This window comes from Deinococcus radiotolerans, from assembly GCF_014647435.1.
GTDB classification, from domain to species: Bacteria; Deinococcota; Deinococci; order Deinococcales; family Deinococcaceae; genus Deinococcus; species Deinococcus radiotolerans.
In genome coordinates this window covers 1-55,832 of record NZ_BMPE01000007.1, presented here as the reverse complement: position 1 = coordinate 55,832, position 55,832 = coordinate 1, and the positions used below count along the sequence as shown (strand labels likewise).

The following is a 55,832-nucleotide window of genomic DNA, read 5'->3' as shown; positions in this document are numbered from 1 at the left end:
CGGGGCGGGATGGGCGGGGCTCAGGAGGGTCATGCCCCCGACTGTAGGCCCCTTCCCGTCAGACGTCTAATACGCGCGGCTGGGCATCGCCATATGCTGCGCGTATGGAGTTGCGGCAGCTGCGGTACTTCCTGACGGTCGCGGAGGAAGGGAACGTCACGCGCGCCGCCGCGCGGCTGGGCATGGCACAGCCGCCCCTGAGTGCGCAGATCCGCGCGCTGGAACGCGACCTGGGAGCGGTCCTGTTTCACCGGACGCCGCGCGGCGTGGAACTGACCGAGGCGGGCCTCGCCTTCCGGGCCGGCGTGGCGGACATTCCGGCGCAGCTGGAACGCGCCGCCTTCGACACCGGCCGGGCGGCGCGCGGCGAGACGGGCGCGCTGCGCGTGGGTTTCACGGGCGCGGCGGGCATCGACCCGGCGGTGCAGGACGTGATCCGCGCGTTCCGGCGCACCTACCCCCAGGTGAGCCTGACCCTGACGGAGAAGAACACCGAGGCGCTGGTGGCGGACCTGCGGGCGCACGTGCTGGACGCCGCGTTCGTGCGCGCCACACCCGACTACGAGCAGGAGTTCCGCGTGACCGAGGTGGCGTGCAGTGAGCTGGTCGCGGTGCTGCCTGAGGATCACCCCGCCGCACCCGCAGACCTCATTCCGTTGGGGGCGCTGCGGGACGATCCGTTTATCCTCACGCCGCGCGCGGTGGGCCCGGCGCTGCACGACGCGGTGCTGGCCGCGTGCCGTGCGGCGGGCTTTGAGGCGCGGCCCGGGCAGACGGCGCCGCAGATGATGTCGGTGGTCAGTCTGGTCGCGGCGGGCCTGGGGGTGTCCCTGGTGCCTGCCGCGATGCGGCACCTGAATCTGCGCGGCTGCGTGTACCGCGACCTGCTGGGCGGGGGCCCGCGCGTGACGCTGTCCCTGGCGTCACAGCGGCTGGAGCGGTCGGTAATCGTCCGGAACTTCCTGGCTCTGTCTGCGCCCACTGACCGCGGCGGGGAACCCCAGTCCGAGGCGTGACCCAGGCGCGCCGCGTGCCGCGTGACCCACAGAAGAGCGGCGTCTCGTGGGTCATGCGGCACGCGGGTGTGGCCGACGGTTACGCCAGGTGCTCGGCGAGACGGTCCCAGGTTTCGCTGATGCCCTGAAGCATGCCCATGTCCATGACGGCCTTCAGGTCCTCCGGGCGCACGTACGTGGACCGGCTGGTGACGCGGGTGCCGCCGGGCACGGCCTCGAAGGTCAGGTCGGCCAGCGTGGCGGGCATGGCCTCGTTCACCGCGCCCTGCTCATCGCTGAAATAGTAGGTGTAGGTCAGGCGGGTGGGGGTCTCGACCCGCTCGTACACGCCGAGCCCCCAGCTGTTCATGCCGTAGAAGTCGCCCTGCGCGGGGTCCTGGCAGGTCATGCAGTAGTGCCAGCGTCCGCCGGGGCGCAGATCGACGGTGCAGTGGGTGAGGGTCCAGCCGCGCGGCCCCCACCAGTGCTTCAGGTGCTCGGCCTGCGTGAAGGCCGCGAAGACCCGCTCGGGCGTGGCGGCGAACGTGCGTTCCAGGACAAGGGTGCGGGCGTCTTCAATGCGGTGGTCGAGGGTGGCGTGCGTCATGGGGAACCTCCGGGTTCAGTGGGGTCAGGCGTGGGGTCTTCGGGCGGGAGGGTGCGCAGGTAGTCGTCCAGCCGGTCGAGGCGCTCCTCCCAGAGGGGGCGGTAGCGGGTGAGCCAGTCATCGAGGTCGCGAAAGGCGGTGGGGCTGAGGTGGACGATGCGGCGGTTGGCCTGGGGTTCCATGTGGACCAGTCCGGCGTCCGTGAGGACGCGCAGGTGCTTGGAGGTCTGCGGCTGGCGCAGGCTGAGGCGGTCAGCGATCTCGCCGACGCTGTGGGGCCGTTCGCGCAGGAGTTCGATGATCTGGAAGCGGTGCGGGTCGGCCAGGGCGGTGAAGGTGTGGTGATTCAAGTGGCGCGTGACCTCCTCTTGATGCGTTCTGTTCTGACCGTATTATGCTACTTCGGGAATATTCCTGTCAAGGCATATAGTAAATCCGATCGTACTAGGTTATGCCTCTCCCCCAGCCGGTCAGGGATGCAGCGCCGGACCACCAGCCGCATGAGCATCCGGGCCCTCAACCTGCACCGTGCTGTGCGCAATCCCGAAGCGGGCCGCCACCGACTCCACCTCCCGCAGGAGCGAGTCGCCTGCCGCTGGGGCCACCAGATGAGCCGTCAGGTTGTTCACGCCGCCCGTCACACTCCACACGTGCAGGTCGTGCACGTCCACCACGCCGGGCAGCGCGCGCAGCTCAGCGCGCAGGGCGTCCAGGTCCAGTCCGCGCGGGACGCCCTCCAGCAGGACGTTTACGCTGGCGCGCAGCAGCGCCCAGGTGCGCGGCAGCACCCACAGGCCGATCCCCGCGCCCAGCAGCGGGTCCACCCACGTCCAGCCCGTGAACCGGATCAGCAGAGCGCCGACGATCACAGCGACGCTGCCCAGCAGGTCCCCCATGACTTCCAGGTACGCCGAGCGCATGTTCAGGCTCTCCCCCTGCCCCCCGGCCAGGATGCGGGCGCTGATCAGGTTCACGAACAGCCCCAGCACCGCCACGATCAGCATGGGCGTGGCCTGCACCTCGACCGGCTGCGCGAAGCGGCGCGCGGCCTCCACCAGCACGTAGATGCCCACCGCGAACAGCGCCCCGGCGTTCAGCGCGGCAGCCAGCACCTCTGCCCGGCGGTACCCGAAGGTGCGCCGCGCATCTGCGGGACGCGCACCCACCCGCAGCGCCAGCAGGGATAACCCCAGCGCCGCCGCGTCCGTCAGCATGTGCCCCGCGTCGCTCAGCAGCGCCAGACTACCGGACAGGAACGCGTACACGACCTCCACGATCAGGAACCCGCCCGTGAGCAGCAGCGCCAGCATCAGCTGCCGCGCGTTCGCATTCGCGCCGTGGTTGTGGTCATGCCCGCCCTGACCGGACGCAGGACCGCCATGGTCATGCTTATCGTGCCCGTGTTCATGCGCTGCGTGGTCGTGGTCGGCGGCACCGCTCGTCATGACCCGAGGGTCGCACCCGCCGACCCCCGGCAGATGCGACCCCCATTCATGTGACCTGCACGCAGGCTCGCGCGACCCCGGCTCAGGCCAGCATGGACACGCCACGATCAGGCGACGTGTGCTGGACGCGAGGGCCTGCACACCCCGTTCCCAGGACAGGTGTCATGCTAGGTATCAAAGCCGGTAAACCCACGCGGCGCACTCGCGGGCCACCGCCAGACAGGGTGAAGGTCAGTCGGCGCGGCCCCTGCGCGGACAGCCACATCAGCGCGTGGAATGAGACGGGCGAAGCATGACCGCGACGGACATCATCGCGGTCATGCCTTCAGCTCCGTTCGGCGGCAGCGCGGGGTTTCCGGCCGGACGCCGGGGCGCCGCCCCAGACCTGCGCGACGGCCTCCTCGACGCTCTTCACACCATTGGGGTGGCCGTCCAGGCCGGGCGGAACGATCAGGCGAGTGTACCCGGCGCGGCGGGCCTCCTCGGCGCGGCGGATGGAGGCGACGGTGGAGCGCACCTCGCCCGCTAGGCCGACCTCGCCGAACACGGCGACGCTGTCCGGCAGGGCGCGGCCCACCACGGCGGAGTACACCGCCAGCGCCACCGCGAGGTCCAGGCCCGGGTCGGGGACCTTCAGGCCGCCCGCGAGGTTCACGTACACGTCCAGTCCGCCCAGCGTGAGGTCCAGGCGGCGTTCCAGCACGGCCAGGACGACGTCCACGCGGCGGGCGTCGAGGCCCACCACGACCCGGCGGGCGTTCGGGTACGGCGTCTTGCTGGCGAGCGCCTGCACCTCCAGCAGCATGGGGCGCTGCCCGTCGATGGTGGCCGCGACAACGCTGCCGGGTACCCCGACAGGCCGCTCGGCTAGGAACGCCGCGCTGGGATTCTCGACGGCAATGAGGCCCTCGCCCCGCATCTCGAACACGCCGAGTTCCCCGGCCTGCCCGAAGCGGTTCTTCACGCTGCGCAGCAGGCGATACGACCCGACCGTCTCCAGGAAGACGGTGGTGTCCACGATGTGCTCCATGACCTTCGGACCGGCGACCGTGCCGTCCTTCGTGACGTGCCCCACGAGGACGGTGGCGGTCCCGGTTTCCTTCGCGGCGCGGGTCAGCAGCGCGGTGCCGTCGCGGACCTGCGCTACGCCGCCCGGCGCGCCGTCCCCCTCGACGGTCACGGTCTGGATGGAGTCCACGATACACAGCGCGGGCTTGTGCTCGGCCATCAGTGCCGCCACGTGCTCGGCGCGGGTGTCGCGGGTCAGCTGGATCTCGGCCTTCACGCCCAGTCGGTCGGCGCGCAGTCGGATCTGCTCCAGGGATTCCTCACCCGCCACGTACAGCACCGTCCCGCCCCCCGCCGCGACCTTATCCGCGACCTGAAGCAGCAGGGTGCTCTTGCCGATGCCGGGCTCCCCGCCGATCAGCGTGACGCCCCCGGCGACCAGCCCGCCGCCCAGCACCCGGTCGAGTTCCGGAATGCCGCTCGGCGTACGGGGCTCCTCGCGGCGCCCCACCCCGGACAGCGGCGTGAGGCGGCCCCCCGTGACACCCCCATACGCCCCGCCGCGCGCGGCAGCGGTCGTGACGGCAGGCACCTCTTCCTCGAAGGAGTTCCACGCCTGGCAGTTCGGGCAGCGGCCCAGCGGTTTGGCGCTGGTGTACCCGCAACTGGTGCAGACGTAGGTAGTGCGGGCTTTAGCCACGCGCGCCGGGGCGGCCATCCGCCCGCCAGTAGTTCCCGTCCTGCGTGGCCAAGTAATCGCCGTCCACGAGTTCGGTCAGCAGGAAGCTGGGGTCTTCCAGGGTGCTGTGATCGGCGAGGATCTGCTCGGCCTGCCCCTGGTCGTAGGACACGCCAGGCTCGAACAGGCCCGTCAGGTAATCAAGGATGGCGAGCTGGTGCGCGCGGCGGCGGTCGCTGGGCCACCCGGTGATGCGGCCGTGTTCGTCCTGGAAATCAAGGATGCTCTTCGTCATCCCGCCATGCTACCGGACGCGCGGCCATCCGATGGTTCCCGGAGTCCCGGAACGCCGCTCGTCTACCGGTCCGCCTCACCGGACCACGCGGCCTCGATGGCCGCGTACCCGGCCGGGTCCAGGCGTTTCAGGCGGGCGCGGTCCAGGGGCGGCGCGCTCATGCGCAGGAAGTATGCGCTGCTCAGCTCCGCGAAGTACTCGCGGGCGTTCGTGACAGCGTAGGGGGTCCACTCGCCGTTCTGATACAGCCCGGCGCGGCGGGCCTGCTCGAACGCCGCCTGCACCGCCGGATTCTGCATGCCGTACTGGCGGTCGTCGAAGGCATGGGCCAGTTCGTGCAGCAGGACGTTCCCCTGACCGAAGCCCTGGATGAAAGCCTGCGGCTGCGTGATCAGGATGTCGCCCCGGCTGGCCACCCCGGCCGGGGCCGCGCGGCGGATGTAATAGGCGGTGTGGAAGGCGTCGGCGGTCGCCCGGCTGCCCTCGACCCAGATGCGCACGCCGGCCAGTTCGCGCCGCGCATGGGGGGGCAGCGCCGCTCTCGCCTCGCGCAGCGTGTCCTCCAACCGCCATTCCAACCGCTCCCAGGTGGCCGGGTCGGCCTGGGTGTCCGGGGAGACCAGCACCGTGAAGCCCGCCAGGGACACGGCGCGGTAGTCGCGCAGGGTCTGGTCATGGGGGGCGTCTCGGCCGACCGCGAGGGCCAGGGCGGCGCACAGCGCGGCATGCATGCGTTTCATGTGACTCTCTTACGCGCGGAACGCCCGCTGGGTTGCCGCAACAAACAGCCCGCCGGCGCTCGGGGCGCGGCGGGCTGCCGAGGCAGGTCGGAGTTTACGCCAGGATCTGGCGGGTGGCGGCTTCCTCGCCCTTCTCGAACTGGATGCCGTCCTGGCCGAGCACGACGCGGACTTCCTCGCCGTGGTTGCTGGCGAGTTCCAGCGCCAGTGGGTCCTCGATCTCCTCGCGGACCAGGGTGCGCAGCTGACGGCTGCTGCCGACGGCGTGTTTGGGGCTGCGGGACTTGAGTTTACCCACCAGCCACGCGGCGATGGCGGGGTCGAAGGTGACGGTCAGTTCGCGGCTGGCGAGTTCTTCGCGCATCTCGCCCATCAGCTGCTGCGCGACCCGCACGAGTTCTTCCTCGCCGAGGCTGCGGAAGCGGATGACTTCGTCCAGACGGTCCAGGAATTCCGGCGTGAAGATGTGCCGCAGCGGCTGGTTGTTGTCCGGCGTGACGGGGCTGAAGCCCACGGTGGGGTTCACGTTAAAGCCGGTGTTGCTGGTCATGATGATGATCGTCCGGCGGAAGTCCACGGTGCGGCCCAGGCCGTCGGTCAGGCGGCCGTCGTCGAGAACCTGCAGAAAGGTGTTATACACGTCCGGGTGGGCCTTCTCGATCTCGTCGAGGAGGATCACGCTGAACGGCTGGCGGCGCACGGCTTCCGTGAGGCGACCGCCCTGTTCGAAGCCCACATACCCGGGAGGCGAGCCGATCAGTTTGCTGACCGAGTGGCTTTCCTGGAATTCGCTCATGTCCATGCGGATCAGGCTGCGTTCACTGCCGAACAGCGTGCGGGCCAGCGCCTTGGCGAGGTGGGTCTTGCCGACGCCGCTGGACCCGACGAACAGGAAGCTCGCGGCGACGCGGGTGCGGCCGCCCAGGCCCACGCGGGCGCGGCGCAGCGCGGAACTCAGCGCGCGGATCGCGTCCGGCTGGCCGTACACCTGATCCTGCAACTGCTGTTCCAGGTCGACCAGTTGCGCGGCAGTTTCCTCGGAGTAGATGCCGCCCATGGAGTTGATGACGCTTTCGATGTCCTCGCGGGTCACGTACGGTTCGCCGTCCTCGGTCTCCGCGACGGGCAGGCCGACACTCATGTTCAGGCGGACGCGGCTGGCGGCCTCGTCGATCAGGTCGATGGCCTTGTCTGGGAAGTTGCGGCCCGGCAGGCTCCGCTCGCCGATGCGCACGGCGAGTTCCAGCGCCTGTTCTGGGATCTGCACACCGTGGTGTTCCTCGTACTTGGGTTTCAGGCCGCGCAGGATCTGCAGCGTCTCGGCGGGGCTGGGTTCCAGCACGATCACCGGCTGGAAGCGGCGTTCCAGGGCGGCGTCCTTCTCGATGTAGCGGTGGTACTCGCCGGTGGTGGTCGCGCCGATCACCTGAATCTCACCGCGGCTCAACGCGGGCTTGAGGATGTTCGCGGCGTCCAGCGTGCCCTCGGCGCCGCCCGCGCCCACCAGGGTGTGCAGCTCGTCGATGAAGGCCATGACCTTCGCGTTGCGCAGCTCCTCGATGATCTGCCGCAGGCGTTCCTCGAACTCCCCGCGGTACTTGGTGCCGGCCACGACGCCGCTCAGGTCCAGGCTGACCAGACGGACGTTGTGGAGGTTGGGCGGGGTGCGCTTCTCGTGAATGGCGAGAGCGAGGCCCTCGACGATGGCGGTCTTGCCGACGCCGGGGTCCCCGATCAGCACGGGGTTGTTTTTCGTGCGGCGCGTGAGGATCTGCGTGACGCGGCGTATCTCCTCGCTGCGCCCGATGACGGGGTCGAGTTTGCCCTCGCGGGCCCACTTCGTCAGGTCGCGGCCGTACTCGTCGAGGAAGGGCGTGGCAACCGGCTTGGCGGGTTTGCTGCCCGCACCCTCACCCTGCGCGAGGATGCGCCAGCGGATGGTGTCCACGTCCTTGGTAAGTTCCTGCAGGATGCGGAAGGCCACGCCGTCACCCTCGCGGATGATGCCCAGCAGGATGTGCTCGGTACTGGTCACCTGGGCACCCAGGGCGCGGGCCTCGCTGGACGCGAGTTCCATGACGCGGCGGGCGCGGGGCGTGATGCTGGGCGCATCGTTCAGGCGGTTGCCTTCGCCGCGGCCGATGATCTCCTCCACGCGGCGGCGCAGGCCGTCCAGGGACGCGCCGAACTCACCGAGGATGCTGGCGGCAGTGCCGCCCTCGCGCATCAGGCCCAGCAGGAGGTGTTCGGGGCCGACCATGGCGTGCCCCAGGCGGTTGCCTTCCTCGCGGGCGTAGTGGAACACGAGGCGGGCGCGGTCGTCGTATCGGTTCATGGGAACCCCCTAGGGAAAGCGCGACAGGGGCGCAGTGAGCGGTGTCAGGGACAGAGCGGCTGTCGCGGCGCGGGCCGGGTGAAGCGGGTGGTGACAGCCTGAGTGTAGGGTAGCGCCGCCTCCTGGCGGAAGGCTGGGGAAACCTTACGATCTGCGCCCACCTGTTCCACATCTGGGACTGTAGCTCGCTGGTCCTGACGGCCCTCTTTCTTGCCCATTCAGGTGCGCTCGCCCCGGTACCCTGGGGCCGTGAAAGACGACACTGCACCCCGCGCCCGTGACGTGATCTTCGGCACCCAGCAGCCGCGCATCCAGCAGCGCCTGGATGACCTGGACCCCGACCTGGGCGCGTACATCCGGGATTTCGCGTACGACACCGTGTACGACCGGCCCGCACTGGACCTGAAGGTGAAAGAACTCATTGCGTGCACCCTGCTGGTCTCACTGGGCAGCCCGCCAGAACTGCGCACCCACATTCGCGGGGCGCTGAACGCCGGGGCAACGGAAGCAGAAGTGCGCGACGCCCTGATGCTCTGCGTGCCGTACCTGGGGTTCCCGCGCGTGGTAGCAGCGTTCGAGGTGCTGCGCCACCACCTGGCGAGCAAAGAGAGACCGGCCCCTGTGACAGGAGCCGGTCCGGTGGATTCAGGGGATCAGTAGCTGGTCTTCACGCCGATGCGGGCCTTGAAGACCGTGCCAGGGCGCACGAAGCGGTTGTCGATGCTGGGGTACAGGGCGTCGTTGCGGGCGATGGTGGTGGAGTCGGTGTTGGTCCCGGTCACGTTGATGTTGGACTTGAAGTACTGGTCCACGCCGAGGTCGCCGACGAGGCTCAGGTTCCCGGTCAGTGCGTAGCTGACCATGACGCCCGCGCCGATACCGAAGGCGCTGGCGCTGTAGGTCGTGGAGCCGGTAGCACCGTAGTCTTCGGTGCTGCGGAACATGCCGTAGCGGGCACCGCCGTAGAGGGTGGCGTCCACGCCGGGGCTGAGTTCGCCCATGCCGTACGTGGCGTCCAGGGAGGCGGTGGTGTGGCTGCCGTACTCGGTGGCGCCGTTGGCCTTGTAGCTGCCGAAGGTGCCAACGCCGAGGTCGCTGCTGTCGTTGATGGCGTCGGAGGCGCGGGTGTAGGCGAGGCCGGCCTTGATGCCGACGGGGCCGGCGACGTTGGGGGCGTGGACGAAGATTTCGCCGCTGAGGCCGCTGGCGTAGCCGCCGGTGAGGCCGAGTTCGAGGCCGTTCAGGCTCTGGGCGCCGGCGGTGGCGGTGGTGGCGGCGATGGTCAGCAGGGCGGCGGGCAGCAGGGTCTTCATGAGTGGTAGCGTCGGGCCTGAACGTGAGAGGTCCTCTCAGTCTGGGTGACTGAAGATTAAGGTCTGAGGAATCATGAAGGAGTCGTGGCCTGCATGAGGGCAGGCTTAAATTCTGGCCGTCTGGTTTGGTTCTGAGTGGACCTCAATGCGCTTGCGTCCGGGGCGTCCCGATCTGCTAAACTTGAACTCAGTCCAATTTGGCATGCTGGAGCGACCGGCACCACCCGCCGACCCGCACCAGCCGTGTGTGCAGATACTCCCCGGAGGCTCCATGAACATCCTGACCCTAGTCCGACAAGTCCCTGACGCCGAAGCGCGCGTCAAGATCAACGCCCAGCAGGTCGACCTCGACGGCGCCACCCTCGTCATCGACGGCATGGACGAGTACGGCGTGGAAGAAGCCCTGCGCCTGCGCGAGAGCGGCGCGCCCGTCGAGCAGATCATCGCGCTGGCCATCGGGCCCAAACGCAACGAGGACGCGCTGCGGACCGCCCTGGCCATGGGCGTCGACCGCGCCATCCACGTGGAGACCGACGAGAAATTTGACGCCGTGACGCTCAGCCGCGTCGTCGCGCAGGTCGCGCAGGCCGAGAACGCCTCGCTGATCCTGGTCGGCGGTCAGGAAGCCGACTGGGACTCCCAGGCTCTGGGCGCCGCCAGCGCCGAGCGCCTGGGCTGGCCCCAGCTCACCTGGACGAACGAACTGAAACTCGACGGCGAGACCCTCACTGGCCGCCACGACGTCGATGACGGCAACGAGAGCTTCCGCGCCACCCTGCCCGTCGTGGTGACCACGCAGCAGGGCCTCAACGAACCCCGCTACCCCACCCTGCCGAACATCATGAAGGCCAAGAAGAAGGAACTCCGCAAGGACGACCCCGCCGGCTACGGCCTGAGCAGCAAGGTGCGCACCGTGAACGCGGAGATCCAGACCCGCGCCCGCCTGAACCGCATGATCGACGGCAAGGACGCCCAGGCCGCCGCCCAGCAGCTTCTCGACCTGCTTCGCAACGAAGCCAAGGTGATCGCATGATTCTGATCGTCGCTGAACACACCGCCGGGAAACTGGCGAAAGCCACCCTGGAAATGGTCACCGCCGCCCGCGAGTCCGGGCGCGAGGGCCCCATCACCCTGCTCGTACTGGGCCAGAACATCGCCGCTGTCGCCAACGAGGCCGCCGCCGTGGCCGACCAGGTCCTCGTGGCGGACATGCCCGAGCTGGCCACGTACAACGCCGAGGTCTGGGCCGCCGCCACTACGCAGATCGCGCAGGAAGGCGAAGCGCATACCGTCATCATTGGCGGCAGCCGCTCCGGCCGCGAGTACGCCCCCCGCGTGGCCGTGAAACTGGACGCCGCGTACCTTGAGGACGCCACCAAGCTAAGCAGCAACGGCGCGGCCCTTCAGGCGCAGCGCTACACCTTCCTGGCCCGCGTGACTGAGACGGTCGATGCCGACGGGCTGGTCGTCGTGACCGTCAAACCCGGCTCGTTCGCGCCTGCCCCTCCCGCCGCAGCGGCGGGCGAGCAGTACGACGTGGAACTCTCCCTGCCCGCCGCGCGTGTCGAGGTGACTGGCAAGAGCGTCGAGAAGAGCAGCCGCGTCGCCCTGACCGAAGCCGACGTGATCGTCACCGGCGGGCGCGGCGTGGGCAGCCCTGAGAACTTCAGCCGCTACGTCGAGGCGCTCGCGGACAATCTGGGCGCGGGCGTCGGCGCCACGCGCGCCGTGGTGGACGCCGGCTGGCGCCCCTACGCCGAGCAGGTCGGTCAGACCGGCAAGACCGTGCAGCCCAAGGCGTACATTGCGCTGGGCGTCAGCGGCGCCGTGCAGCACCTGTCCGGCATGGGCAAGAGCAAGAACATCATCGCCATCAACAAGGACGCCGAAGCCCCGATCTTCAAAGTGGCGGACTACGGCATCGTCGGTGACATCAACGAGATCGTCCCCGCGCTCATCGAAGCCAGCCGCAAGTAAACCCGCGCGGCGTCAGGACTGGTGACGCCCAGCGCCTGAACCACACGGACAGAGGCCCGTCTGCTGCACGCGCAGTGGCGGGCCTCTTCGCCGGCCACTGACTCACCTGTCCCGCGCCGCATCAGCTCAACCGTTGAGCGTGCCTTATGCCTCTGCGGCGTCTGAACACACGTCCCTGACACTGGGGGCATGACGGACGCTTCGAACGGTGTGGTGGTCACAGGGGCAGCGCGGGGAATCGGGCGGGCGATCGCGGAACTGTACGCGGAGCGGGGGTGGCGGGTGCTGAGCGCCGATCTGAGCCTCCCGCCGAACCTGCGGGGGCAGCGGCGCGTGAAGGCGGACGTGAGTACCGCCGCCGGGCGCGAGCGGATCGTGCGGGCCGCGCGGGAGATGGGCGGCGTGCAGGTGCTCGTGAACAACGCCGCGTTTCAGGGTGCGCACGGCAGCGTGCTGGACGTCAGCGAGCGCGGCTGGGCGCGGACGCTGAACGTGAACCTGACCGCGCCGCTGCTGCTGACGCGGGCCCTGGTGGACCTGCTGCCGCGCGGGGCGGCGGTCGTGAACGTGGCGAGCGTGCAGGGCCTGTTCGCCGAACCGGGCAACGCGGCGTACAACGCCAGCAAGGGCGGCCTCGTGAACCTGACCCGCGCGATGGCGCTGGACCTCGCGCCACACGGCCTGCGGGTGAACGCCGTGGCGCCAGGCGCAATCAGCACCGAAGCGGTCCTCCAGAGCATCACGGAGAGCGACGACCCCGAACAGACCCGCCGGGATTACGAGGACCTGCACGCCCTGCGCCGCCTGGGTACGCCGCGCGAGGTGGCGCAGGTCGTGTACTTCCTGGGCAGCGAGGAAGCCGCGTTCATGACCGGCGCGATCGTGCCGGTGGACGGCGGGATGACCGCGTCGTTCATGATGGCCGGCCGCCCGGTCTAGGCGGTCAGAAGCAGGGCGCGGGGAGGTCGAATCCCCCGCGCCCCGCTTGCCGCGCCCGTCCCTCAGATGGTGCGCGTGCGGCGCCAGCTCAGCAGGGCGATGATCAGCGTGAAGGCGATCATGCTCAGCACCGGAATGGTGATGACGGTGTTCAGCGGGGAGTTCATGCCCCACACGGGCCAGGGCGTGCCGCACGACGCACTGGGGTCGGCGGTGCAGGCGCGCAGGGTCGGCACGACACCCCACGTTTCGAGATTCTGGTACAGCGCGATCAGCACGCCTATCCCGGCCAGGGGCAGCGCGTAGCGGCGCACGCGCAGGTCGCCGCTGAGGGCCGCGACGCCCAGGATGATGGCCAGCGGGTACATGCAGATGCGCTGGAACCAGCACAGGATGCAGGGGTTGAAGTGACGGATCTCGCTGAAGTACAGGCTGCCCAGCGTGGCGATCAGGGACACGACCCACGCGGCGTACAGGCGGTTGTCGCGGCTCACGTGCTTACTTCGCGGCGTCGATGGCGGCGCTGATGTCGGCCACGGTCGCGTCCGTCTGCTTGCCGTTCACGAACACGGTGGGCGTGCCGGTCACGCGGGCCTTGTTCACCTGCGCTTCCATGGCGTCCACGCGGGCGGCGGTGACGTCAGAATCCAGGCAGGTGGCGAACTTGCTCTGATCCAGGTTCTCGAGGTTCCCGGCGAGTTCCTTCAGGCGGCTCTTGGTGGCCCAGACGGTGTTCTCGTCGCCCTGCGCGCGGAACAGGATGGCCTTGAAGGCGTTGAAGGCGTCGTTCCCGCCCTGGTCGTAGACGCACATGGCGGCCTGCGCGGCCAGTTTGCTGTCATCCGTGGAGAGGCTGCGCGCCTCGGCCAGGAACGGCCACAGCAGGGAGTACTGCTTGATCTTGCCGGTGTCCACGTACTTGGTTTTCAGTTCGGGCGCGACGGTTTCCTCGAAGTTCTTGCACACCGGGCACTTGAAGTCCTCGACGACCACGACGTCCACCGGGGCGCTGTCCTGCCCGGCGAAGGGCACGCCCGTCAGGTCGAAGGTGGCGCTGCCCTGGGCGGGTTTGCCCTGGATGGCGAACACGGCCAGGCCGATGAGGACGGCGGCGATCAGCGTGCCGATCACCAGGAACATGCGGTTGGGGTTGCTGTTGGCGGTCATGACTGGGGGCAGTGTAACGCGGGCACGGTGGGCGCGTGCCCCTCGTGACGTGAGAACACCGCCCCGGCGAGTGGCCAGGGCGGCGCGGCGTGACCGGTCAGGCGTTCAGGGCGGCGGCCCGCTGGGCGCGGCGGGCGCGGGAGCGCAGGATCAGGCTCACGATCCGCCGCACGGCGCTGACGCTCAGGCCGATGACCATGGCGATCAGCGCGGTCCGCTGGAAGGCCTCGTTGGTGGGCAGGGTCAGGCCGTGATCGAGGGTGGTGGCGAAGCGGCCCATGCCCACAATCACAGCGGCGTACAGCGCGGCCGCGAACGGCAGCACGAACAGCCCGCCGGAGTGCTTGATGAGCAGCACGCCCGCCAGCGCGCCGCCCACCAGGGGCAGGATCACGCTCCACTGCTCCGGGGGCGGGACGGGACTGAAGTACCCCAGGCCGCCCAGCAGCAGGGCCGCGTAGCCGTACCAGCCGTCGAACTCGTCCGCGATGATGGTCAGCGCCACCCACGTCAGCAGGCGCACCGGCCACTCGCCCGGCGTCCACTGAAAGTACGCGAGCACGGCCAGGGTGATCAGGCCGCCCAGCAGGTGTGCCAGGGCGCGGCCCGGCGTGATGCGCGGGGGCGGCGCGTCCGGCCGGCGGCCACGCCGGGCCCGGCGGGTGCGGGCAGGCGCGGCCGCCGGGGTGACCGGCGGGGTGGGCTGGGGAGCGGGGGCAGAGTCGGGCGCGGTCATGCGCTTTCTTTCTTAGCACGCCCCTTGCGGGTGGGGGCCGCGCCGACCAGTTCCGGCTCCTTGGCGGCCGTCTTCTTCGGGGCGCGTCTGGCCTTCTTGGGGGCGGTCTCGGGCTCGGCTGGCGCAGCGGTGGCGCCGGGCTGAGCTGTTCTGGGCTGGGCGGCCACGATGCCGGGCACGCGGCGCAGGTACTCGCCGGTGTGGCTGGTGGGGTGCGCGGCCATCTCCTCGGGGGTGCCGGTGGCGACGACGGTGCCGCCGCGCACGCCGCCCTCGGGGCCCAGGTCGATGATGTGGTCGGCGCACTTCATGACGTCGAGGTTGTGCTCGATGATCACCAGGGTGTTGCCGCCCTCCACGAGGCGTTGCAGCACCTCCATGAGCTTGCGGACGTCCTCGAAGTGCAGGCCCGTGGTGGGCTCGTCGAGGATGTAGATGGTCTTCCCGGTGGGCCGCTTGCTGAGTTCGGTGGCGAGCTTGATGCGCTGCGCCTCCCCGCCGGAGAGGGTGGTGCTGGGCTGCCCGATCTTCATGTAGCCCAGGCCCACGTCGCACAGCAGCGTCATCTTGCGTTCGATGGCCGGAATCGCCTCGAAGAAGCTCTGGGCGTCCTCGACAGTCAGGTCCAGGACGTCAGCGATGGTCTTGCCGTTGTATTTGACTTCCAGCGTCTCGCGGTTGTAGCGCGCGCCCTTGCAGACCTCGCACGGCACGTAGATGTCGGGCAGGAAGTTCATCTCGATCTTCATGACGCCGTCGCCCTTGCAGTGCTCGCAGCGGCCGCCCTTCACGTTGAAGGAGAACCGCCCGGCCTGATAGCCGCGCCGCCGCGCCTCGGGCGTGCGGGTGAACAGGTCGCGGATCTCGGTGAACACGCCGGTGTACGTGGCGGGGTTGCTGCGCGGCGTGCGGCCGATGGGGCTCTGGTCGATCTCGATGACCTTGTCCAGATGCTCCATGCCCTCGATGCGGTCATATCTGCCGGGTGTGGTCTTCGCGCCGTTCAGTTCGCGCGCCAGGGTGGCGTGCAGGATGTCGTGGATCAGAGTGCTCTTGCCGCTGCCCGACGGGCCGGTCACGACCGTCATGGTGCCCAGCGGAATGTCGATGGACACGTTCTGGAGGTTGTGTTCGCGCGCGCCGACGACTCGCAGGTCCCTGCCGTTGCCGCGGCGGCGGCTCTTCGGGACCTCGATCTTCAGTTCGCCGCGCAGGTACTTCCCGGTCAGGCTGTTCCTGTCCTTCTTCACCTGCTCCGGGGTGCCGAAGGCCACGACCTGCCCGCCGTGGACGCCGGCGCCGGGGCCCATGTCCACGAGGTAGTCGGCGTCCATCATGGTGTCCTCGTCGTGCTCGACGACGATCAGGGTGTTGCCCAGGTCGCGCAGGTGCTTCAGCGTACCGATCAGGCGGTGGTTGTCCTTGGGGTGCAGGCCGATTGAGGGTTCGTCCAGCACGTACAGCACGCCGGTCAGACCGCTGCCCACCTGCGTGGCGAGGCGGATGCGCTGCGCCTCCCCGCCCGACAGGGTGTTCGCGGTGCGGTCCAGGCTCAGGTAGTCCAGGCCCACGTCCACCAGGAACTTCAGGCGGGTGCGGATGGCCTTCAGGATGGGCGCGGCGACGGCCGAGCCGAAGTCGTTCAGCACGTACTCGTAGTGGCGCGGGCCGTGCGCCTTCGCGCTGCCGCCCAGGTGGCCCTTCAGAAACGGCTCGATGGCCGCGTGGTCCAGCCCACCGCCCTGCAGGGCACGGAAGAAGGTGTCGGCGTCCAGGACGCTCATGCCGCTCGCCTGGCTGATGTTCAGGCCGCCCACGCGCACCGCGAGGATCTCGGGTTTGTAGCGGGTGCCGCCGCAGGTGGGGCACGGCTGGAGTTCCATGAGCTCTTCCAGTTTTTCGCGCATGAAGTCGCTTTCCGTGTCGGCGTAGCGGCGTTCCAGGTTCGGGATGACGCCCTCGAACTCGGTCATGAAGCGCATGGTTTCCTTGCCCGCGCGGCGGTACACGACCTCGAACGGCGCGCCGGGACCGCGCAGGATCGCGTCGTGCGCCGCCTTGGGCAGGTCGCGCCAGGGGGTCTTCACGCTGAAACCCATGTGCTCGGCCAGCGCCTGGAGTTTGTCCCAGTAGTACACCCCGCCACCCGTGCCCTTCTTGCTCCACGGGAGGATCGCGCCCTCGGCGATGGAGAGCTTGTCGTCTATGATCTGGTCCGGGCTGAACTCCTGCTTGCTGCCCAGGCCCGCGCAGTCCCCGCACGCGCCGTACGGCGAGTTGAAGGAGAACGAGCGGGGTTCGAGTTCCTCCAGCACGCTGCCGTGTTCGGGGCAGGCGAACTTCTCGGAGTACAGTTCCTCGTGCGCCCCGCCGTCCTCGCCCCCATCGGGCATGAGAACGCGCAGCAGGCTCTCGCCGCGGCGCAGGCCCAGTTCGACGCTCTCGGCGATGCGGCTGCGGTCGCCCTCGCGCAGCGTCACGCGGTCGATGACCACGTCCACGTCGTGCTTCTCGAACTTCTCCAGCTTCAGCTTCTCGGCTTCTTCCAGTTCGTACAGCGTGCCGTCCACCCGCACGCGCGCGAAGCCCTCGCGGCGCAGGTCGGCGAACAGCTTGCGGTACTCGCCCTTGCGGCCGCGCACGACCGGGGCGAGCAGGATGGCGCGCTTGTCGGGAAAACCCGCCAGCAGGCGGTCGGTGATCTCGCTGGGGCTCTGCTTCTCGATCTTGCGGCCGCACACCGGGCAGTACGGGGTGCCCACGCGGGCGTACAGCAACCGCAGGTAATCGTGGATCTCGGTGACGGTGCCGACCGTGGAGCGGGGGTTGTGGCTGGTGGTTTTCTGGTCGATGGAGATGGCCGGGGAGAGGCCGGTGATGCTCTCGACGTCGGGTTTCTCCATCAGGCCCAGGAACTGGCGGGCGTAGGCCGAGAGGCTCTCGACGTAGCGGCGCTGGCCCTCGGCGTAGATGGTGTCGAAGGCCAGGGTGCTCTTGCCGCTGCCGGACACGCCGGTGATCACCACGAACTGGTCGCGGGGGAGTTCCACCGTGATGTCCTTGAGGTTGTGGGCCTTCGCGCCCTTCACGATCAGGTTGTTCTGCAAGGTGTGGCTCCTCGTGCGCGGCCTGGCGTGCGTGCGGCGGGCCGCCGGAAAGTTACGTTGCGTGCGTAAGGTCGCCCCTGCGCTTCGGAAACGAGACAGTGTATCAGGTCAGGCCGGGATTCTGCTATGACCCTCAGCCTCATCCTTCATTACGGCAAGGTCAGCACGCGCACGTTCCCGTCCCGGGCGCTGAGGTAGTTCATCAGGCGGCCATCCGGGCTCACCGACCAGTCCGCCAGTCTCACCTGATCGCCCAGGTCCCCCAGGGTCTTCCAGGCGTTCGCGGTCACGTCGTACTGCCGCAGCGTGTGCGGGCCGCCCGCCGTGCTCAGCGGAATCAGCAGCAGGCGCGTGGCGTCCCGCCAGCGGTACGAGCCGAACACGCTCAGTTCGCGCGGGCTGCCGCTGGCGGTCCCCTGCACCCACAGGCCGTTGCGGGCGGCACTGTCGAACGACACCGTGTACGCGACCTGCCGCCCGTCTGCACTGAGCGTCACCGAGCGGAAGCCCAGCGCGGTCCTGAGGGTGCGGCGCGCGCCCGTGCCGGTGTTCAGGGTGAACAGTTCGCGGTCCCGCGCCCCGGCGCTGGGCTTGCCGCTCAGGAGCAGGGTCGTGTCGTCCAGCCAGCCGTGAATGCTGCCGCCGGATAAGGTCGCCACCAGCCGGGATGCGCCGAATACGTCCGCGACGAATACCCGCGTGACCCGGCGGTCGTAGTTGCCGCTCGTGTCGCTGCGCGCGTACGCCAGCCGCGTCTCACTGCGCGTCCAGGTCACGTCCGAGCCGTAGGTGGGCAGCGTAAACCGCCGCCCGTCCGCGAGGCGTTCCAGGGTAGTCGCCTCGCCCGCGCCGGGCCGCACCGCCCACTTCAGTGCCGGGGAGAAGAACGCCACGCTGGAAAACCGCCGCGTGACCTCGCCCCCGGTCGCAGCCACCTGATAGATGCCGGTCGAGCCGCGCGCCGGGGGACCATCCAGGAACAGCAGCGCGCGGGAATCCGGCGTCCACACCACGCCGGGGCAGCACTCGCCCCCCAGGACCGCGCGGGACGGCAGCGTGGCGGCCTCCACCACACCGGACAGCAGGGCCGCGAGGGCCAGGGCGGCGCGCCTCACCTCGCCCCTCCGGGGGCGGGCGGCCAGGGCTGGCGGTACTCGTTCAGCAGCGCCCCGCCCCGCAGCGCGGCAGGCTGTGAATCCGGCGTCTGCCAGCGCCGGGGACGCTCCAGGTCGTACTCGTAGCCCCGCCCGAAACTCCCGGCCAGCGCCAGCGAATTCCAGTCCGCCGCGATGAACGGCAGCGGGTTGAAGAAGCGCTGATGCGAGCGGTCCCGCAGTTCCAGGTGCAGGTGCGGTGCGCTCACGCAGGTGCCCTGCGAGTCCCCGCTCTCGCCGATGACATGTCCGCGCGTGACCTTCTGCCCCACGCGCACGCTGGACCGTACCCGCAGGTGCCCGTACAGACTGGAGAGGTTCCCGGCGTGATCCACCACCACGTTGTGAGGCGGGCTGCCGTGCGGACCGTCCACCTCGGCGACCACGCCATCCCCGATGGCCCGCACCGGCGTCCCGCACGGCGCGCTGAAATCCAGGCCCGCGTGGATGCCCTGGAGGTTCCCGTACGTGCTGCGCCTCTGCCGGTACGCGCCGGTCGTGTTCCCGTAGCCCTGCCCCAGCATCCAGGTGTCCGGGCCGGGCGGCCCTGCGAACGGCAGGCCGAACTGCGCTTTCGCGGGCGCGACGGTATTCAGGGGCAGCGGCGCGGCGTAGTGGGCCAGGGCCACGCCGGTCAGCGCGGCAGCCAGGAGCAGGATTCGGCGGGCAGCCATACCCGATGCTGCCCGCCCCAAGTGCGCGGCAGGGTAGGCGCGGCCACCTTCTCCCCTGCCGGTTTCTTCAGGCTTTGCGCAGCAGGATGCTCTTGAGGTACAGGCTCTCGGGCACGCTCAGAAGGTGCGGGTGATCGGCGGGCTGGTAGGTCACGTCGAGCACCTCGGCGTCGGTGTTCGCCTCGGCGGCGGCCACGCGGGCGGCGTCGAGCAGGTCGTCCACGCGGATGTAGTGCGCGCAGGTGCTGATCAGCAGGTGCCCGCCACTGTCCAGCATCCGCAGGGCGCGGGCGGCGCCGTCCGTGAAGATACGTTTGGTGCGGGGCACGTCGTCGCGCCGCTTGGCGAGGGTGGGCGGGTCAAGGACGATCGCGCCGAAGGTGCGTTTTTCCTTGACGAGCGCGTCGAGCTGTTCGATGGCGTCGCCCCAGCGCACGCCGACCTGAAGGGCGTTGCCGCGCGCCGCGCCCTCCAGCGCGCCCAGCGCGACGCTGTCCTTGTCGATGGCGACGGCCTTCGCGCCTGCTTTGGCGGCGTGCAGGCTGAAGCCCCCGGTGTATGAGTACACGTCCAGGAAGCCCGCGCCGGGCTGCACGAACGTGCGCATCAGGCGCCGGTTGTCACGCTGGTCGAGGAAGAAGCCGGTCTTCTGGGCGTCCATCGGGTTGAAGTGCAGCTTCAGGTCGTCCTCGAAGAATTCCACGCGGTCCGGCACGTCGCCCCAGAGGGTGCCGGTCACGAGGTCCAGGCCCTCCTTGCGGCGCTCGCCGGTATCGCTGCGCTCGTAGGCACTGGTGGCGCCCGTCTCCTCGCGCAGGGCCCTGACGATCAGGTCACGGTGCCGCTCGACGCCTGCGTTGCGCAGCTGCACGCCCAGCGTCCCGGCGAACTGGTCGGCGATCACGCCGGGCATCCCGTCGGCTTCTGCGTGCAGGACGCGCATGGCGTCGGTGTTCAGGATGCGGCCCTCGCGGCGGGCCAGGGCGGCCTTCACGCGGGCGCGGTAGAACTTCAGGTCGATGTCCTCGTCCTGCCAGGTCAGGAGGCGCAGGGGTGTCCCTCCCTGCGGGTTGAAGTACCCGCGCGCGATCACCTTGCTGGAGTCCGGGCCCTTGACGTTCACGACCTCGCCGGGCTGAATGCCGTCGTCGGCGCGGGCGATGTCGCCACTGTGCCCGAAGGGATAGCGGCCCGCGACGCGGCGCACCGCCTGGGCCTGCAGGGTAACGGTGGGAGACTTCTTCATCAGGGCAGGGTAGCAGAGGCCTGCCAGTGCATGAACGCTGCCCGGCGGCGCCCCTCACCCTCCGGTCGTCCGGGGCGGGCCATACTGCCGGGCGTGATGACCCGCGTCCACCGCCCCCTGCTCGCCCTGCTGTCCTGCACCCTGATCGCCGGGTGCGGCCTGATTCCCACGCCCAGCGTGGACGTGAAGAACTCGCACCTGGACCTGCCGTCCAGCGGCGCGCTCAGCGGGAAGGTGGTGTACCTCACGCGGGACAGTCTGGCGGGCAACACGGTGCCAGCGGCCCTGCAGCAGATCACGGTGCGCGGGACGGCCACGTACCGTACGGGTGGGCTGGGCACGCTGCGCGCCGTGGACATGTACGTGCGCACGGACCTCAAGGCCCTGCCGGCGACCTGCACCACGTACGCCGCGACGCCCACTGCGCCCGGCATGGTGGTGTGCGAAGCGGCGGGTGAGACCGGTCAGGCCATCGGGCAGATGACCCTGACGGCTGGGCAGGGCGTGGCATTCGCGCTGGGCGGCGCGGCCCTGGACGCCGCGGCGAAGGCCGGGCACGGGTTCTTCGGGATGCGCTTCACGGTGGGGCAGAGCCTGTTCGGGGACACCCTGGACCTAACGGGCATGAAGGCCAGCGCGCGTCTCTGACCGCCCGCGTGGCCCTGATGGGCGCGGCCCCCGCTTCATGAAGTGGGATGGTGAGCCGCGCACCGGACACGGCCGCGTCGTTGCCGTAGCGTCAGGCGTGCCTTACAATCTCCGCATTCGCCTGCTGGGCCTGGGCGTGACCCTGCTGCTCTCCCCTGCCGCGCTGGGCAGCCCGGCCACGGACCTGTTCGACGCAGCAACCCGGCAGGTGCAGCGTAATTATTTCGGCTGGGCGACGGGCAACATTGGTGACCTGACCCGGCAGTACGCGCAGACGCTCGCGGAGCGCTGCGCGCCGCAGGGGGACAGTTGCTCGTTCGACACGGGCCGCGCGGTGCTGGGGGACCTGTTCAAGGCGTTCGGGGACGCGCACACGAACGTCCGGGATGCCGAGGGCGCCGAGCGGCTGCGGGAGCAGCAGGAGAACCTCGCGGTGCCCCGCACGGGCGCGCGGGTCGTGCGGGTCGAGGGTGGCCTGCTGGTCGCCGGGGTGATGCCCGGCAGTCCGGCCGCGCAGGCGGGCCTGCGTGAGTTTGACCTGATCACCACCGTGCAGGGCCAGGCGGCCGGGAAGCGTGGGGATGAGGACGCCCCGGTTGGCCCGAAGGAATTTGTGCGGCTGGAACGGGCGGCGCAGCCCATGACGGTGACGGTGCAGCGCGCGGGCAGCCCGGAGTTGACGCTCACGCTGGGCAGCGCCCAGTTGCAGGCGCGCGATGAACCGACGCTCTCCTGGGTGGGGGAAGGGAACCGCACGGCGCTGATCCGCTACCCGACCTTCCTGCCTGAGGACGCCGCGGCCCTGTTCGTCAAGCGCGTGCAGGAGGCGCGGGCGGGCGGCGCGCAGGCCCTGATCGTGGATCTGCGCTTCAATGGTGGGGGGAGTCTCGCGCAGTGCGTGGCGGCGGCCAGTGTGTTCACGCCCGTCGAGTACCGCATGCAGTCGCGGGGTGGCAGCAGCGTGTACCGCGGCGCGGACGGTCGGTTCGCGCCGCCCCGCCCGGCGGCGGGTCCCCCACCGCCGCCCGTGTGGGCTGGGCCGACGGCGCTGCTGGTCGGGCCGAACACCGCGTCCTGCGCGGAGGTGTTCACGTTCTACGCGCAGCGGGCCGGGGCGGTCGCGGTGGGCGAGGCCACCAAGGGCGTGGAGAACAGCGGCGTGAACTTCATGCCCCTGCCGGACGGTGGGGTGGTGTCGGTCACGATCCTGCGGGCCTTCGGGCCGGACGGCGCGCCGCTGCCCGAACGGGTCACGCCGGACGTGCTGGCGCCCACGGACCTGGCGCTGCTGACCACCACGGGCCGTGACAGCACCCTGGAGGCCGCGCTGCTGACCTTCAGGGACGCGCAGGGCCTGCGCCCACCCGAGCAGCGGTAGGCCCACGAGGAAGACCCGCGCCGGACATCTTCCGGCGCGGGCTCCTCTGGGCTTTCCGGCTAGCGGCTCCAGCGTTTCATGAGGGTCACGAGGCGCTGCGGGGTGACGTTGCGGTACTCCACGTCCCCCACCCGCACGAGGGGCGCGTCCTCCGCGGCGACGCTGGGGCCGCACTGCGAGAGGCTCAGTTCCACGTTCCCGTCGGCGGTGACCATGCCGGGGCTGATGCGAAGCGCGTCCCAGACGGCGTCTAGCAGGTCTTCTCGTTGGTCGATGCTCAGGTGTTCGGTGCAGATTTCCAGGCGGGTGACGGGCACAGCAGGCGGCCTCCTTCAGGCGGGTCACTCTAGAGCATTTCCGGGCCCGTCAGGCGGAGGAGTCGGGCGGCAGGAAGTCCAGCACGGCGTGCGGCGGCAGCGGCTGACTGTCCCGCAGGGGGTGCGTCTCCCCGGCGGCCCGCAATTGCACGCCGGGCGGGGCGCTCAGCAGCAGCAGGGTCCCGCCGCTGAGGGTGACGCGCAGGCCGTCCAGGGCGGGCGCCCCAAGGGCCTGCCCCAGGTCCGTGACGGGGGCATGCAGGCGCAGGGCGTGCTCGCCGTAGGGACCGCGGACCTGCACGTGCGCGCCCATGACGTGCAGGGCCAGCGGCAGGCCCAGCCCGGTCAGGTCGCCCAGTTCGGGGCGGGGGGCGCGGACCTGCCGCGCGACAGCCACGCCGATCAGCGTGCCGGGCCGCACGATGTCCCCCGCGGCGAGCAGGCGCGCGCCCTGGCTGACGTCCAGGTCCGGGGGCAACCGCAGGAGTTTCAGGCCGTCGCGGTGCTGTTCGGCGCGCAGGCCACTCAGGTGCGGCACGCGGCTCAGCTGCCCCAGGTCGAACGGGCCGCCCAGGGGGGTGGGAACGCCCGCGACCTCCCCGTCGGCCGTGACGAGGTGCACGGTCCGGTCCTCGCGGTACTCAATGCCCTCGACGCCCGGCAGGAACGGGCGGACCGGCGCGGCGCGCGGCGCGGGAGCCGCGGCAGGTCGGCGCCGCAGGGCCACCCAGGCGCTCAGGGCCAGCAGGGGCAGCAGCGCCAGCCACGCCCAGCGCCCCGCCAGGGACGACGTCGGTGTGGGGGCAGTGCCTGCCGTGGAGGTGTTCGCCGGGGCACTCAGCGTGCGGCCGCCCGCCTGCCCGCGCAGGGTGGGCAGCGGTACGGCCCCCACCCCGGGCAGCAGGAGGGTGGGCGTGACCGTCAACTCTGGCTGTGGGCGGGTGGCGCTCAGGCGGACCGTGAAGTCCCGGGTGCCGGCAGGGGCGTCCACGCGACCCGTGACGCCGGGCGGCAGGGTGCCCAGGCGCAGCGCGGCGGTGTTCACGCCGGGCGCGGCGCGCAGGCGCAGGACGACGTCCTCGCCGCCGCGCAGGTGCAGGTCCGCGCCGGGGTTCAGCCAGGTGAACGGCTGGCCGGTCAGGCGCAGCAGCACCTGGCGCGCGCGGGGCGCGGTCCACGCGCGGCCCTGAACGGGCGGGGCGCACAGCAGGGCGGGCGTCCCGGGGCGCAGGCCGGGCGAGACGTGCAGGTGGAGCACGCCGCCCTGTGCAGGTCCGGCGAGGCGCAGTTCGGGATCCGCGCTGCCCAGCGTGGTGGGGGTGCCCGCCGGGAAGGGGGCGGGGAGGGTGTCTGCGGTGACGTGGCGCAGGCCCCCTTCGAGGCCCGGGCCACTCAGGTCCGGGATGACGTTGACGGGGACGGTCAGGCCGCTGGCGTAGGTGCTGGCGCTCAGGGCCGTGCGGGCTTCGGGGGGAATGTCGGTGCCCAGGGCGACGTAGGTCAGGCGGTCCAGGGGGCCCCGGCCGGTCCAGGCGTTCAGGGCGTCCACGGCGGTGACGGCCGTGCCGGCGCCCGGGGTGTCGTTGTCGATCCCGTCGGTCAGGACGAACACCTGCGTGACCTCGCCGCTCTGGGCGGTCAGGGGGCGCAGGGCGTCGCGGACGCTGCGGTACAGGAAGGTGTTGCGGCCGTCGGCGGTCAGGGTGCCCAGGGCGGCGTTCCACGCGGCACTCCCGGCGGGCGCGGTGAAGCTGCGTCGGGTGCGCAGGCCCGAGTCGAAGGTGATCAGGTCGACCCGGTCGGGCTGGGCGGCGCGCACGAAGGTGTTCAGCTGCGCCTTGATGCGCGTGAAGATGTCGGCGCGGCCGTCGCCGATGCCGCGCATGCTGCCGCTGGTGTCCAGGATGAAGACCACGCGGGTGTGGGTGGGGAGCGGCGCGGGGGGCAGGGCGCAGGTGGGGGCGGTCGGTGTGACCCCGGTCTGGGCGGTCCCGGTGGACGCCAGCAGCAGCAGGATGAGGGGAGCGGCGCGCGACATTCGCTTGCCTATTGTGACGCCTCAGGGGTGGGGCGGGGTGTGCGGCCCAGATGGGCCAAGTGCGTGGACCGTGCGGAGGCCGTTGATGTCGCCGTTTTTGGGATTCGTCCTGCTGGCGATCCCCACGAATTTATTCTGCTATAGACGTAAAATATTTGACCATTTTCAACCCTGGTAGTATACTGAACAGACACAGAAGACGCGCCCAGCGCGCCTCCCACCCCCACTCACCCACCCACCAGCGCCGCCCGGCCACCCCGCCGGGCGCGCCCCAGGAGTGACATGACCCAGACCGACGAATCCACCGTGCAGGACATCACCACCACCACCGGCCCCAGCGCCGAGTACACCGCCGCCGACATCAGCGTCCTCGAAGGCATGGACGCCGTGCGCAAACGCCCCGGCATGTACGTGCAGGGCGGCACCGGCGTGGACGGCTACCACCAGCTCCTGACCGAAATCATCGACAACGGCATCGACGAGGGCCTCGCCGGATTCGCCGACGAGATCCACATCATCCTGCACGCCGACGGCGCCGCCACCGTCACCGACAACGGGCGCGGCATTCCCATCGACATCATGCAGAGCAAGGGCCGCCCCGCCATCGAAGTGATCTTCAGCGAACTGCACGCCGGTGGCAAGTTCGGCCAGGGCGCCTACAAGGTCTCCGGCGGCCTGCACGGCGTGGGCTCCACGGTCGTGAACGCCCTGAGTCTCTACCTGGACGTCACCGTCAACAAGCACGGCCACCTGCACAACGTGCGCTTCGAGAAGGGCATGCTGGTCAAGCCCCTGCGCGACGAAGGCCCCACGCCCAAGGACGTCACCTGGGCCACCCGCGTGAGCTTCCACCCGGACCCCGCGATCTTCAAGGAGTTCGACAACCAGTTCAACTACGACCGCATCCGCAACCGCCTGCGCGAACTGGCGTACCTGACGGGCCTGAAGATCGTCATCCGTGACGAACGCACCGAACTGCACGCCGGGCACGTCAAGGAAGAAACCTTCCACGAAAAGGGCGGCGTGGCCAACTTCGCCCGCGCCCTGGTCACCGACGACAGCAAACTCCTGTACGACCAGCCCATCGTCATGCGCGGCAAGCACAGCGACGTGGAGGTCGAGGTGGCGTTCATCCACGCGAACACCTACGCCAGCGACAACATCCTGACGTACGCGAACATGATCCGCACCCGTGACGGCGGCACCCCGCTGACCGGCTTCAAGACCGCGTACACCCGCATCCTGAACAAGTACGCCAAGGACAAGAACCTCATCAAGAACGGCAACCCCGTCCCCAGCGGCGACGACCTGCTGGAAGGCATCTACTGCGTCGTGTCCGTGAAACTGGGCGACCCGCAGTTCGAGTCGCAGGCGAAGGTCAAGCTGCTGAACAGCGAGGCCCAGACCGCCGTGAACGCCGTGGTCGGCGAGAAGTTCGCCGAGTTCCTTGAGGAGAACCCCAAGGTCGGCAAGACCATCGTTGAGAAGGCCGCCGAGGCCGCCCGCGCCCGCGAGGCCGCCCGCAAGGCCCGCGACATCGTGCGCCGCAGCAACCCCCTGGAAAACGACGACCTGCCCGGCAAGCTGGCTGACTGCTCCAGTCAGGACCCCAGCGAATCCGAGATGTTCATCGTGGAAGGCATCAGTGCAGGCGGCTCCGCCAAGGGCGGCCGTGAACGCCGCTTCCAGGCGATCCTCCCGCTGCGCGGCAAGATCCTGAACGTCGAGAAGGCCGAGCTGAACAAGATCCTGAAGAACGCCGAGATCCGCGCCCTGATCGCCGCGATCGGCGCGGGCGTCGAGGGCACCGGCGACCGCATGCACTTTGACCTGTCGAACCTCCGCTACCACAAGATCATCATCATGACCGACGCGGACATGGACGGCGGGCACATCGCCACGCTGCTGCTGACCTTCTTCTACCGCTACATGCGCCCCATCGTCGAGGCCGGGTACCTGTACATCGCGCAGCCACCCCTGTACCGCATCATGGTCGGCCGCGAGAAGAAGGGCACGTACCTCTACACCAACGAGGAACTCAAGGAGCACGTCGCGCGCGCCACGAAGGAAGGCAAGAAGTACGACATCCAGCGCTTCAAGGGTCTGGGCGAGATGAACGCCGACCAGCTGTGGGACACCACCATGAACCCCGAAACCCGCGCCCTCAAGCGCGTGGAGATCGAGGACCTGATCGTCGCGAACGAAGTCTTCGAGAACCTGATGGGCAGCGACGTCGCCCCCCGCAAGACCTTCATTCAGGAGAACGCCCGCTTCGCTGAAATCAGCGTCTAAGCCCACAGCACGCCCAGACCAAAGCCCAGCCCTTCGCATTGAAGGGCTGGGCTTTTCGTTGCCCCCTGGTCGTGCGGCGCGCCCAGACTCAGGGGCAGGCGTTGCTCACCGCTGGCGCGATGGGCGGCTGATCGCTGGCCGTCACGAGCGGGAGCAGCGGCACGCCGGACTGGCAGCTCATCCAGCGGGCCAGCACCCCACTCACGACCGGCGCGGCGAAACTCGTCCCGAAGTACGGGAACGTGGGCGCGCCCAGCCAGAACTCACCGGGGGCCTGCACACTGGGCGGCTCGGTCAGCACGCCCGGGTTGCCCACGCCCCGGTTGTACGTGGCCAGCTGCCGGCCCGCGAGGTCCCACCCGGCCACGCTGAGCAGCATGGTGGGCCGCAGGCTGCGCGACGCGAAGGTGATGGCCGGGCCGAACTCGAAGGAGCGCGTCCAGTCCGCGGGGTAGTGGTTGCAGCGGTCCCCGGGGCTCAGGCGCGGGCAGTCGTCGCGGTTGCCGTAGCTGGCGGCCGTGGGAACGCCCAGGCCCGCCAGTTCCCGCAGCGCGAGTTCCAGGCCGCGCGTGGGGTTCGGGCTGCCCACGCTGAGGTTCACGACGTGCCGCCCGCCGCGCCGCGCCTCGTCCGCGACAGCACACAGGGCCTGCACGGTCTTCAGGGTGGAGCAGGTGCCGTCCGCGCCGCACACCTGCCGGTACGTGACGCCCGCGCCCGGCGCGACCACCTGCGCAATCTGCCCGATGGCGCGGCCGTGACCGGAGCGGCCCGTGAAGCTGACGTTGTAGTACTGCCCGCTGTACGTGAAGGGATCATCGGCCGCGCTGGCCGTGTCGAGCACGTGAATGGTCACGCCCTTGCCACCCGCGGACCGGAGGTTCAGCAACCGGGCCAGCACGTCCGCGGGCGCAGCCTTCGCGTAGGGCGGGTCCTGCGCCTGGTCGGGCCAGCCGACGCGGGTGGGGTCGGTCTGCAGGTCCCCGGCGAAGACGAGTTCCAGCAGCGTGAGCACCTGTCCCAGCGGCAGGCCAGCGGCGGGCACGGTGCCGGCCAGCGCCGAGCAGATGGAGTCAGCGGGCGCCGCTGCTCCCCGCACGGCCGGGCTGAGCAGCTGGGTCAGGGTGGTGGCGCGCAGGGCGTTCAGGGTCAGCTGAGGCGCGCGGGGGGCCGCCAGGGGCGCCGCGGCTGGCGGGGTCGCGCCCCGCACGGGGACACGCACGGGCGTCAGCGTGGGCGGCGGCTGCGCGCTCAGGCCGCTGAGGGTCGCCTGCACCTCCTGCGGACAGCGCGTGGCGCAGCGTTCAGCCAGCACCTGCAGTCGGCCGCGGTACTCCGCCTGCACGGTCTTCACCGCCTCCGGACGGACGTACAGCAGGGCGGCGGTACCAGGCGGCACGGTCAGCACGTTCAGCCTCAGGGTCTGGGGGGCGCCGCGCAGGGTGATGTTCTGCGGCCCACCGGCGGCGTTCCGGGGCACCGTGAAGGCCAGCCAGCCACTGTCGCGGTCCAAGCGGTACGCAGCGCCCTGCCCGCCGACATTCAGCTGCCCTGCTGCGGGCACGCCAGTCAGGCCGTAGATCCAGGCGGTCTCGCCGGGCGCGGCGGCCTCGGGGAACAGTCCGGCTGGGCGCACCGCGGCCAGGGTGGGCGGCGTCCGTGATGGGGTGGGGGCCGACTGGCCGGGCGCGGTCCCCAGCAGAGCGAACGGCAACGTCAGGCTCAGGGCGGTGAGGCGGGCGGGGCAGGCGGATCGAGTCATGAGGGTCCCTCCGGCAGGCAGCATCTGAGGTGTAGGCGGGTCACGGTCAGGGCGTCGTGAGCTGGGCGTTGCGGCGGATCTGCGCGACCAGGTCGTGCTGTCCGGCGGCGGCCAGCAGGGTCAGGGCGTCCTCGAAGGCGCTGAGGTTGTGATCAATCTCGCTGAGGTTGCTCAGGGCGACGCCCAGCAGGCGCGTGTTGCCGGTGCCGCGCAGGTACGTGATGGCCGCGCGGTACTGCTCGGCGGCGCTGGTCAGGTCGCCCCGCTCGTGGGCGTCCACGCCGCGGTTGATGTGCACGTTGGCCAGCCCGAAGGTATCCCCGGCGTCCTGAAGGGCCTGCATCAGGTCGGGGTACAGCGCCTCAGCCTGCCCGTGCTGGCCGAGGGCCCCCAGCAGCATCACGTAGTTCAGCAGCAGCCGGCTGCGGGCGCTGGGAATGCCGCGGGCGCGCTCCAGCAGCGGCTCGAAGACCGCGTCTGGCGCCTCACCCAGTCCAACCTGGGCGCGGGCGACCATGCCCAGCTCGGTCAGCTGCGCCTCGTCGTCGCCGTGCAGGTTCCACAGCTGGGCGGCCAGCGTGGCGTGGCGGCGGGCGTCCTCCCACTGTTCTCGCATGCGGGCGGCGTGCGCGCGGACGCTGGCGGCGTGCGCGGCGTCAGGGCCGCTGCCGCTGATCTGATCGGCCAGGGCGACGGCCTCGTCGGTGCGGCCCAGCCGGATCAGGGTGACCGCGCGGGCGGCCAGGGCGTCACTGACCTGCTGGTCGTGGGCGCTGAGGGCGGTCAGGCGGTTCAGGGCGTCCTGGTAGCGGCCCACGCCGATCAGCGCCCAGGCGTGCGTCACCGCCAGCGCTGGCAGGTGCGTGAGGGTATCGAGGAGCGCGGCGGCCTGGCCGGGATGACCGCGTTTCAGCTGCGCCTGGGCGTGCTGGCGGGCGGCGTGGGCGGCGCGGGTCTCGTCGGCGTCCTCCCACAGGTCGCGGCTGCGGTCGTAGTGGGGCCACGCGGCGTCCCCGGGCAGGGCGCGGGCCAGGCGCAGGTGCAGCAGCGCGGCGTGAACGTGAATCTGGTGCAGGTGCTCGCGGATGGTGGCCGCGGCGTACACGCGGCCCGTCTCGCTGGTCAGGCCCTCGGTGGTCAGTGAGGCCAGGGTGCGGGCGAAGGTGTCGGCGTCCAGGTTCAGTGCGGCGCGGGTAGCGCGCAGGTTCGGCTGATCCTGCAGGGCCAGCAGCAGGAACGTGTCCCGGACGTGTTCGGGGTACGCGCGGACGCGCGCGCCCAGGCGCAGGTCCAGCGGCTGGCCGCGCAGGGCGTGCCCCACCAGGACGGGGTGCCCGTCGGTGCGGGCGTGCAGGTCCGGGTGGGCGCGCAGGTCCTCCGGGGTCAGTGGGCCCAGGTGCAGGTGCAGGTCCACGTCGAAAGGTGGGTGGCCGCGTCCAGCCAGAACGATGACCGCGCCGGGACGCGCGGCGGCCGCCTGCGCCAGCGCGCCCTGCGTGGCTGGATCGGTGGTGTCCCAGCCGTCCACGGCGACGCGCAGCTTAACGTCCCGCAGGGCACTCAGGGCGGCGTGGGGCGTGGTGGGGGGCGCGCCCGTCAGGGGGGCCAGGGTGGCGTAGGGCGGGTCGGCGCGGCCGGGCAGGACGGTCCAGCCGCCGCTGCGCGCCAGCGCTTCGAGGAGGGCTGTCTTGCCCATCCCGGCGTGCCCGCTGATCCAGGCGGTCTGGCCGGGTGTCAGGCTGCTCAGGGCACTCAGTTCCGTCTCGCGGCCCACGAAGGGGGCGCTCACCGGGGCGGGCGCGGCGCTGAGGTTCAGGCCGAGGCTGCGGGCGTCCCGGTCCACCTGCGCGGCCAGGGGATGCCCCGCGAGGGTCAGGAGGTGGTGCAGCCTGGGCAGGTCCAGCTCGTCGGGGGGTGGGGCGCCGTCCAGCGTCAGGGCCTGCGCGGCAAGTTCCCCGGCGCGGACCCGCTGACCGTGCGCGGCAGCCTGGGCGGCCAGCGCGGTCAGGGCGGCGCGGGCGGCCTGACCCATGGCGTCCCGGGTGTCGAAGACCCATTCCTCCAGGTCGGCGCCCAGCGGGATCGTCAGGGCGTCCATGAACGGCCCGCCGTACAGCGCGGCGGCCTCCTCGTGGCGGCCGCGGCGGGTCAGGTCGCGCAGCTGCGCCGCGTCGCAGGGCATCGCGGCGGCCACGCGCGGTCCGTCCTCGGCCAGGGCGCCCGGCAGGCCGCGCAGGTGCACGAGGTGCTGCGCCAGGGAGTTCATGGGGTTGGTCGCGTCGGGCCAGAACAGGTCCGCGAGGCGTCGGCGCGGCTGGGGGCCCTCCAGGCACAGGTACGCCAGGAGCAGCAGGACCTTCTCCCGGCGGAAGGTCACGCCTTCCACGGACAGGGCGCCGAGCGTCCGCAGGGTCATGCCGCATTGTCAGGGATGTTCGCGCCCCGGCACAAGCGGCGGTAGTGGCCTGCGGCGCGTCCCAGCGCCGCGGTAGGCTGGGGCATGCTGACCTTCCCGCACGACATCTCCCGCCTGCTCACCCCTGGTCATCCGAACTGGCCGGGGGACGCGCCCTTCCGGGTGAATCCGGGCGCGCGGATCGCGGCGGGAGACAGCGTGAACACCGGCGAGCTGTGCACGAGCACGCACACGGGCACGCACGTGGACGCGCCGTGGCATTACGACGATGCGGGCGTGAAACTGCAGGACGTGCCGCTCGCGGTGTACATGGGCCGCTGCCGGGTGCTGGGCGTGACGGCGCGGGACGGGGCGGTCCCCGCCGACGCCCTGGCGGACCTGCCGGACACCCTGCCGCCCCGGCTGCTGCTGCGCACCGGTCAGCCCGCGCACTGGGCGGCGTTCCCGCAGGACTTCCCGGCCCTCTCCCCTGAGTTCGTGCGGGCCGCGGCGCAGCGCGGGGTGCGACTGCTCGGCACGGACTGCCCCAGCGTGGACGCGCTGACCAGCAAGGACCTGCCGGGGCACGCGGCGTGCCGCGACGCGCACGTGTTCATCCTGGAGAGCCTGAATCTGGCGGGCGTCCCGGATGGCGAGTACGACCTGATGTGCCTGCCGCTGCCGCTGGCCGAGGTGGACGGCGCGCCGGCCCGCGCGGTGCTGCTGCCCGCCGGGACCCTGCCCAAGGCAGGTCCGGCGGCTAGCTGGTGAAGCCGAAGGCGGCGCTCACCTCGGCGGGCGCGCGTTTGGGGCGACCAGAGGCGGGGTCCACCCAGACCCATTCGGTCTGGCATTCCGCGAGCCGAACGCCTTCGGCAGGATCGCCGGGATTCAGGCGGTCCAGGGCGTAGGCGCGGACGCTGCGCACCCCGGCGTGCAGGGTCAGCGCCGTGCGGACGCGCACGGTGTCGCCCAGCAGGGCGGGCCTGTGGTAGTTGATGATGTGTTGCCGCGCGACGGGCACAGCGCCCAGGCCGATCAGGGCCTCGGTGCCCATGCCCAGGCGCAGGGCGTGCGCGCGGGCGACGTCCTCGCACCAGGCGAGGTACACGGTGTTGTTCACGTGGTGCAGGTCGTCCAGATCAGCCGGGCTGACCGTCACGGTCTGCTCGTGGCGGCGGGTGTCCGGGACGTCCGCCCAGAGGATGTCCGCGTCGGGAATGCGGAGCTTCAAGCGGGGGCGTCTCCGGCCAGCAGGTCGTTGAGGGCCTGCGCGGCGTCCAGGTCCAGCTGGGTGACGCCGCCCGCGTCGTGCGTGTAGTAGTTCACGCGCACGTAGTGGTAGTGGATGTGAATGTCCGGGTGGTGACCACGTTCCTCGGCGTGCTGGGCGACGCGCACGGCGAAGTTCACGCCGTCCATGAAGTTCGGGAAGGGGAAGTCGCGGTACAGCTTCCCGGCGTCGCCCCACCAGCCGTCAGGTTTGCTGCTCAGGACGTCACCGTCGGTCAGTTTGCGGGTGGGGTCATAGCTGATGCGGGGGTCGTACGCCATGCCTTGCATGGTAGGGCGCGCCGCAGGGCGGGCACCGCGGTCGGGGACGCGGTTCAGCGGATGATGCGGCCCGGCTCGACGCTCGCGGCGCGCCGGGCGGGGATCAACGCGGCCAGCAGGGTGGTGGTCAGGCCGACGGCGTTCACGGCAAGGATATCGGTGAGTTTCACCTCGACGGGCAGCGTCGTGATGAAGTACAGGTCGCCGGGCAGCGTGAAGGGCCGCACCGTGAAGTACGCGCTGATGCCCAGGCCCAGCAGGTTCCCCAGCAGCAGGCCGCCCAGGCCCAGGATCAGGCCCTCCATGAGGAACACGCGGGTGATCAGGGCGCGCGTGGCGCCGATGGCGCGCAGGATGGCGATCTCCTGGGTCTTCTCGAACACCGCGAGCGTCAGGACGTTGGCAATGCCGAACGCGGCAACCACGACGATCAGGAGCACCACGAACGCAATGACCTTCTTCTGCAGGGCCAGCTGGTCGAGCAGGGTGCCGTACAGGCTCTGCCAGGGCAGCGCGGCGTACGCGCGGGTGCGGGTCAGGTTCTCCCCGACCGTTGGGGCCAGGTTCGGGTTGTGCAGGCGCAGCTGATACCCGGTGATGTTCGCGGTGCCCTGCAGAGTCTGAAGGGTCTTCAGGTTCGTGAAGGCGTACGCCGAATCAATCAGGTAGTTGCCGGTCTGGAACACGCCGCGGACGTTCAGGGCGGTGCGGCGCTGCCCGCTGTTCAGGAGCCGCACCTGCTCGCCGCGGAACGCCCCGACGCTGCGGGCCAGGGCGGCGCCCAGCATGACCTCGCCGTCTTTCAGACTGCCCAGCATGGCGCGCTCCTCGGGGGGCAGTTCCAGGACGCGCGCGGCAGCTGGGCCCACGCCGAACAGCGTGGTGAAGTCCACACCGGCGGCGCGCCCCTCACTGGCGGGGCGGGTGAGGAGGCCCTTGTCGGCCAGGAAGGGCGTGAACGCCAGGACACGCGGGTCGTCGCTCATGGCGCGTTCCAGTTCGGCGTTGGGACCGCTGGGGCTGTACGCGGTGAGGCTCAGGTGGGGACTGGCGCGCAGCGTGGCGCTGATCAGCGCCTGGGTGAAGCCGTTGGTGAGGCTCAGCGCGGCGATCAGCGCCATGACGCCCACAGCAATGCCCAGGATGGTCAGGACGTTCTGGGTGCGGCGGCGGCGCAGGTGCGCGCGGGCCAGGGTCCAGGCGAGCGTCCGGTCGGGGGCGGGGGTCATGACAGCGGAGGATATCACCTGCCCTGCGCGGCGCTGCGGTCCGGCTGGGACAGGAAACCGCCGCTTCCGGGTGGGAAGCGGCGGCGTGGTGGGGTGGGGCTCAGCGGACGGCAGTGATGCGGATCTGCCGGGCGCCCCAGTTCAGGGCTTCGCTGCGGGTGGGCATCCAGACGTCCACGGAGTTGGTCTTGCGGGCGGCCATGGTGTCCTCGACGATGAAGACGCGGTTCTTGAGCATGCCGCTGTACTTGCCGCTCAGGTCCTCGATCATGACGCGGGTGCCGTACGGGAAGATGCGCAGGAGGTCGCGGGACAGGGCAATCACGCCGGGGCGGGTGCGGGTGCCGGTGGCCGTGATGAACGGCGACGCGTCGGTCTGGCCGGGCGTGCTGTTGTAGGCGGTGCTGCGCGCGATGACGCTCTTGCCGCGGATGGGCGTGTAGGCGACGGTATCGCTGGCCTGCTGGGTGGCGGCCACGCCGGCGGCGCGGTTCTGCGCGGCCTGCTGGGCACTGTTCTGGGCGGGGGCGGTCTGGGCCAGGGCGTCGCGGACGGCGTCGGTGGCGATGCTGCTGGCGGGGAGTGCGGGGGTGGCGCCAGCGAAGCCGAGCAGAGCCACGATCAGGGCGTGCAGTCGGCGAATGGACGGTTGAAACATGAACTCTCCTGTCAGGCGCGGCGGTGTGCGTGCCTGGCTGCGGTGAAATGAAGCGGTCCTGCGGGGTCCCCTGATGCTCGGGGCTCGGTCCGGCTGGGAATGAAGAATTCCACTAACCTGGAGATGAGCCTAAGGGTCCCAAATGGGTCATTTCTGAGATATTCACATTTATGAACTCATTATAAATATCAATTCTTTCTAGACTTGATATAAAAAAATGGAAATCTCCTCCCTAGAAATTAAATCTAAAAATGAGATATCTTCTAATGCTCTCATTTATTTTCTCATCGTATACGCTCATGGGGCCATGAAAAAGGCGAGGTTCAGCCAGCCACCGGTGCTGAACCTCGCCGCCTTTGTATGGTGGATCACCAGAAAAAACTGAGGGTCCGTGAGGACTCTGTCATGGGCGCTTCAGGCTGATGCCCAGTCCACATCACATCTCATTCGGCTCTCATTGACCGGTCTGAGGCGCTGACCCCCACGAGGACAGCACCTGCGCCGAGATCTCCCGGAAGATCGGGGCCGCCAGCTGAGACCCGTGATGCTGCTTTTTCGCGCCGTGCACCATGACCGTGATCGTCACGCGCGGCGCCTCTGCGGGCAGGAATCCCGCGAACACACTGTCGTACACCGTGCTGGAGTAGCGCCCGTCCACCACGACCTGCGCCGTACCCGTCTTGCCCGCCAGGTCGTAGCCCTTGATGCCCGCCTGGGAGAAGATCCCCTCGTTGATCACGTTCAGCAGCAGTTGCCGCGTGGTGCGGGCCACCTCTGGCCGGATCACCTCACGCCGGTCCTGCCCGCCCGCCCCCTCGACCAGCCGCGGCGCGACGTACTGCCCATCGTTGGCCAGCACGTTGAACGCCGAGATCAGCTGAAGGTTCGTGCTGCTCATTCCCTGCCCGAACGCGTTCGTGGCCCGCACCAGGTCATTCCAGCGGGACAGGGCCTGCAGTTTTCCCGTGGCGGTAGGCAGCGTCGGGAGGGCGACGTCCTGCCCGAACCCGTACTGGCTCAGGTAGCCGCGCATCAGCTCCGGCTTGAAGTGCTCGACGACGTGACTCATGCCCACGTTGCTGCTGTACCTCAGGATGCCCTGCGTGGTCAGCGTCGCCGGGTGCGCCACGGCGTCCCCGATGCGGCTGCCCCAGCGGCCCCCCACGTACCGGCTCATGGGCGTGCTGTACAGGGTGTTCGGTGTGGTTAGTCCCTCGTTCATCGCGGCGGCCACGACCAGCGCCTTGATGGTCGATCCCGGCTCGAACACGTCCAGGAACGGCCGGTTGCGGCGGTCCGCGTCGCTGAACGTGCGCCACTCGTTCGGGTTGAAGGGCGGGTACGTGGCGGCCGCCAGCAGCCGCCCGGTGCGGGTTTCAATCACCAGCGCAGAGCCGTACTCTGCCTCGTGCGCCGGTACGGCCTTGGCGAGGGCCGCCTCGGCCGCCGCCTGAATCTGCGTGTTCAGCGTCAGCTTCAGCGTCTGTCCCGACGCGAGCGGCCCGTTGTACGCGGCTTCCAGGCCCTCCAGGCCCTCGGTGTCGCCCATCATGCCCAGCAGCTGACCGGCCAGGGCGCCCTGCGGGTACACGCGCTTGCCGTTCATGCTGGTGGCCAGCACCTGTCCGTCCGCGGCCACGATGGACCCGCGGGACTGGATCACGCTGCGTTTCACGCCCTGCGGCGCGCCCCACTCCAGCTGCGCGTACGCCCACACCAGCGTCAGGAACATGGCGAGCGCGATGAAACGCATCAGCGCCGAGCGGTTGCGGATCTTCACTTCCACTTCGTGACCACCTCCACGGTTCTGGTCTGAGGCGCAACCGCCGGCGCATCTGGAATGCCCTGAATGTCAGCGCTGCCTTTCACGGCCGTGGCCGACAGCTCCATCCCGTTGGCCTGAGCCCAGGCCATGATCCGCTGCTTGGTTTCCAGCGTCTGCAACTGCAGCGCGAGGTTGTCGCGCTGGGTGATGAGGGTCTGCTCGCGAAGCTGCGCGGCCCGCAAGCCGGGGCGCACCTCACTCGTCGAGGCGCGCACGCTGACCAGCGCCACCACCAACGCCACGTAGATCAGCAGGTACCGCACGGCCCGCGCCCGCCAAGTCGGCAGGGTCAGGTCCGGATCAAGTTGAGGCCAGGGTCTCACGCGGTCACCCGCTGCGCGCCGCGCAGTTTCGCGCTGCGGGCGCGGGGATTGGTGGCCTGCTCCTCGTCACGGGCGGTCACGGGGCGTTTCGTGAGCGGTTCCAGAACCTCGCTGCCCAGCAGGAACCGTTTCACGATGCGGTCCTCCAGCGAGTGGAAGCTGATCACGGCCAGCCGCCCGCCCGGAGCGAGCAGCGACTCAGCGGCCGCGAGGCCGTCACGCAGGGCGCCCAGTTCGTCGTTCACGTGAATCCGCAGCGCCTGGAAGGTGCGCCGGGCCGGGTGGATGCCCTTCGAGAAGCCGGGGTAGGCGCGCTTGATGATCTCCGCGAGCTGCACGGTTGTCTCGATGGGCGCCTGCTCCCGGGCGGCCACGATGGCCCGGGCAATGCGCCGCGAGAGGCGGTCCTCGCCGTACTCGTAAATGATGGACGCGAGGTCCTCAGCGTCGTACTCGTTGACCACGTTGGCGGCGCTCTCGCCGGACTGGCTCATGCGCATGTCCAGGGGCGCTTCCGTGTGGTACGAGAAGCCGCGCGCCGTGTCGTCCAGCTGGAAGGAGCTGACGCCGATGTCGAGCAGGACGCCGTCCACCTGCGTCACGCCCGCCCCGGCCAGCAGGGCCGTCATGTCGCGGTAGTTGCCTTCCAGCACGGTCAGGCCCTGCGGGTTCGCGGCGCGCGCGCGGGCCAGGGCGTAGGGGTCCTGGTCGATGCCGTACACGGTCGCGCCCGCGGCGAGCAGCAGGCCGGTGTGGCCGGCGCCGCCCAGCGTGCCGTCCACGAAGACCTTGCCCGGCGCGGGCTGCAGAATGTCCAGGACCTCGTCCGCCAGCACGGGGACGTGTGAGAGGGCGTCCCCGGCGGGGTCCAGGTTGGGGTCAGTCTCGGATTGAGACGCGTCCTCAGCGTGAGGCGCGTGGAGGTCAGTGGGAAAATCAGGGTCAGTCATTGGGGTCACGCCACGAAGTTCGTGAGAAGGTCAGGTTTGGGTGGATTGTCCTGCACAGCCGTGATGGCCGCTTCCCAGCGCGCCGGGTTCCACAGTTCGAGGCGGCCGGGCGCGCCGGCCACGATCACCTCGTTGTCCAGGCCCGCGAAGGCCCGTAGGGTCTGCGGAACGGACACGCGGCTCTGGTTGTCCAGCCGCGCCTTGTTCGCGCCGGAATAGAAGAAACGCACGAACGCGCGCGACTCGGCGTCCGTGAGCGGCAGTCCTTCAAGCTGCTCCTCCACGCGCTTCCAGCTGGACAGCGGGAATACGTACAGGCAGCCTTCCATGCCGCGCGTCAGGATCATGCCGTCCTCCACGAAGTCACGGAACGCGGGTGGCATGACCACGCGGCCCTTGTCATCGATGGTGTACGGGTACTCTCCAAACGGCAAACGTCTCCTCTCTTCCCCACCCGCTCCCACCAGGGTGCGCGGCAGGGGGGAAGGTCACGGTCAACCGTGAACACGAGCTGAACGCATTTCGGTTGATGCGGCGAGTGTAACAGCCATCACCACGATTTACCACCAATCCCCACCAATTCCCCCAACTCCCCCCACAGCGCGCCCCACATCCCCACTCCAGCCCCACCTGAGGGGCAGGACACCCACCCCGGCCTCCACCCTCTACCCTGCGGGCATGACCCCGAACCGCACCCTGCAGAGCGGCGCGATCCTGGCCGCCCTGGCCGTCGCGCTGGGCGCCTTCGCCGCGCACGGCCTGAAAGCCCGCTTGGACGCCACCCTGCTCGCCGATTTCGAGACCGGCGCCCGCTACCAGATGTACACCGCCCTGGCCCTGCTCGCCCTGGGCACCCAGGCCAACCAGCGGCGCGCCCCCCTCTTCCTGCTCGCCGGAGCCGTGATCTTCAGCGGCAGCCTGTACGTGCTGGCCCTGACCGGCGTGAAGGTGCTGGGAGCCATCACGCCCATCGGCGGCGCGCTGATGATCGCCGGATTCGTCCTGGCCGCCCTGGACGCCGCGAAGGTCCCGAGACCCTGACCCATGAGGTCGCAGGCCGCCTCCGTGAATCCGGGGCGGCCTGCTGCTGGTGTGGGGGAACTGTAAGCCGGGTTCTGTCCGCCACTTGCGTGGCTGTTCGGCCATCTCTCTGGGACGCGCGTCGCCGCGCGCCTCAAGCGACCATCCTGGCGGTCAACGGGCGGGCCGCCCTCGCGCACTGTCGGGTCTTGCACCGGATGGGGTTTACCAGCGCGCCCGGTCTCCCGGGTGCCTGGTGCGCTCTTACCGCACCGTTTCACCCTGACCACCTGCCCGCCCGCGCCGGGGCTCCGCGTACTGAAACGTCAGCAGGTGGCGGTCTGGTTTCTGTGGCACTGTCCTTCGGCTTCGCCGCCACCCCCGCGCAGGCGCGCGCGGTGGCACTTGACTCGCCGACCAGCCGTTAGCTGGCATCCTGCCCTGCGGTGCCCGGACTTTCCTCACCTGAACTCACGCCCAGGCGCGGCCGAACATTCCCCCGCAAGGACAGAGCATAGCAGGAGGCGGGCAGGGGTGCGCGGCACGGGGTGACCCACGTCAGCCGACTCGCGCCGCGTCAGCCCCAGCGTTTCTGAATGCGTTCCCACTGCCGCTCCCAGATAGCCGCCGGGACCTTCTCCGGGTGCAGCAGGTCCTCCAAGTCCCGGCTGTCCAGCTGCTGGTACTCGCCGACCTCCATGTTGCCCAGCCACAGGCCACCCACGCGGTAGCGCAGCAGGCGCGTGACCGGGTGCCCGATGTCCTCCATCATGCGGCGCACCTGCCGGTTGCGGCCCTCACCGAGCGTCACGAAGGCCCCACCCCGTGCGGGCGTGGCCAGCAGCGCGCGCGCCGGGCCGTCCTCCAGTTTCAGGGTGCCGTCGGTCAGGGCATCCAGCTCGGCCTGGGTGGGTTCCTCAGGGCCGTCCGTCCAGGCCCGGTACGCCTTCTCGTGCCCGTACCGGGGGTGCGTCATGGTCAGCGTCAGGTCACCGTCGGTCGTCAGGAGCAGCAGCCCCTCGGAGTCACGGTCCAGGCGGCCCACCGGGTGCAGGCCCGGAATGCGCGGCATGGCGTCCAGGACGTTGCGGCGGCCGTACTCGTCGCGGGCGGTCGTGACGTACCCGCGCGGTTTGTACAGCATGTACGTGACCTTCGGGACGCTCTCCGTCTCGATCAGCTGCCCGTCCAGGCGGATGTCGTCCGCGTCAATGACGGTGCGGCCCAGCACGGCGACCTCGCCGTTCACAGTGATCCGCCCAGCGCTGATGAGGTCCTCGGCCGCGCGGCGCGAGGCGACCCCCGCGCGGGCGAGCCGTTTTTGCAGGCGCTCGCTCACAGGCGGCTCCGGCGGGACGGCGTGCCCAGGATGCCCATGACGGCCAGCGCGGCCATCACGCCCGAGACGACCAGCAGCGCCGTGCGGACCGCACCCGGCAGGGCGTCCCCACCGCGCAGCGCCGCCGGGACGAGCGCCGCGACGAGCAGCAGGTGCCCGCCTACCAGCCCGCCCACCTTCACGCGGTCCGGCGCGAAACTCGCCGCCACCTGCAAGGCGCCCCAGGCCAACACCAGCGCGCCCGCCCCGCGCGCCAGCCACATCGGGGACACGCCGATCAGGGACGCCACGTCCGGCGGCAGAAAGTAGAGGTACAGGCCCAGCGGGATGAACAGCAGGGCGGTCAGCCAGAACGCGACACGCAACACGAGGCCCAGTCTACGCGGGAACAGGTGAGTGAAGCGTGGGACGGCGTGGGCCAGCGCACCTTGCGGAGCACGCCGGGGCGCCCGGACATCAGGGAGGCGTGTGGACCCGCTGATTCCCCCTCAGCTCCTGTCCTCTGGTACCCTCGCGCGTATGCCCGTGATTGCCGTGGACAAGCCGCTGAACCTCACCTCACACGACGTCGTGAACCGCGCGAGGCGGGCGCGCGGCACGAAACGCGTGGGCCACACCGGCACACTGGACCCACTGGCGACCGGGGTGCTGGTGCTGTGCGTGGATGACAGCACGAAGGTCGTGCAGTTCATGGAGGCGGACAGCAAGGACTACCTCGCGTGGATCAGCCTCGGTGCTGGCACGCCCACCCTGGACGCCGAGGGGCCTGTGGATGAGGTGGCGGACGTCTCCGGCTGGCTGAAACCGGACGCAGCAAGCCTTGATGACCTTCGAGAAACTCTCTATACGTTCACGGGGCCGCAGGCGCAGGTGCCGCCGCAGTACAGCGCGATTCAGGTGGGCGGCCAGCGGGCCTACGCCGTGGCCCGCGCTGGGGGCGCACTGGACCTGCCCGCCCGGAACGTGGTGATTCACTCGCTGGACCTGCTGGGCGTGTACCCCAGCGTGGATGCCGCGCCGCGTACCTTCGACCCGCAGGACTGGACTCCTGCCGACACCGGGCACACCTTCACGCTACCGCCCGCGCTGGGTGAGTTCCCCACGCTGCTCGTCCGGGCCAGCGTGGGCAGCGGCACGTACCTGCGCTCCCTGGCCCGTGACGTGGGCGCGGCGCTGGGCGTGCCCGCGCACCTGGGCGGACTGGTCCGCACCCGCGTGGGCCGCTACGACCTGCGTGACGCCGTGACGGTGGACGACCTGCCCGGCGCGACCGGCATTCCTGACCTAGCCGCGCTGGACTTCGCAGTCATTGAGGCCGATGACCGGATGGCCCGCGAGCTCCGCCAGGGCAAACGCCCGGCGCACGCCGCGCAGGGCCGCCACGTTGTCACCCTGAACGGCGACCTCGTGGCGGTTGTGGACGGTAACGGGGAGCAGCTGAAGGTGGTGCGCGCCTGGGCGTGAAGGGGGAGGTGAACCGCGGTCCCCACACCCCGCATCTCTTCAGTAACCCGGGGCCACCTGCGGCTGGGCGATCCCGATGCCTTCCAGTCCGCCCGCAATCCGGACGAGGCGTTCATCCTGGAGGGGGGGCGCGATGAACTGGATGCCGACCGGCAGGCGCACGCCGCCTGCGGTGTCGAACCCGGCGGGGACGCTCAGGGCGGGCAGGCCCGCGAGGTTGATGGCGACGGTGTCCACGTCAGCGGCGTACATGGCCAGCGGATCACTGGTCTTCTCGCCGCGCCGGAAGGCAGGGAAGGGACTGGTGGGCGTGACCAGCACGTCGAACTGCGCGAAGGCCTGCGTGAAGCGGTCGGCGATCAGGCGCCGGACCTTCATGGCCTTGCTGTAGTACGCGTCGTAGTACCCGCTGGAGAGGGCGTACGTGCCGATCAGGATGCGGCGCTGCACCTCGGGCCCGAAGCCCTGCTCGCGGGTGAGGGTCATCGCCTCGGTCAGGTCGCTGCCCGCCGCGCGCTGGCCGTACACCATGCCGTCGAACCGCGCGAGGTTGCTGCTCGCCTCGGGCATGGCGATCAGGTAGTAAGCGGCGATGGCGTACTTCAGTTCCGGCACGCTGACTTCACTGACGGTCGCGCCCGCGCCGCGCAGGGCGTCCAGCATGGCGCTGAGCACGCTATCCACACCGGCCGTGTTCCCCGCGAGGCTCTCGGTGATCACGCCCACCCGCAGGCCCCGCAGGTCGTCCGGCGTGCCCGCCGCGAAGGTGGGTGGCGCGTCAAGGCTGGTGGCGTCCAGCGGATCGTGCCCGGCGATGACGTTCATGATGAGTGCCAGGTCCTCGGCGGTGCGGGCAAAGGGCCCGATCTGGTCGAGGCTGCTGGCGTACGCGACCAGCCCGGAGCGGCTCACGCGGCCGTACGTGGGTTTCAGGCCGTACACGCCGGTGAACGCGGCGGGCTGCCGGACGCTGCCGCCCGTGTCGCTGCCCAGGCTGATGTCCACGAGGTTCGCGGCGACCGCCACGGCGCTCCCGCCGCTGCTGCCGCCCGGCACGCGATCCAGGCCCCAGGGGTTCAGGGTGGGGCCGTGCGCGCTGCTCTCGGTGGAGCTGCCCATCGCGAACTCGTCCATGTTCGCCTTCGCGACGATCACCGCGCCCGCCCGCGTCAGGCGCGCGGCGGCGGTGGCGTCGTAGGGGCTCACGTAACCACGCAGGATGCGGCTCCCGCAGGTCGTTTCCGTGCCCGTCACGTTGATGTTGTCCTTCACGATCACCGGCACGCCCGCCAGAGGCAGGCTCTCCCCTGCCTCCAGGCGCGACTGCACCGCCCGCGCCTGAGCAAGCGCGTTCGGATTGACGCTGACGACGGCATTCAGCTCGCGGGCCGACTCGATGCGGGTCAGGGCCTGCGTGGTCAGGTCCTGCGGGGAGAGGTCACGCGCCTGAATGCGGCGCGCCTGCTGTGCAGCGGAGGTGAAGGCCATACCGCGCCAGTGTACCGGGCAGCCCCCCAGCCCCGGCGGGGACGCTCAGACGGGTTTGACGAGCACGCTCTCCCCGGCCCGCAGGGACGTGCGCATCAGCAGTTCCGGCGGGATGTGCAGCTGGTTGGTGATGTTCGCCCCCACACGCACCGGCAGCGTCACCACCTGCCCCGAATCACGCTTCACAGCCACGAACTGCGGGTGGCGCACGATGTCCTCCTTCCAGCGCCGGAAGATCACCTCATCCACGAGCACCACGTCCCGCACCTGCCGCGTGACGGCCACCACCAGTCTCGCCGTGCGGGACCGGCGCGGCACGAGCAGCCCGATCCGGATGAGTTTCAGCAGCAGGCGGTGCACCTCCGGGTCACCGTTCAGGTCACCGAGTGGCTTCTGCGCCTCGATCATCTGCAGGACATCCAGTTCCTTCATGCTCCAGCGCAGGCAACGCAGCCGCTCCGGCGCCGTGATCCGCGCGGGCCCGTCGAACGGCAGGTCCTGCACGGGCAGCGCCTCCAGGGCTTCCATGGCCACCTCGTCCAGCGACACGTCCAGGCGTGGATCCGGGTGCGTGACCCCCTCATCGAAATGGAAGCGTCCGATGGGGTCCTGCATGAGGCGCGTCAGGGCCTGCGCGCCCCGGGCCTCACCCAGTTGCAGGTGCCGCACGCGGCCGCTCTCCAGCCACGCCTGGAACTGACCGTCCGGGCGGTACACGTGCAGAACGCCGCTGCGGCCCTGCTCGGAGAGCAGGTACAGCAGTTCAAGGAAATCGAACGGTTCGAGACTTGCAGAGGACTGGGTCATGACGGGGCGTGAGGACCGACCTGCACCTGCTCCGGACAACCCTCCAACCCTCATGTTGGCCTATTCCCCTCCCAGCGGCAAGAGCAGACGCCCGGTCAGGCCTCCAGGTCCACCAGCCCCCACCGGTCAGCTGCGCAGCAGGTGCGCGAAATTCCCCGCTTCCAGCGGCGGCAGGTCCTCCAGGGACGTCAGGCCGAACTCCAGCAGAAACCGCTCGGTGGTCCCGTACAGCAGCGGCTGACCCACCGCGTCCGACCGGCCCACCACCTTCACCAGCTCCCGCTCTTGCAGGGTCACGACCGTGCTGGCACTGCCGCCCCGCATCGCCTCGATCTCCACCCGCGTGACCGGCTGCCGGTACGCGACCACCGCCAGGACCTCCAGCGCCGCGCTGCTCAGGGCCGGTAAGGGCGGCGGAGACAGCAGCGGCGCCAGGTGAGGCGCGGTGCCCGGCGGCACCACCAGCCGGTACCCGCCCGCCACGGCCTCCACCTGAAAGCCCAGGTCCCCGGCAGCCACGCGCGCCGCGAACGCCTCCACTTCACGCCGCGCCGCATCCTCCGGGGTGCCCAGCACCAGCGACAGCTCCCGCAACGTCACCGGCCGCCCCGCCGCGAGCAGCGCCGCGCCAATCAAGGCAGACAGAGACGGACCGCTCACGGCGCTCCCTCCAGCACGGCCATGATCTGGGCCGCCGGAATGGCACCCTTGCGCAGCACCCGCCGCGCGGCAAGGTCCAGGACCGTGCTGGGCAGCCCCAGCGCCCTCACCCCACCGTCCGGCACCACCAGATCCGCAAGACCCAGCTGCTGCGCCTCCACCGCGCTCAGGGCCGCAGGCGCCCCACTGCGGTTGCAGCTGGTCGTCGCCAGGACGCCCCCCATTCGCTCCAGCAGGGCCAGCGCGACCGGATGATCCGGCACCCGCACCCCCACCCGCCCACCCGGCGCGAGCGTCACCGGGCAGGCCGCCGAGGCGGGCGTCACGATCGTCAGCGGCCCCGGCAGAAACACCGTCAGCCGCTCGAACGTGTCCGCAGCCTCCACGAACGGGCGCGCCACACTCAGGTTCAGGAACGACGCCTGCACCGGCTTCGACTCGCTGCGCCCCTTCACCTCGAACAGCCGCTGTACGCCCTGCACGTCGGGCAGAGCGGCCAGACCCCATACCGTCTCACTGGGATAGGCCACCACGCCGCCAGCACGCAGCACCTCTTCAGCGCGGTTCAGCCAGGACACCCACGGCTCCCCCGGCGCGATCTGTAACAATTTTCTCGTCAAGCTGTCCATCATGCCTTCCCTGGCTCCCGAAGTCCAGCGCACCCCCCCGAACCCGTAATACCACCGCAAGAACCGCAGTCTATACTGAGACCCATGCCCGTCTTTGAATACCGAGTGCGTGACCGCTCCGGCAAGGTGCTGAAATCCCAGATGGAAGCCGAGACGGCCAACCAGGTCCGGGACGCCCTGCGCTCCAAGGGCCTGATGATCGTCGAGATCAAACCGCCCAAAGCGGGCCTGAACGCCGACGTCAAGATTCCCTTCCTCGACAACCGCCCCCCGGGCCTCAAGCAGGTCGCCATTTTCAGCAAGCAGCTCGCCACGCTGATCAACGCCGGGGTGCCCCTCGTCCAGTCCCTGGCGATCCTGCAACGCCAGATTGAACACAAAGGCTTCCAGGGTGTCGTCAAGGAGATGCGCAGCGAGATCGAGGCGGGCACGCCCCTCAGTGACGCCATCGCCAAGCACCCCAAGATCTTCGACCGACTCTACCTGAACCTTGTCCGCGCCGGGGAAACCAGCGGCACCCTTGACTCCGTTCTGGAGCGTGTCGCTGCCTTCCAAGAAAAAGAACTCGCGCTGCGCGGCAAGATCAAGAGTGCCCTCACCTACCCGGCCGTCGTGCTTACGTTCGCGGTTCTCATCACTTATTTCCTGCTCACGACCATCGTGCCGCAGTTCGCGAACATCCTTTCACAGCTGAATGCGCCTCTGCCCTTCATCACCAAGATGCTGATGGCCGTCTCCTCGTTCCTGCAACACCAGATCCTGATTCTGGTCGCCATCATCGTCGGCTTGACCTTCCTGTACCGCTGGTACTATAAGACGCCCAAGGGTCGAGTCGTCATTGATGACATCAAACTGAAGACCCCAATTTTGGGGAACCTCATTCAGAAAAGCGCGATCTCCTCCTTCGCCCGCACGTTCGGTCTGCTGATCAGCAGCGGCGTGAACATCATCGAGAGCCTCGAGATCACGAAAGGCACCGCGAACAACGCCATCGTCGAGGACAGCATCGAGAACGCCAAGAGCGTCGTGATGGTCGGTGAGCAGATGAGCAGCAGCCTCGCCACAAGCAAGGTCTTCCCGCCCATGGTGGTCAGCATGATCAGCATCGGCGAAGAAACCGGCTCGCTGGATGACATGCTGAACAAAGTCGCCGATTTCTACGACCGTGAAGTGGACGAAGCAGTTGACAGCATGACCGCCGCAATCGAACCGCTGATGATCGTCTTCCTGGGCGGTATCGTCGGAACGATCGTCGCCGGCATGTTCCTCCCCATGTTCGCCATCATCGGTCAGCTCAGCCAGTAATTCCGACACAACCCAAGCACGAAGCCTCTCACTCTGAGAGGCTCTTTTCCATATCCGTTTTCCGAACTCTTTTTTAAATGGAAATCCCTTTGATAAACCAGCTTAATCTTCGGAGTCTAATCAAGTATGAATAATATACGCCCTTCAACAATTTGAGGAAGGGCGTCAGATGTGAATATTTGCGCGATCACTCGTTTTCGCTCACACAGAGACAAGGTTCGTCATTTTATCCAGGTGCCGACCACAGTTGCGGTGTCTCAGCGGGTGGCGGCCCTCACGGCAGCGTTGACGTCAAGGAAACGAGTTCCACTATTGGTCTTCCGGGCGCTGGTGAGCAGGATGTCACGTGTCGTTGCGGCACTCAGGTTGGGGTTGGCGGCGCGCATGAGGGCTGCGGCGCCGGACACGAGCGGCGCGGCGAAGCTGGTTCCGGCTTCCAGGGTGTACCCACCGGCCTGATTCAGGAGCAGCATCTGCGTGGCGTTCATGGCCCCGGCACACGCGCCCGTGCCGCCTGGGGCGAGCATGTAGTGCGTGTCGGATCCAGGTTGTGCGGCGCTGGGCTGGGCGCTGTAGCAGGTGGGGGCGTCGTCAGCTCCGGCTGCGCCGACGGCAATGACGTCCGGGTGGCTGGCGGGGTAGAACAGGCCCTTTCCTGGTTCGTTGCCTGCGGCGGCCACGATGACCACGCTTTTAGCAGCGGTGGTCAATGCGCTGGAGAGGGCCGGGTCAGGGTCGCTGGCGGTCGTGATGGCGGCGCCCAGGCTCATGTTCAGGACTTTCACGCCCAGTTTCACTGCGTCATTCACGGCCTGCGTGATGGTGGTCGTGGAGGCCCCGGTCTGCCCGATGACTTCCATGGGGAGAACGGCGCCGCTCCAGGTCATGCCGGCCAGTCCCTGGCTGTTGTTCGTTGTCGCGGCGATTTCACCTGTGGTGGCTGTGCCGTGCCCACTCGTGTCGGACGGTGTGCCGTTCAGGTAGGAGCGGGCCGTACCGAGGCGGCTCTGAAGGTCCGGATGGGAGGTGTTCACGAGGGAGTCGAGCACGGCAGTGCTGGCTGCCTCAGGCTGCTTCCCGCAGCTCTGGAGGAAAGCCCACGCGTCTGGGGCTTTCACTCGCGTCAGGTACGTCTGGACGTATCGGGCGCCACCGATCGGCACGCCGACGTTCCCGGGGACGCCCGGATCATTTGGCGTGGCAAGCGACTGATACAGGTAGTCCGGTTGCACCTGAGCACCCTGAGCGTGGAGGCGACTGGCCAGGGCAGCCTCCTGCCCGGCGGGTGCTGTGACAACGGCTAGGCCAGGTGCGACTGCCTGCGCCTGCACACCCAGGGTGGAGAGTTGCGATCCTCCAGGGACGCTGCTCACGAGGACACGTCCGGGCACGTGCGGCCTGCTCCAGTCCGCTTCGCCTGGCGTCCAAGTGACGGTGGCGGTGGGCGGCGAGGCGACCTGAGGGGCCATCGCGGCGCTCTGCGTACAGATAGTGGTCGTGGGTGGAGGGGTGGTCGTTCCGCCGCCCGTGCCGTTCCCGCTGCTGCAGGCAGCCAGGAGGCAGGTGAGCGTCAGAACTGGAAGGAGAACGCGCATACGTCAGCGTACGCAGAACAGTATGACGGGTACCTGAAGTGATCATCCATGAACGGCAGAGAGGCAGCTATCGGGGTGAACACTCGATCAGCCCGACGCCCTGGAGGTGCATGCCTGACGGGCGCTGCTGTAGATCGCCGTACGTAGGCCGAGGATGCCCGTTCAGTGGACGCGCACGCCACGGGACAGGGGCTGTTTCTGCACCCACTTTACGAACTTCTGCACTTCCTCCCGCTCCCGGATGGTGTCCACCGTATTCAGTTCGTTCGCCAGTTGCGCGTTGGTAAACGTCTTGACCAGAAAGCCCTGGCAGGCGGCACACATCTTCACGGTGGGAATATCGCCCAGGCGGACACCCTGGCGCCGACCCTGTGATTTCGGGACGAGGTGATGGTCGGTCATGTCGCCCTCGCGTCCGCAGAGGACACAAGTGTCCAGCGGCTCGACCTGCGTATCCTCAACCCAGCTTGCCTGTTCGCGTTCCTTACGGCCCATGAAGGCACCATAGCGCGCGGCGCCCTCTGACCGGCCAGTCCGAGTCACCGTTCGTCCCCTCGGCGAGGGGCGCATAGCAGCGTTACAGCAGAGGTGCAGATGACTGGAGGCCGTTCAATCGCCTACCGGTAGCGGCGCCAGTCACCACGCACACCCTGTCAAACCCTTATCTGTCTTTAGCGGCTCGGGTTTCCACCCTGGCTGGTATAGGGGACTGCCCTGACCCTTGACCTACCATTCACGGCCTTTTGGGGCAAGCTTCCGGAAAGCGCGACCCGTTCTGAGATCTTTCTAGGATCGTCAGCATGACTCTGAACGCAGATCGTCTGTCCCACCGCCTCTCCTGGAGGGGTGTCTTCGCCGGGATGGTCATGGGCCTCGTGACTACCTTCACCCTGATCGCCCTTGGCACGGTGATCACCGCCCTGACTGGCCTGACCCTGTCCGGCGTCGGCATCGCCGCGGCCATCTGGTCCGGCATCGCCGCCCTGGTCGGCGCCTACGTGGCAGGCCTGACCGCCGTGCGCGCCGCCGCCCCCGCCACCCGCAACGACGACGGCATCGCCGCCATGACCCACGACGACGCCACTCTGACCGGGCTGGTCACGGCGGGCATGATCATCCTGCTCAGCACCGTCTTCGCCTTCAACAGCGCCAGCCGCCTGCTGGGCAGCGCCACCACCGCCGCCAGCAACATCCTGGGGGCCGGCGCGACCGCCACGGCCGCCGCCGGGACCGCCACCGCCCAGAACGGCGGCGTGCAGGACTTCGTGAGCGGCATCAACGAGCAGGACATCGTGAACCTGATCGCCGACAACAACGCCCAGCTGAACGAGCAGCAGGTGCAGGCCACCAGCAACGTCGTGACCGGCATCTTCCGCCGCGCGCAGTACGACCTGGGCCAGCAGGACCTGAGCAACATCACCGACTTCGCCGGGGCGCGCGTGACCGCCATCAAGAACGCCCTGACCGGTGAGCAGTTCGTGACCCGCCTGCAGCGACAGGGCCTGAGCGAAGCGCAGGCGCAGGAAGTCCGCACGGTCGTGACCGGCGAGGTGGACCGCCTCGAGAAGCAGGCCCAGCAGATCGCCGCCGCCACCGAACGCACCGCCCGCACCGCCGCCAGCACCACCGGCTGGGCCTGGCTGCTCGCCGCCGGCCTGACCCTGGGGGCCAGCGTGATGGGCGCCCGCAGCGCCGCCACCAGCCGCACCACCGCCCGCCGCTAAGCACCGTTTACCCTGAAGGGCCTGTCCAGCTGGATAGGCCCTTTCTTATGCAGCGGCGGCCCGGGAAGATCTGTTTTAAGGTCATTCCGGTGAAGCGCCGTCAGATGCCGTCACCTGAAGGGCCCCCACCCAGTGTCCCGGGTGGGGGCCCTTCAGTTCAGGCTGTCAGCCTTACGCCTTGACTTCGTTGCCTTTGGCGAGGATGCCGCGCAGAACGGTCTGGAGGATGCCGCCGTTCTTGTAGTAGTCGATCTCGACGGGGGTGTCGATGCGGCACTGGACGGTGATGGTGCGGCTCGTGCCGTCGGCGGCGGTGATCTTCACGTCGACGTCCTGGCGGGGTTTGAGGTCGCCGGGGAGGATCACGTCGAAGGTCTCGTCGCCGTTGATGCCTAAGCTCTCGGCGGTCTCACCGTTCTTGTACTGCAGGGGCAGGACGCCCATGCCGACGAGGTTGCTGCGGTGGATGCGCTCGAAGCTCTCGGCGATGACGGCCTTCACACCGAGCAGGAAGGTGCCCTTGGCGGCCCAGTCGCGGCTGCTGCCCATGCCGTAGTCCTTGCCCGCGAAGATGACCAGGGGGATGTTGCTGGCCTTGTAGTTCTGAGAAGCGTCGTAGATGCTGCTGACCTGGCCGGTGGTGTAGTCGGTGGTGAAGCCGCCTTCGGTGCCGGGGGCGAGCTGGTTCTTCAGGCGGATGTTGGCAAACGTGCCGCGCGTCATGATGCGGTCGTTGCCGCGGCGGCTGCCGTAGCTGTTGAAGTCCTTGGGCTGGATGCCGCGTTCGGTGAGGAACTTCCCGGCGGGGGTGTCGGCCTTGAAGCTGCCGGCGGGGCTGATGTGGTCGGTGGTGACGGAGTCGCCGACCTTCACCAGGGCGCGGGCGCCCTCGATGCTGACGATGTCGCTGGGGCCACCGGCGAGGTTGTCGAAGAAGGGCGGGTTCTGGATGTAGGTGCTGTCTTCCTTCCAGTCGTACAGCGCGCCTTCGGCGACGGGGATGGCGTTCCAGTCCTGGTTGCTCTTCTCAATGCCGTCGTAGACCTTCTTGAACATCTCAGCGTTGATGGCCTGGTCCATGACCTGCTGGATTTCGGCGGTGGTGGGCCACACGTCGCGCAGGTACACGCTCTGACCGTCGGGGCCGGTGCCGATGGGGTCGTTCACGATGTCGTTCACGACCGTCCCGGCCAGGGCGTACGCGACGACCAGGGGCGGGCTGGCGAGGTAGTTGGCCTTGATGTGCGGGTTGACGCGGCCTTCGAAGTTGCGGTTGCCGGACAGGACGCTGGCGACGACGAGGTCACCTTCCTGGATGGCTTCCACGACGGGTTCGGGAAGGGGGCCGCTGTTGCCAATGCAGGTCATGCAGCCGTAACCGACGGTGTTGAAGCCGATCTGGTCGAGGTAGCTCTGGAGCCCGGCGGCTTCGAGGTACTCGGTCACAACGCGGCTGCCGGGGGCGAGGCTGGTCTTGACCCAGGGCTTGCTCTTGAGGCCCAGCTGGACGGCTTTCTTGGCGACCAAGCCCGCGGCGATGAGCACGCTGGGGTTGCTGGTGTTCGTGCAGCTGGTGATGCTGGCCAGGGTCACGGCGCCGTGGCCAATCTTGATGTCGGTGCCGCCGATGGTGCCCTGCGCGTCCAGCTTATCCGCGGGCAGTTCGAAGCCGCGGGCCTTGACGGGCGCGGTGAGGGCCTCGTTGAAGACGGTATGCATACCGGACAGGTCCACGCGGTCCTGGGGACGCTTGGGACCGGCCAAGCTGGGGACGATGGTGCCGAGGTCGAGTTCGATGGTGTCGGTGAAGACGGGATCGACGGTCTCGTCGGTGCGGTACATGCCCTGGGCCTTGTAGTACGCCTCGACCAGTTCGACTTCGGTGTCCAGGCGGCCGGTGCGGCGCAGGTAGCGCAGCGCCTCGTCGTCCACAGGGAAGAAGCCCATGGTCGCGCCGTACTCGGGGGCCATGTTGGCGATGGTGGCGCGGTCGGGGAGGGTCATGTTGCTCAGGCCCGCACCGTAGAACTCGACGAACTTGCCCACCACTCCTTTGGCGCGCAGCATCTCGGTGACGCGCAGCGCGAGGTCGGTGGCGGTGGCGCCTTCGGGCATGGCGCCGGTGATCTTGAAGCCGATCACTTCGGGCATCAGCATGTAGATGGGCTGGCCGAGCATGACGGCTTCGGCCTCGATGCCGCCGACGCCCCAGCCGACGATGCCCAGACCGTTGATCATGGTGGTGTGGGAATCGGTGCCGACGAGGCTGTCGGGGTACACGACGACGCCGTCGTCTTCGGGGCGGCTCTGGACGCCCTTGGCGAGGTACTCCAGGTTGACCTGGTGCACGATGCCGCTGGCGGGGGGCACGACGCCGAAGTTGTCGAAGGCCTGCTGGCCCCAGCGGAGGAACTCGTAGCGTTCGCGGTTGCGTTCGAATTCGAGGGCCATGTTGTTGGCCAGCGCGAAGTCGGTGCCGAACTCGTCGACCTGCACGGAGTGGTCGATGACGAGGTCCACGGGGATCAGCGGGTTGATCTTGCTGGGGTCGCCGCCGAGCTTGACCATGGCGCTGCGCATGGCGGCGAGGTCCACGACGGCAGGCACGCCGGTGAAGTCCTGGAGGATCACGCGGGCGGGCTTGAAGGGAATCTCGACTTCCTCGTTGACGGGTTTCCACCCCGCGACGGTGGTGACGTCCTCGCGGCGGACGTCGTAGTCGTTCGCTTCGCGCAGGACGCTCTCGAGCAGCACCTTGATGCTGACGGGCAGGCGGCTGATGTCGTGGCCCTGCTCCTTAAGTTTGTTCAGGTTGTAGTAGTAGAGTTTCTGACCGCTTTGCGTGGTGAGGACGTCGCGCGTCCCGAACAGGTTCATCGCCATGATTGGTTTCCTCCTTGCCCCCAGGGGGCGGTCCTTCCATCATATGTCGTCAGCGTGTGGGCGGGCGTTACCGGAGCAGTCACGAAAACAGGATCACGTAACCCCGCCAGGGACAACAGAAAGCTGGATGTTCCAGGGGCCACGGACAGTTACATCCGCCCTCGCGCATACTCTGGACGTGACCAACGCCTCCCTCGCCCCACACGAGTCCGCCCGCCTCTCCGCGCTGGAACAGACGGTCCGCGACGGCCTGCGCGACTTCCGCCGCACCGGACAGGCCCTCAGCGAGATCCGCGACAACGAGTTCTACCGCGCCTCGTACGAGTCCTTCGAAGCGTACCTCCAGGACCGCTGGGGCTTCACGCCCCCACAGGCCAGCCGCCTGATCGACGCGTCCGACGTGGCGAAAGTCCTCGATCCACTGGGCATCCAGGCGAAGAACGAGGCGCAGGCCCGCTCGTACCGCGCCGCCGCGAAGGTCATCACCGACCTGGAACCCGAGCAGCAGCGCGTCATCGCCCGGCTGGTCGAGGCCGCCGCGCCCGATCCTCAGCCCGACACCGAGGACGACGTGCCCTGGGACGTGCCCGCCGCCGAGGTGCGCATCATGGCCAGCGTTGTCAAGAAGATGCAGCCCGACGCGCTGGTCCACCACCCGGACAGTGGAGACGAGGTGCCCTTCGACACCCTGACCAACCCCGAACGCTTCGAAGTCATCCGCACGCACGTAGACCAGAAGACCCAGGCGTACCGCGAGAAGCAGGAGGCGAAAGCGAACGCCCCGCAGGCCGAGAAGATCAACTGGGCCGACTGGTGCCTGAACACCGCCGCGACCAGCCTCGGGCACGGGCAGCGGCTGGAGATCACCGTGGAACCCGACGGCAGTGGCGCCGCCCGAGCCGTGGCCCGCATCGTGGACGGCAGCACAGGCGAGGTCCTCTCCGCCGGGGGCGGCGCCGTCACGTTGAAAAAAGCAGTGCTCAACCTCGCTGACGAACTAAAGTAAGCGCCGGTAGAGCTGGGACGCGTTTCCAGTGCCCGGAGCAGCCTGACTGGCGCGGGAGCCGCTCACACCCGCCTGAGTTGGACAGCGCGTCCGCTTCGCCTGCGCTCATGTCGTCCCTCCCGATCTCCGAGCGTTCCGGTTTCACCCGCATAATGGCCCGCCTGATCGGGATGATGACGTATAAGCGAGAGACGACGTTGCAAGCGGTACAGGGTCTGAACGTGGAGGAGCTGGACCTCATTCCGGATGGACACGCGAACAGTGCGGGCATGCTGCTGGCGCACACGGCGGCCATGGAGCGGATCTACCAGGTGATCAGTGACGGACACGCCGATCCGGACAGCGCGCTGGAGGCGCATCACTGGCCCGGCCTGAATCTGGGTGAACAGGGCCACGCGAAGCTGCGCGGGCGGCCCCTACGGCATGACCTGGAGGAGCTGAATCGGGTGCGGACCGGAACGCTGGAACTTCTGGCCGCGCGGGACGACGCGTGGCCGGATGAGCCACTGCCCTTCTGGGGAGACATGAGGAACTGGCATCTCATGTGGTTTCACGTGTTTGATCTAGCATCACATGAATCACAAAAACCCGTTCCACCTTTGTTCTGTTGATTGCAGAATGCCTGCGGGATAATCTGCCGCATGATCCTGGATGAATTGCAGGCCCTCGGTGATCGCCTCATTGCTGAGCGCGCGCCCAGCGAGATCAAGTTGACCGCCGTGGTGCGCACCGTACCCGGCTGGCCCGACCGGCTCGTGTTCGTCGCACGCACCGAGCACCCTCACCGTGGTGGGGCGGCCACGGTTACCCGCGAAGCCATTGAGGTGAACGGTGATGACGATGCGCGCGTCCTGCTGGACGACCTGTGCGGCCGAATGGAGATGGGTCAGGGCTGGCCCTGTGACCCGGAAGGGCGTCCGCCTCTGCTGATTGCCAAGGTTCTGAATGGCTGGGAACTGCCGGTATCTGGCATCATCCACGCCAACTGAAAAATGCCCCCATCCCAGCGCAGGCCAGGGTGGGGGCGGTTTGAGAGCATCGTTGCTCTTGGGTCAGGTAGGTTCTGATTGGCGTTAGCTACGGAGCAAACAGCGGGGAGGCCCCCTTGTCTTTGGCCCGCTTGCCCGTCAAAGCCTTCGCGGGCTTTTGTTCGAGGCTCACGTTCACCACGCCCCGCGGTAAATCCGGCTGCTGACCAGCGAGCAGCTGCGCTACCGTCAGAAGCTGAAGCTTCGGGTAAACCCGACCGCCCCACGAGTACACGCCTGCACTTGCCGCCTCCTGCAGCATGCCACGTGTCGGTTCATGCGCCAGCAGCAGCACGCCGATTGCCGCCTTCTCCCGCTCCACTGTGCCTCGCAGATCGCGCACCATTGCAGGATTCAGATTGCGCCCAGCCTTCACGCTCACGATGGCCCGTTCAATCTTGACGCCGTCTGGTGTCCGGAAGAAGAGCTGACCGTCGATCCCTGTATCGCCCCCTTTCTTGCCCTTCCGGCTGTCACCCATCCCGCCAAAGGCCTGCGCACCGATCTCACCCACGATCCAGAACTGGAACTGGAATGGATCCTGCTCCGCGAAGTACTGTGCGGCCGCCAGATCACTCGGCGTGCCGTGCTCCTGGTAATCCTGCTTGGGCAGCAGATCAAAGTCGCGTTTCAATCTCGCCTTGATCAGGCCGACGCTCAAGTGTGTGCTGTCGATACCGATCCACTGACGTCCGAGTTTTTCAGCAGCGCTGATCGTTGTGCCACAGCCGCAGAAGGGATCCAAGACGACGTCGCCCGGATTGCTACTGGCGGACAAAATACGCTCGAGTAAAGAAACTGGCTTCTGCGTTGGGTATCCCAACCGTTCCAAGGCATGGGCACTGAGTGGCGGAATGTCATCCCATAACGATTGAATCTTCTCGCCTAGTGATTCATCCAGATATCGTTTCAGCCGAAGGCGGCCGCCTGGGTCGTTGGGGAAGTACAGGAGACCATCGCGGTCATAGCGTTCCATCACTTCCCTGCTGACGGCCCAGCCATTGGCATGAGGATGATAGGTCACGCCGTTTGAGGTAGTGCTCCAGAGATGACTTCCAGAATCTGACCCTTTCGAAGAGAGGGACGAGCACACTGGAG

54 protein-coding genes and 1 other RNA gene (1 of these 55 running past the window's edge) are annotated in these 55,832 nt (G+C 69.0%); 16 read left to right on the top strand and 39 right to left on the bottom strand.

The features are described from left to right. Positions 1–33, bottom strand: partial view of an MFS transporter gene (locus IEY63_RS12850; RefSeq protein ID WP_189069416.1) — the beginning only. The gene continues 1,188 nt to the left of window position 1, outside the view; the window shows 33 of its 1,221 coding nt (coding positions 1–33); it begins with the start codon at positions 31–33; its stop codon lies beyond the left edge, outside the window. Positions 34–104: 71 nt separating this feature from the next. Here IEY63_RS12850 and IEY63_RS12845 point away from each other — a divergent pair, with 71 nt between their 5' ends. After that, a complete protein-coding gene (locus IEY63_RS12845) occupies positions 105–1,016 on the top strand; it encodes a LysR family transcriptional regulator (protein WP_189069415.1) in 912 nt (303 codons plus the stop codon). A gap of 79 nt (positions 1,017–1,095) precedes the next feature. Here the strand turns inward: IEY63_RS12845 and IEY63_RS12840 are convergent, their stop codons facing one another. The 7 genes from IEY63_RS12840 to IEY63_RS12810 form a co-directional block, all read right to left on the bottom strand. Then, a complete protein-coding gene (locus IEY63_RS12840) occupies positions 1,096–1,602 on the bottom strand; it encodes an SRPBCC family protein (protein ID WP_189069414.1) in 507 nt (168 codons plus the stop codon). Then, positions 1,599–1,952, bottom strand: a complete 354-nt coding sequence (locus IEY63_RS12835; RefSeq protein ID WP_189069413.1) for an ArsR/SmtB family transcription factor — start codon at positions 1,950–1,952, stop codon at positions 1,599–1,601. The genes IEY63_RS12840 and IEY63_RS12835 overlap by 4 nt, the downstream gene beginning before the upstream one ends. 120 nt (positions 1,953–2,072) lie before the next feature. Next, positions 2,073–3,047 (bottom strand): cation diffusion facilitator family transporter, encoded by a 975-nt coding sequence (locus tag IEY63_RS12830; RefSeq protein WP_189069412.1) that lies wholly within the window; start codon positions 3,045–3,047, stop codon positions 2,073–2,075. A 325-nt stretch (positions 3,048–3,372) separates the two neighbouring features. After that, a complete protein-coding gene (gene radA / locus IEY63_RS12825; RefSeq protein WP_189069411.1) occupies positions 3,373–4,755 on the bottom strand; it encodes a DNA repair protein RadA in 1,383 nt (460 codons plus the stop codon). Continuing rightward, a complete protein-coding gene (locus tag IEY63_RS12820) occupies positions 4,748–5,029 on the bottom strand; it encodes a DUF2087 domain-containing protein (protein WP_046844543.1) in 282 nt (93 codons plus the stop codon). Before IEY63_RS12820 ends, radA begins: the two co-directional genes overlap by 8 nt. Before the next feature lie 62 nt (positions 5,030–5,091). After that, entirely contained in the window at positions 5,092–5,769 is a 678-nt protein-coding gene (locus IEY63_RS12815) for a hypothetical protein (protein ID WP_189069410.1), read from the bottom strand. 94 nt (positions 5,770–5,863) lie between these two features. Next, positions 5,864–8,104, bottom strand: coding sequence for an ATP-dependent Clp protease ATP-binding subunit (locus IEY63_RS12810; protein WP_189069409.1), 2,241 nt, complete (start codon positions 8,102–8,104; stop codon positions 5,864–5,866). Positions 8,105–8,353: 249 nt separating this feature from the next. Here IEY63_RS12810 and IEY63_RS12805 point away from each other — a divergent pair, with 249 nt between their 5' ends. Continuing rightward, positions 8,354–8,764, top strand: a complete 411-nt coding sequence (locus IEY63_RS12805) for a carboxymuconolactone decarboxylase family protein (protein WP_189069408.1) — start codon at positions 8,354–8,356, stop codon at positions 8,762–8,764. Here the strand turns inward: IEY63_RS12805 and IEY63_RS12800 are convergent. Continuing rightward, positions 8,758–9,417: a hypothetical protein gene (locus IEY63_RS12800; protein ID WP_189069407.1), complete on the bottom strand. Its 660-nt coding sequence runs from the start codon at positions 9,415–9,417 to the stop codon at positions 8,758–8,760. The two genes, IEY63_RS12805 and IEY63_RS12800, sit on opposite strands and share 7 nt — an antisense overlap. A gap of 271 nt (positions 9,418–9,688) precedes the next feature. On the opposite strand from IEY63_RS12800, the gene IEY63_RS12795 reads away from it, so the two are divergent. The 3 genes from IEY63_RS12795 (at position 9,689) to IEY63_RS12785 (ending at position 12,333) form a co-directional block, all read left to right on the top strand. Continuing rightward, the gene (locus tag IEY63_RS12795; protein ID WP_189069406.1) at positions 9,689–10,450 is read left to right on the top strand and encodes an electron transfer flavoprotein subunit beta/FixA family protein; all 762 of its coding nucleotides are present in this window, start codon (positions 9,689–9,691) and stop codon (positions 10,448–10,450) included. Next, the gene (locus IEY63_RS12790) at positions 10,447–11,394 is read left to right on the top strand and encodes an electron transfer flavoprotein subunit alpha/FixB family protein (RefSeq protein ID WP_189069405.1); all 948 of its coding nucleotides are present in this window, start codon (positions 10,447–10,449) and stop codon (positions 11,392–11,394) included. The genes IEY63_RS12795 and IEY63_RS12790 overlap by 4 nt, the downstream gene beginning before the upstream one ends. A gap of 189 nt (positions 11,395–11,583) precedes the next feature. Then, positions 11,584–12,333, top strand: a complete 750-nt coding sequence (locus tag IEY63_RS12785; RefSeq protein WP_189069404.1) for an SDR family NAD(P)-dependent oxidoreductase — start codon at positions 11,584–11,586, stop codon at positions 12,331–12,333. A 62-nt stretch (positions 12,334–12,395) separates the two neighbouring features. Here IEY63_RS12785 and IEY63_RS12780 read toward each other — a convergent pair whose 3' ends face one another. The 7 genes from IEY63_RS12780 to IEY63_RS12750 form a co-directional block, all read right to left on the bottom strand. After that, positions 12,396–12,827: a disulfide bond formation protein B gene (locus tag IEY63_RS12780; protein WP_189069403.1), complete on the bottom strand. Its 432-nt coding sequence runs from the start codon at positions 12,825–12,827 to the stop codon at positions 12,396–12,398. A gap of 4 nt (positions 12,828–12,831) precedes the next feature. Next, positions 12,832–13,500, bottom strand: a complete 669-nt coding sequence (locus IEY63_RS12775; protein WP_189069402.1) for a DsbA family protein — start codon at positions 13,498–13,500, stop codon at positions 12,832–12,834. 97 nt (positions 13,501–13,597) lie between these two features. Beyond that, complete coding sequence (locus tag IEY63_RS12770; RefSeq protein WP_189069401.1) at positions 13,598–14,236, bottom strand: hypothetical protein; 639 nt, start codon at positions 14,234–14,236, stop codon at positions 13,598–13,600. Then, the gene (uvrA, locus tag IEY63_RS12765; protein WP_189069400.1) at positions 14,233–17,343 is read right to left on the bottom strand and encodes an excinuclease ABC subunit UvrA; all 3,111 of its coding nucleotides are present in this window, start codon (positions 17,341–17,343) and stop codon (positions 14,233–14,235) included. Before uvrA ends, IEY63_RS12770 begins: the two co-directional genes overlap by 4 nt. A gap of 149 nt (positions 17,344–17,492) precedes the next feature. Continuing rightward, a complete protein-coding gene (locus IEY63_RS12760; RefSeq protein WP_229784692.1) occupies positions 17,493–18,458 on the bottom strand; it encodes a TolB-like translocation protein in 966 nt (321 codons plus the stop codon). After that, a complete protein-coding gene (locus IEY63_RS12755) occupies positions 18,455–19,171 on the bottom strand; it encodes a M23 family metallopeptidase (protein WP_189069399.1) in 717 nt (238 codons plus the stop codon). Before IEY63_RS12755 ends, IEY63_RS12760 begins: the two co-directional genes overlap by 4 nt. A gap of 67 nt (positions 19,172–19,238) precedes the next feature. Next, positions 19,239–20,417: a class I SAM-dependent rRNA methyltransferase gene (locus IEY63_RS12750; RefSeq protein WP_189069398.1), complete on the bottom strand. Its 1,179-nt coding sequence runs from the start codon at positions 20,415–20,417 to the stop codon at positions 19,239–19,241. A gap of 93 nt (positions 20,418–20,510) precedes the next feature. Here IEY63_RS12750 and IEY63_RS12745 point away from each other — a divergent pair, with 93 nt between their 5' ends. Together IEY63_RS12745 and IEY63_RS12740 are read left to right on the top strand one after the other, a co-directional pair. Then, the gene (locus tag IEY63_RS12745) at positions 20,511–21,065 is read left to right on the top strand and encodes a hypothetical protein (protein ID WP_189069397.1); all 555 of its coding nucleotides are present in this window, start codon (positions 20,511–20,513) and stop codon (positions 21,063–21,065) included. A 97-nt stretch (positions 21,066–21,162) separates the two neighbouring features. Beyond that, a complete protein-coding gene (locus IEY63_RS12740; RefSeq protein ID WP_229784691.1) occupies positions 21,163–22,443 on the top strand; it encodes a S41 family peptidase in 1,281 nt (426 codons plus the stop codon). 59 nt (positions 22,444–22,502) lie between these two features. Here IEY63_RS12740 and IEY63_RS12735 read toward each other — a convergent pair whose 3' ends face one another. Both IEY63_RS12735 and IEY63_RS12730 read right to left on the bottom strand, forming a co-directional pair. Next, positions 22,503–22,760 carry an NAD(P)H-dependent oxidoreductase subunit E gene (locus IEY63_RS12735; RefSeq protein WP_189069395.1) on the bottom strand — a complete coding sequence of 86 codons (258 nt, stop codon included), beginning with the start codon at positions 22,758–22,760 and terminating at the stop codon, positions 22,503–22,505. 49 nt (positions 22,761–22,809) lie between these two features. Further along, positions 22,810–24,798 (bottom strand): vWA domain-containing protein, encoded by a 1,989-nt coding sequence (locus tag IEY63_RS12730; protein WP_189069394.1) that lies wholly within the window; start codon positions 24,796–24,798, stop codon positions 22,810–22,812. A 282-nt stretch (positions 24,799–25,080) separates the two neighbouring features. Between IEY63_RS12730 and IEY63_RS12725 the strand changes: the two genes are divergently transcribed. Then, on the top strand, positions 25,081–27,090 hold the full coding sequence (locus tag IEY63_RS12725) for a DNA gyrase subunit B (RefSeq protein WP_189069393.1): 2,010 nt from the start codon (positions 25,081–25,083) through the stop codon (positions 27,088–27,090). An 88-nt stretch (positions 27,091–27,178) separates the two neighbouring features. On the opposite strand, the gene IEY63_RS12720 is transcribed toward IEY63_RS12725, so the two are convergent. Together IEY63_RS12720 and IEY63_RS12715 are read right to left on the bottom strand one after the other, a co-directional pair. Then, positions 27,179–28,852 carry a S8/S53 family peptidase gene (locus IEY63_RS12720; RefSeq protein WP_189069392.1) on the bottom strand — a complete coding sequence of 558 codons (1,674 nt, stop codon included), beginning with the start codon at positions 28,850–28,852 and terminating at the stop codon, positions 27,179–27,181. A gap of 46 nt (positions 28,853–28,898) precedes the next feature. Continuing rightward, a complete protein-coding gene (locus IEY63_RS12715) occupies positions 28,899–31,268 on the bottom strand; it encodes a tetratricopeptide repeat protein (protein ID WP_189069391.1) in 2,370 nt (789 codons plus the stop codon). Between the two features lie 84 nt (positions 31,269–31,352). On the opposite strand from IEY63_RS12715, the gene IEY63_RS12710 reads away from it, so the two are divergent. After that, complete coding sequence (locus tag IEY63_RS12710; RefSeq protein WP_189069390.1) at positions 31,353–32,018, top strand: cyclase family protein; 666 nt, start codon at positions 31,353–31,355, stop codon at positions 32,016–32,018. On the opposite strand, the gene IEY63_RS12705 is transcribed toward IEY63_RS12710, so the two are convergent. From IEY63_RS12705 to mraZ, 8 genes are all read right to left on the bottom strand, one after another. After that, positions 32,008–32,481: an acyl-CoA thioesterase gene (locus IEY63_RS12705; RefSeq protein WP_189069389.1), complete on the bottom strand. Its 474-nt coding sequence runs from the start codon at positions 32,479–32,481 to the stop codon at positions 32,008–32,010. The genes IEY63_RS12710 and IEY63_RS12705 overlap by 11 nt on opposite strands. After that, positions 32,478–32,801, bottom strand: coding sequence for a 4a-hydroxytetrahydrobiopterin dehydratase (locus IEY63_RS12700; RefSeq protein WP_189069388.1), 324 nt, complete (start codon positions 32,799–32,801; stop codon positions 32,478–32,480). The genes IEY63_RS12705 and IEY63_RS12700 overlap by 4 nt, the downstream gene beginning before the upstream one ends. Positions 32,802–32,854: 53 nt before the next feature. After that, positions 32,855–34,030, bottom strand: a complete 1,176-nt coding sequence (locus tag IEY63_RS12695; RefSeq protein ID WP_189069387.1) for an FtsX-like permease family protein — start codon at positions 34,028–34,030, stop codon at positions 32,855–32,857. 100 nt (positions 34,031–34,130) lie between these two features. Beyond that, on the bottom strand, positions 34,131–34,688 hold the full coding sequence (locus tag IEY63_RS12690) for a 3D domain-containing protein (RefSeq protein WP_189069386.1): 558 nt from the start codon (positions 34,686–34,688) through the stop codon (positions 34,131–34,133). A 454-nt stretch (positions 34,689–35,142) separates the two neighbouring features. Beyond that, the gene (locus tag IEY63_RS12685) at positions 35,143–36,474 is read right to left on the bottom strand and encodes a peptidoglycan D,D-transpeptidase FtsI family protein (protein WP_189069385.1); all 1,332 of its coding nucleotides are present in this window, start codon (positions 36,472–36,474) and stop codon (positions 35,143–35,145) included. Then, positions 36,465–36,836, bottom strand: a complete 372-nt coding sequence (locus tag IEY63_RS12680) for a hypothetical protein (RefSeq protein ID WP_189069384.1) — start codon at positions 36,834–36,836, stop codon at positions 36,465–36,467. Before IEY63_RS12680 ends, IEY63_RS12685 begins: the two co-directional genes overlap by 10 nt. After that, positions 36,833–37,786, bottom strand: a complete 954-nt coding sequence (gene rsmH, locus IEY63_RS12675) for a 16S rRNA (cytosine(1402)-N(4))-methyltransferase RsmH (protein ID WP_189069383.1) — start codon at positions 37,784–37,786, stop codon at positions 36,833–36,835. The genes IEY63_RS12680 and rsmH overlap by 4 nt, the downstream gene beginning before the upstream one ends. A gap of 5 nt (positions 37,787–37,791) precedes the next feature. Continuing rightward, positions 37,792–38,220, bottom strand: coding sequence for a division/cell wall cluster transcriptional repressor MraZ (gene mraZ, locus IEY63_RS12670; protein ID WP_189069382.1), 429 nt, complete (start codon positions 38,218–38,220; stop codon positions 37,792–37,794). A gap of 244 nt (positions 38,221–38,464) precedes the next feature. On the opposite strand from mraZ, the gene IEY63_RS12665 reads away from it, so the two are divergent. Continuing rightward, entirely contained in the window at positions 38,465–38,827 is a 363-nt protein-coding gene (locus IEY63_RS12665) for a DUF423 domain-containing protein (RefSeq protein WP_189069381.1), read from the top strand. Between the two features lie 47 nt (positions 38,828–38,874). Here IEY63_RS12665 and rnpB read toward each other — a convergent pair. From rnpB to IEY63_RS12650, 3 genes are all read right to left on the bottom strand, one after another. Next, an RNA gene (gene rnpB / locus IEY63_RS12660) (RNase P RNA component class A) lies at positions 38,875–39,309 on the bottom strand. A 74-nt stretch (positions 39,310–39,383) separates the two neighbouring features. After that, a complete protein-coding gene (locus tag IEY63_RS12655) occupies positions 39,384–40,145 on the bottom strand; it encodes a pseudouridine synthase (protein WP_189069380.1) in 762 nt (253 codons plus the stop codon). Then, on the bottom strand, positions 40,142–40,513 hold the full coding sequence (locus tag IEY63_RS12650; protein ID WP_189069379.1) for a hypothetical protein: 372 nt from the start codon (positions 40,511–40,513) through the stop codon (positions 40,142–40,144). Before IEY63_RS12650 ends, IEY63_RS12655 begins: the two co-directional genes overlap by 4 nt. Positions 40,514–40,664: 151 nt before the next feature. Between IEY63_RS12650 and truB the strand changes: the two genes are divergently transcribed. Continuing rightward, on the top strand, positions 40,665–41,609 hold the full coding sequence (gene truB / locus IEY63_RS12645) for a tRNA pseudouridine(55) synthase TruB (RefSeq protein WP_189069378.1): 945 nt from the start codon (positions 40,665–40,667) through the stop codon (positions 41,607–41,609). Positions 41,610–41,648: 39 nt separating this feature from the next. On the opposite strand, the gene gatA is transcribed toward truB, so the two are convergent. The 4 genes from gatA to IEY63_RS12625 all read right to left on the bottom strand — a co-directional run bounded on the left by gatA (position 41,649) and on the right by IEY63_RS12625 (position 45,184). Next, the gene (gatA, locus tag IEY63_RS12640) at positions 41,649–43,097 is read right to left on the bottom strand and encodes an Asp-tRNA(Asn)/Glu-tRNA(Gln) amidotransferase subunit GatA (protein ID WP_189069377.1); all 1,449 of its coding nucleotides are present in this window, start codon (positions 43,095–43,097) and stop codon (positions 41,649–41,651) included. A gap of 45 nt (positions 43,098–43,142) precedes the next feature. Then, a complete protein-coding gene (locus tag IEY63_RS12635; RefSeq protein ID WP_189069376.1) occupies positions 43,143–43,904 on the bottom strand; it encodes a DUF4388 domain-containing protein in 762 nt (253 codons plus the stop codon). A gap of 126 nt (positions 43,905–44,030) precedes the next feature. After that, positions 44,031–44,564 carry an SMC-Scp complex subunit ScpB gene (gene scpB, locus IEY63_RS12630; RefSeq protein WP_229784690.1) on the bottom strand — a complete coding sequence of 178 codons (534 nt, stop codon included), beginning with the start codon at positions 44,562–44,564 and terminating at the stop codon, positions 44,031–44,033. After that, complete coding sequence (locus IEY63_RS12625; protein ID WP_229784689.1) at positions 44,561–45,184, bottom strand: L-threonylcarbamoyladenylate synthase; 624 nt, start codon at positions 45,182–45,184, stop codon at positions 44,561–44,563. The genes scpB and IEY63_RS12625 overlap by 4 nt, the downstream gene beginning before the upstream one ends. 93 nt (positions 45,185–45,277) lie before the next feature. On the opposite strand from IEY63_RS12625, the gene pilC reads away from it, so the two are divergent. Then, positions 45,278–46,498 (top strand): type IV pilus assembly protein PilC, encoded by a 1,221-nt coding sequence (gene pilC / locus IEY63_RS12620; protein WP_189069375.1) that lies wholly within the window; start codon positions 45,278–45,280, stop codon positions 46,496–46,498. Between the two features lie 257 nt (positions 46,499–46,755). Here pilC and IEY63_RS12615 read toward each other — a convergent pair whose 3' ends face one another. Both IEY63_RS12615 and IEY63_RS12610 read right to left on the bottom strand, forming a co-directional pair. Continuing rightward, positions 46,756–47,889, bottom strand: a complete 1,134-nt coding sequence (locus tag IEY63_RS12615; RefSeq protein ID WP_229784688.1) for a S8 family peptidase — start codon at positions 47,887–47,889, stop codon at positions 46,756–46,758. 366 nt (positions 47,890–48,255) lie between these two features. Then, entirely contained in the window at positions 48,256–48,588 is a 333-nt protein-coding gene (locus IEY63_RS12610) for an HNH endonuclease (RefSeq protein WP_189069373.1), read from the bottom strand. Between the two features lie 305 nt (positions 48,589–48,893). Between IEY63_RS12610 and IEY63_RS12605 the strand changes: the two genes are divergently transcribed. Continuing rightward, positions 48,894–49,817: a hypothetical protein gene (locus IEY63_RS12605; protein WP_189069372.1), complete on the top strand. Its 924-nt coding sequence runs from the start codon at positions 48,894–48,896 to the stop codon at positions 49,815–49,817. A gap of 171 nt (positions 49,818–49,988) precedes the next feature. Here IEY63_RS12605 and acnA read toward each other — a convergent pair whose 3' ends face one another. Continuing rightward, positions 49,989–52,700, bottom strand: a complete 2,712-nt coding sequence (gene acnA, locus IEY63_RS12600; protein ID WP_189069371.1) for an aconitate hydratase AcnA — start codon at positions 52,698–52,700, stop codon at positions 49,989–49,991. A 178-nt stretch (positions 52,701–52,878) separates the two neighbouring features. On the opposite strand from acnA, the gene IEY63_RS12595 reads away from it, so the two are divergent. From IEY63_RS12595 to IEY63_RS12585, 3 genes are all read left to right on the top strand, one after another. Then, positions 52,879–53,706: a hypothetical protein gene (locus IEY63_RS12595; protein WP_229784687.1), complete on the top strand. Its 828-nt coding sequence runs from the start codon at positions 52,879–52,881 to the stop codon at positions 53,704–53,706. Between the two features lie 152 nt (positions 53,707–53,858). Next, positions 53,859–54,317, top strand: a complete 459-nt coding sequence (locus IEY63_RS12590; protein WP_189069370.1) for a mycothiol transferase — start codon at positions 53,859–53,861, stop codon at positions 54,315–54,317. Between the two features lie 30 nt (positions 54,318–54,347). Continuing rightward, positions 54,348–54,695, top strand: a complete 348-nt coding sequence (locus tag IEY63_RS12585; RefSeq protein ID WP_189069369.1) for a hypothetical protein — start codon at positions 54,348–54,350, stop codon at positions 54,693–54,695. An 88-nt stretch (positions 54,696–54,783) separates the two neighbouring features. On the opposite strand, the gene IEY63_RS12580 is transcribed toward IEY63_RS12585, so the two are convergent. Further along, the coding region (locus tag IEY63_RS12580; protein WP_189069368.1) for a DNA methyltransferase at positions 54,784–55,832 on the bottom strand (1,049 nt) is incomplete at its 5' end.

Bases quoted from the DNA above. Each gene is read 5' to 3' on its own strand.
- IEY63_RS12820 (WP_046844543.1), bottom strand. From the start codon at position 5,029: ATGACGAAGAGCATCCTTGATTTCCAGGACGAACACGGCCGCATCACC.
- IEY63_RS12830 (WP_189069412.1), bottom strand. From the start codon at position 3,047: ATGACGAGCGGTGCCGCCGACCACGACCACGCAGCGCATGAACACGGG.
- pilC (WP_189069375.1), top strand. From the start codon at position 45,278: ATGCCCGTCTTTGAATACCGAGTGCGTGACCGCTCCGGCAAGGTGCTG.
- IEY63_RS12665 (WP_189069381.1), top strand. From the start codon at position 38,465: ATGACCCCGAACCGCACCCTGCAGAGCGGCGCGATCCTGGCCGCCCTG.
- IEY63_RS12755 (WP_189069399.1), bottom strand. From the start codon at position 19,171: ATGGCTGCCCGCCGAATCCTGCTCCTGGCTGCCGCGCTGACCGGCGTG.
- IEY63_RS12605 (WP_189069372.1), top strand. From the start codon at position 48,894: ATGACTCTGAACGCAGATCGTCTGTCCCACCGCCTCTCCTGGAGGGGT.
- IEY63_RS12590 (WP_189069370.1), top strand. From the start codon at position 53,859: ATGGCCCGCCTGATCGGGATGATGACGTATAAGCGAGAGACGACGTTG.
- truB (WP_189069378.1), top strand. From the start codon at position 40,665: ATGCCCGTGATTGCCGTGGACAAGCCGCTGAACCTCACCTCACACGAC.
- IEY63_RS12715 (WP_189069391.1), bottom strand. From the start codon at position 31,268: ATGACCCTGCGGACGCTCGGCGCCCTGTCCGTGGAAGGCGTGACCTTC.
- IEY63_RS12775 (WP_189069402.1), bottom strand. From the start codon at position 13,500: ATGACCGCCAACAGCAACCCCAACCGCATGTTCCTGGTGATCGGCACG.
- IEY63_RS12695 (WP_189069387.1), bottom strand. From the start codon at position 34,030: ATGACCCCCGCCCCCGACCGGACGCTCGCCTGGACCCTGGCCCGCGCG.
- IEY63_RS12710 (WP_189069390.1), top strand. From the start codon at position 31,353: ATGCTGACCTTCCCGCACGACATCTCCCGCCTGCTCACCCCTGGTCAT.
- IEY63_RS12785 (WP_189069404.1), top strand. From the start codon at position 11,584: ATGACGGACGCTTCGAACGGTGTGGTGGTCACAGGGGCAGCGCGGGGA.
- acnA (WP_189069371.1), bottom strand. From the start codon at position 52,700: ATGGCGATGAACCTGTTCGGGACGCGCGACGTCCTCACCACGCAAAGC.
- IEY63_RS12810 (WP_189069409.1), bottom strand. From the start codon at position 8,104: ATGAACCGATACGACGACCGCGCCCGCCTCGTGTTCCACTACGCCCGC.
- IEY63_RS12815 (WP_189069410.1), bottom strand. From the start codon at position 5,769: ATGAAACGCATGCATGCCGCGCTGTGCGCCGCCCTGGCCCTCGCGGTC.
- IEY63_RS12795 (WP_189069406.1), top strand. From the start codon at position 9,689: ATGAACATCCTGACCCTAGTCCGACAAGTCCCTGACGCCGAAGCGCGC.
- IEY63_RS12700 (WP_189069388.1), bottom strand. From the start codon at position 32,801: ATGGCGTACGACCCCCGCATCAGCTATGACCCCACCCGCAAACTGACC.
- IEY63_RS12840 (WP_189069414.1), bottom strand. From the start codon at position 1,602: ATGACGCACGCCACCCTCGACCACCGCATTGAAGACGCCCGCACCCTT.
- IEY63_RS12800 (WP_189069407.1), bottom strand. From the start codon at position 9,417: ATGAAGACCCTGCTGCCCGCCGCCCTGCTGACCATCGCCGCCACCACC.
- IEY63_RS12790 (WP_189069405.1), top strand. From the start codon at position 10,447: ATGATTCTGATCGTCGCTGAACACACCGCCGGGAAACTGGCGAAAGCC.
- IEY63_RS12770 (WP_189069401.1), bottom strand. From the start codon at position 14,236: ATGACCGCGCCCGACTCTGCCCCCGCTCCCCAGCCCACCCCGCCGGTC.
- gatA (WP_189069377.1), bottom strand. From the start codon at position 43,097: ATGGCCTTCACCTCCGCTGCACAGCAGGCGCGCCGCATTCAGGCGCGT.
- IEY63_RS12610 (WP_189069373.1), bottom strand. From the start codon at position 48,588: ATGGGCCGTAAGGAACGCGAACAGGCAAGCTGGGTTGAGGATACGCAG.
- IEY63_RS12725 (WP_189069393.1), top strand. From the start codon at position 25,081: ATGACCCAGACCGACGAATCCACCGTGCAGGACATCACCACCACCACC.
- IEY63_RS12635 (WP_189069376.1), bottom strand. From the start codon at position 43,904: ATGACCCAGTCCTCTGCAAGTCTCGAACCGTTCGATTTCCTTGAACTG.
- IEY63_RS12585 (WP_189069369.1), top strand. From the start codon at position 54,348: ATGATCCTGGATGAATTGCAGGCCCTCGGTGATCGCCTCATTGCTGAG.
- IEY63_RS12845 (WP_189069415.1), top strand. From the start codon at position 105: ATGGAGTTGCGGCAGCTGCGGTACTTCCTGACGGTCGCGGAGGAAGGG.
- IEY63_RS12730 (WP_189069394.1), bottom strand. From the start codon at position 24,798: ATGTCGCGCGCCGCTCCCCTCATCCTGCTGCTGCTGGCGTCCACCGGG.
- IEY63_RS12750 (WP_189069398.1), bottom strand. From the start codon at position 20,417: ATGAAGAAGTCTCCCACCGTTACCCTGCAGGCCCAGGCGGTGCGCCGC.
- IEY63_RS12690 (WP_189069386.1), bottom strand. From the start codon at position 34,688: ATGTTTCAACCGTCCATTCGCCGACTGCACGCCCTGATCGTGGCTCTG.
- IEY63_RS12720 (WP_189069392.1), bottom strand. From the start codon at position 28,852: ATGACTCGATCCGCCTGCCCCGCCCGCCTCACCGCCCTGAGCCTGACG.
- rsmH (WP_189069383.1), bottom strand. From the start codon at position 37,786: ATGACTGACCCTGATTTTCCCACTGACCTCCACGCGCCTCACGCTGAG.